General features: G+C 49.1%; 57 protein-coding genes and 2 pseudogenes (2 of these 59 cut by a window edge). 30 read left to right on the plus strand and 29 right to left on the minus strand.

What is annotated here, in order from left to right:
• Positions 1-90, plus strand: the end of a protein-coding gene (parE, locus tag FFT88_RS16800) for a DNA topoisomerase IV subunit B (protein ID WP_130218204.1). The gene continues 1,803 nt to the left of window position 1, outside the view; only the last 90 of its 1,893 coding nucleotides appear in the window; its start codon lies off the left edge, out of view; the stop codon is at positions 88-90.
• A 44-nt stretch (positions 91-134) separates the two neighbouring features.
• Here the strand turns inward: parE and FFT88_RS16805 are convergent, their stop codons facing one another.
• The 7 genes and pseudogenes from FFT88_RS16805 to FFT88_RS16835 all read right to left on the minus strand — a co-directional run bounded on the left by FFT88_RS16805 (position 135) and on the right by FFT88_RS16835 (position 6,758).
• Positions 135-1,004 (minus strand): DUF2608 domain-containing protein, encoded by an 870-nt coding sequence (locus FFT88_RS16805; RefSeq protein WP_135403939.1) that lies wholly within the window; start codon positions 1,002-1,004, stop codon positions 135-137.
• A gap of 13 nt (positions 1,005-1,017) precedes the next feature.
• Entirely contained in the window at positions 1,018-1,752 is a 735-nt protein-coding gene (locus FFT88_RS16810) for an oligogalacturonate-specific porin KdgM family protein (protein WP_130218200.1), read from the minus strand.
• Between the two features lie 93 nt (positions 1,753-1,845).
• Positions 1,846-2,970: an esterase-like activity of phytase family protein gene (locus FFT88_RS16815; protein ID WP_135403940.1), complete on the minus strand. Its 1,125-nt coding sequence runs from the start codon at positions 2,968-2,970 to the stop codon at positions 1,846-1,848.
• A 29-nt stretch (positions 2,971-2,999) separates the two neighbouring features.
• Complete coding sequence (locus FFT88_RS25935) at positions 3,000-3,914, minus strand: carbohydrate kinase family protein (RefSeq protein WP_135403941.1); 915 nt, start codon at positions 3,912-3,914, stop codon at positions 3,000-3,002.
• A gap of 4 nt (positions 3,915-3,918) precedes the next feature.
• Positions 3,919-4,916: pseudogene (locus FFT88_RS25940) on the minus strand (SIS domain-containing protein).
• Positions 4,916-5,992, minus strand: coding sequence for an ADP-ribosylglycohydrolase family protein (locus FFT88_RS16830; protein WP_135403942.1), 1,077 nt, complete (start codon positions 5,990-5,992; stop codon positions 4,916-4,918). Before FFT88_RS16830 ends, FFT88_RS25940 begins: the two are co-directional and overlap by 1 nt.
• 13 nt (positions 5,993-6,005) lie before the next feature.
• Complete coding sequence (locus tag FFT88_RS16835) at positions 6,006-6,758, minus strand: GntR family transcriptional regulator (protein ID WP_135403943.1); 753 nt, start codon at positions 6,756-6,758, stop codon at positions 6,006-6,008.
• A 286-nt stretch (positions 6,759-7,044) separates the two neighbouring features.
• On the opposite strand from FFT88_RS16835, the gene FFT88_RS16845 reads away from it, so the two are divergent.
• Entirely contained in the window at positions 7,045-8,376 is a 1,332-nt protein-coding gene (locus FFT88_RS16845; RefSeq protein ID WP_135403944.1) for an MFS transporter, read from the plus strand.
• A gap of 107 nt (positions 8,377-8,483) precedes the next feature.
• Here the strand turns inward: FFT88_RS16845 and FFT88_RS16850 are convergent, their stop codons facing one another.
• Complete coding sequence (locus FFT88_RS16850; RefSeq protein ID WP_135403945.1) at positions 8,484-10,625, minus strand: TonB-dependent siderophore receptor; 2,142 nt, start codon at positions 10,623-10,625, stop codon at positions 8,484-8,486.
• Between the two features lie 373 nt (positions 10,626-10,998).
• On the opposite strand from FFT88_RS16850, the gene FFT88_RS16855 reads away from it, so the two are divergent.
• Genes FFT88_RS16855 through FFT88_RS16875 form a run of 5 tightly spaced genes read left to right on the plus strand, consistent with a single transcriptional unit; the run spans position 10,999 to position 15,676 of the window.
• A complete protein-coding gene (locus tag FFT88_RS16855; RefSeq protein WP_000940874.1) occupies positions 10,999-11,808 on the plus strand; it encodes an ABC transporter ATP-binding protein in 810 nt (269 codons plus the stop codon).
• Positions 11,805-12,788, plus strand: coding sequence for an iron ABC transporter permease (locus FFT88_RS16860; RefSeq protein ID WP_135403946.1), 984 nt, complete (start codon positions 11,805-11,807; stop codon positions 12,786-12,788). The genes FFT88_RS16855 and FFT88_RS16860 overlap by 4 nt, the downstream gene beginning before the upstream one ends.
• Positions 12,789-12,796: 8 nt before the next feature.
• Positions 12,797-13,834 (plus strand): iron ABC transporter permease, encoded by a 1,038-nt coding sequence (locus FFT88_RS16865; protein WP_032144454.1) that lies wholly within the window; start codon positions 12,797-12,799, stop codon positions 13,832-13,834.
• A 10-nt stretch (positions 13,835-13,844) separates the two neighbouring features.
• Positions 13,845-14,792: an iron-siderophore ABC transporter substrate-binding protein gene (locus FFT88_RS16870; protein ID WP_001305988.1), complete on the plus strand. Its 948-nt coding sequence runs from the start codon at positions 13,845-13,847 to the stop codon at positions 14,790-14,792.
• Complete coding sequence (locus tag FFT88_RS16875) at positions 14,789-15,676, plus strand: MurR/RpiR family transcriptional regulator (RefSeq protein WP_000614953.1); 888 nt, start codon at positions 14,789-14,791, stop codon at positions 15,674-15,676. The genes FFT88_RS16870 and FFT88_RS16875 overlap by 4 nt, the downstream gene beginning before the upstream one ends.
• Positions 15,677-15,720: 44 nt before the next feature.
• On the opposite strand, the gene FFT88_RS16880 is transcribed toward FFT88_RS16875, so the two are convergent.
• Positions 15,721-16,035: a putative quinol monooxygenase gene (locus FFT88_RS16880; RefSeq protein ID WP_000633737.1), complete on the minus strand. Its 315-nt coding sequence runs from the start codon at positions 16,033-16,035 to the stop codon at positions 15,721-15,723.
• A gap of 30 nt (positions 16,036-16,065) precedes the next feature.
• Entirely contained in the window at positions 16,066-16,647 is a 582-nt protein-coding gene (gene mdaB / locus FFT88_RS16885) for an NADPH:quinone oxidoreductase MdaB (protein ID WP_135403947.1), read from the minus strand.
• Between the two features lie 357 nt (positions 16,648-17,004).
• Here mdaB and FFT88_RS16895 point away from each other — a divergent pair, with 357 nt between their 5' ends.
• Positions 17,005-17,337, plus strand: a complete 333-nt coding sequence (locus tag FFT88_RS16895; RefSeq protein WP_135403948.1) for a DUF2645 family protein — start codon at positions 17,005-17,007, stop codon at positions 17,335-17,337.
• A gap of 45 nt (positions 17,338-17,382) precedes the next feature.
• On the opposite strand, the gene qseC is transcribed toward FFT88_RS16895, so the two are convergent.
• Both qseC and qseB read right to left on the minus strand, forming a co-directional pair.
• Positions 17,383-18,732 carry a quorum sensing histidine kinase QseC gene (gene qseC, locus FFT88_RS16900; RefSeq protein ID WP_135403949.1) on the minus strand — a complete coding sequence of 450 codons (1,350 nt, stop codon included), beginning with the start codon at positions 18,730-18,732 and terminating at the stop codon, positions 17,383-17,385.
• Positions 18,729-19,388 (minus strand): quorum sensing response regulator transcription factor QseB, encoded by a 660-nt coding sequence (gene qseB, locus FFT88_RS16905; RefSeq protein WP_130223937.1) that lies wholly within the window; start codon positions 19,386-19,388, stop codon positions 18,729-18,731. Before qseB ends, qseC begins: the two co-directional genes overlap by 4 nt.
• Positions 19,389-19,539: 151 nt before the next feature.
• On the opposite strand from qseB, the gene ygiW reads away from it, so the two are divergent.
• The 6 genes and pseudogenes from ygiW to ftsP all read left to right on the plus strand — a co-directional run bounded on the left by ygiW (position 19,540) and on the right by ftsP (position 26,314).
• On the plus strand, positions 19,540-19,932 hold the full coding sequence (gene ygiW / locus FFT88_RS16910; RefSeq protein ID WP_096251400.1) for an OB fold stress tolerance protein YgiW: 393 nt from the start codon (positions 19,540-19,542) through the stop codon (positions 19,930-19,932).
• A 52-nt stretch (positions 19,933-19,984) separates the two neighbouring features.
• Positions 19,985-20,467 (plus strand): GyrI-like domain-containing protein, encoded by a 483-nt coding sequence (locus tag FFT88_RS16915; RefSeq protein ID WP_135403950.1) that lies wholly within the window; start codon positions 19,985-19,987, stop codon positions 20,465-20,467.
• 24 nt (positions 20,468-20,491) lie between these two features.
• Positions 20,492-21,469 (plus strand): annotated as a pseudogene (locus tag FFT88_RS16920) (ABC transporter substrate-binding protein); the annotation flags it as partial.
• Between the two features lie 137 nt (positions 21,470-21,606).
• The gene (gene parC / locus FFT88_RS16925; protein WP_135403951.1) at positions 21,607-23,856 is read left to right on the plus strand and encodes a DNA topoisomerase IV subunit A; all 2,250 of its coding nucleotides are present in this window, start codon (positions 21,607-21,609) and stop codon (positions 23,854-23,856) included.
• 234 nt (positions 23,857-24,090) lie between these two features.
• Positions 24,091-24,828, plus strand: a complete 738-nt coding sequence (gene plsC, locus FFT88_RS16930) for a 1-acylglycerol-3-phosphate O-acyltransferase (RefSeq protein WP_000965725.1) — start codon at positions 24,091-24,093, stop codon at positions 24,826-24,828.
• A gap of 73 nt (positions 24,829-24,901) precedes the next feature.
• The gene (gene ftsP / locus FFT88_RS16935; RefSeq protein WP_135403952.1) at positions 24,902-26,314 is read left to right on the plus strand and encodes a cell division protein FtsP; all 1,413 of its coding nucleotides are present in this window, start codon (positions 24,902-24,904) and stop codon (positions 26,312-26,314) included.
• Positions 26,315-26,402: 88 nt separating this feature from the next.
• Here the strand turns inward: ftsP and FFT88_RS16940 are convergent, their stop codons facing one another.
• The 7 genes from FFT88_RS16940 to FFT88_RS16970 all read right to left on the minus strand — a co-directional run bounded on the left by FFT88_RS16940 (position 26,403) and on the right by FFT88_RS16970 (position 33,878).
• Positions 26,403-27,707, minus strand: a complete 1,305-nt coding sequence (locus FFT88_RS16940; protein ID WP_135403953.1) for a TRAP transporter large permease subunit — start codon at positions 27,705-27,707, stop codon at positions 26,403-26,405.
• A gap of 10 nt (positions 27,708-27,717) precedes the next feature.
• Entirely contained in the window at positions 27,718-28,200 is a 483-nt protein-coding gene (locus FFT88_RS16945) for a TRAP transporter small permease (protein WP_130223951.1), read from the minus strand.
• Positions 28,201-28,241: 41 nt separating this feature from the next.
• A complete protein-coding gene (locus tag FFT88_RS16950) occupies positions 28,242-29,225 on the minus strand; it encodes a TRAP transporter substrate-binding protein (protein WP_135403954.1) in 984 nt (327 codons plus the stop codon).
• 72 nt (positions 29,226-29,297) lie between these two features.
• Entirely contained in the window at positions 29,298-30,308 is a 1,011-nt protein-coding gene (locus FFT88_RS16955; protein WP_135403955.1) for an Ldh family oxidoreductase, read from the minus strand.
• 10 nt (positions 30,309-30,318) lie between these two features.
• Positions 30,319-31,335: a zinc-binding alcohol dehydrogenase family protein gene (locus FFT88_RS16960; protein ID WP_135403956.1), complete on the minus strand. Its 1,017-nt coding sequence runs from the start codon at positions 31,333-31,335 to the stop codon at positions 30,319-30,321.
• Entirely contained in the window at positions 31,332-32,804 is a 1,473-nt protein-coding gene (locus FFT88_RS16965) for a mannitol dehydrogenase family protein (RefSeq protein ID WP_135403957.1), read from the minus strand. Before FFT88_RS16965 ends, FFT88_RS16960 begins: the two co-directional genes overlap by 4 nt.
• Before the next feature lie 324 nt (positions 32,805-33,128).
• Entirely contained in the window at positions 33,129-33,878 is a 750-nt protein-coding gene (locus FFT88_RS16970) for a FadR/GntR family transcriptional regulator (protein ID WP_130218160.1), read from the minus strand.
• Between the two features lie 250 nt (positions 33,879-34,128).
• Here FFT88_RS16970 and FFT88_RS16975 point away from each other — a divergent pair, with 250 nt between their 5' ends.
• Positions 34,129-36,348: a YgiQ family radical SAM protein gene (locus tag FFT88_RS16975; protein WP_000095187.1), complete on the plus strand. Its 2,220-nt coding sequence runs from the start codon at positions 34,129-34,131 to the stop codon at positions 36,346-36,348.
• 42 nt (positions 36,349-36,390) lie between these two features.
• On the opposite strand, the gene yqhH is transcribed toward FFT88_RS16975, so the two are convergent.
• The 5 genes from yqhH to yqhD all read right to left on the minus strand — a co-directional run bounded on the left by yqhH (position 36,391) and on the right by yqhD (position 40,205).
• A complete protein-coding gene (gene yqhH / locus FFT88_RS16980) occupies positions 36,391-36,648 on the minus strand; it encodes a lipoprotein YqhH (RefSeq protein ID WP_135403958.1) in 258 nt (85 codons plus the stop codon).
• Positions 36,649-36,709: 61 nt separating this feature from the next.
• Positions 36,710-36,958 carry a hypothetical protein gene (locus FFT88_RS16985; protein ID WP_130223961.1) on the minus strand — a complete coding sequence of 83 codons (249 nt, stop codon included), beginning with the start codon at positions 36,956-36,958 and terminating at the stop codon, positions 36,710-36,712.
• Positions 36,959-36,984: 26 nt separating this feature from the next.
• The gene (locus tag FFT88_RS16990; RefSeq protein WP_135403959.1) at positions 36,985-37,911 is read right to left on the minus strand and encodes a YbjP/YqhG family protein; all 927 of its coding nucleotides are present in this window, start codon (positions 37,909-37,911) and stop codon (positions 36,985-36,987) included.
• A gap of 199 nt (positions 37,912-38,110) precedes the next feature.
• Positions 38,111-38,938: a 2,5-didehydrogluconate reductase DkgA gene (gene dkgA / locus FFT88_RS17000; RefSeq protein ID WP_130218154.1), complete on the minus strand. Its 828-nt coding sequence runs from the start codon at positions 38,936-38,938 to the stop codon at positions 38,111-38,113.
• A 103-nt stretch (positions 38,939-39,041) separates the two neighbouring features.
• Positions 39,042-40,205: an alcohol dehydrogenase gene (yqhD, locus tag FFT88_RS17005; RefSeq protein WP_130218152.1), complete on the minus strand. Its 1,164-nt coding sequence runs from the start codon at positions 40,203-40,205 to the stop codon at positions 39,042-39,044.
• 193 nt (positions 40,206-40,398) lie between these two features.
• On the opposite strand from yqhD, the gene yqhC reads away from it, so the two are divergent.
• Positions 40,399-41,298 carry a DNA-binding transcriptional regulator YqhC gene (yqhC, locus tag FFT88_RS17010; RefSeq protein ID WP_138158408.1) on the plus strand — a complete coding sequence of 300 codons (900 nt, stop codon included), beginning with the start codon at positions 40,399-40,401 and terminating at the stop codon, positions 41,296-41,298.
• A 39-nt stretch (positions 41,299-41,337) separates the two neighbouring features.
• Here the strand turns inward: yqhC and yghB are convergent, their stop codons facing one another.
• On the minus strand, positions 41,338-41,997 hold the full coding sequence (yghB, locus tag FFT88_RS17015; protein ID WP_064529651.1) for a DedA family general envelope maintenance protein YghB: 660 nt from the start codon (positions 41,995-41,997) through the stop codon (positions 41,338-41,340).
• A 139-nt stretch (positions 41,998-42,136) separates the two neighbouring features.
• A complete protein-coding gene (metC, locus tag FFT88_RS17020; protein WP_135403960.1) occupies positions 42,137-43,324 on the minus strand; it encodes a cystathionine beta-lyase in 1,188 nt (395 codons plus the stop codon).
• A 251-nt stretch (positions 43,325-43,575) separates the two neighbouring features.
• On the opposite strand from metC, the gene exbB reads away from it, so the two are divergent.
• Positions 43,576-44,310, plus strand: a complete 735-nt coding sequence (gene exbB / locus FFT88_RS17025; protein WP_130208037.1) for a tol-pal system-associated acyl-CoA thioesterase — start codon at positions 43,576-43,578, stop codon at positions 44,308-44,310.
• Between the two features lie 6 nt (positions 44,311-44,316).
• A complete protein-coding gene (gene exbD / locus FFT88_RS17030; RefSeq protein WP_130208035.1) occupies positions 44,317-44,742 on the plus strand; it encodes a TonB system transport protein ExbD in 426 nt (141 codons plus the stop codon).
• A 158-nt stretch (positions 44,743-44,900) separates the two neighbouring features.
• Here the strand turns inward: exbD and yghA are convergent, their stop codons facing one another.
• Positions 44,901-45,785, minus strand: a complete 885-nt coding sequence (gene yghA, locus FFT88_RS17035) for an NADP(+)-dependent aldehyde reductase (RefSeq protein ID WP_130257991.1) — start codon at positions 45,783-45,785, stop codon at positions 44,901-44,903.
• A 190-nt stretch (positions 45,786-45,975) separates the two neighbouring features.
• On the opposite strand from yghA, the gene FFT88_RS17040 reads away from it, so the two are divergent.
• Positions 45,976-46,470 (plus strand): TIGR00645 family protein, encoded by a 495-nt coding sequence (locus tag FFT88_RS17040; protein ID WP_000439331.1) that lies wholly within the window; start codon positions 45,976-45,978, stop codon positions 46,468-46,470.
• A 39-nt stretch (positions 46,471-46,509) separates the two neighbouring features.
• On the opposite strand, the gene gpr is transcribed toward FFT88_RS17040, so the two are convergent.
• Positions 46,510-47,550, minus strand: a complete 1,041-nt coding sequence (gpr, locus tag FFT88_RS17045) for an L-glyceraldehyde 3-phosphate reductase (protein ID WP_135403961.1) — start codon at positions 47,548-47,550, stop codon at positions 46,510-46,512.
• Between the two features lie 156 nt (positions 47,551-47,706).
• Between gpr and yghX the strand changes: the two genes are divergently transcribed.
• The 10 genes from yghX to hybG all read left to right on the plus strand — a co-directional run bounded on the left by yghX (position 47,707) and on the right by hybG (position 55,734).
• Positions 47,707-48,594, plus strand: coding sequence for a YghX family hydrolase (gene yghX / locus FFT88_RS17050; protein ID WP_135403962.1), 888 nt, complete (start codon positions 47,707-47,709; stop codon positions 48,592-48,594).
• Between the two features lie 118 nt (positions 48,595-48,712).
• Positions 48,713-49,000 (plus strand): DUF2623 family protein YghW, encoded by a 288-nt coding sequence (gene yghW, locus FFT88_RS17055; RefSeq protein ID WP_001059136.1) that lies wholly within the window; start codon positions 48,713-48,715, stop codon positions 48,998-49,000.
• A gap of 188 nt (positions 49,001-49,188) precedes the next feature.
• Positions 49,189-50,307: a hydrogenase 2 small subunit gene (gene hybO / locus FFT88_RS17060; protein WP_130218140.1), complete on the plus strand. Its 1,119-nt coding sequence runs from the start codon at positions 49,189-49,191 to the stop codon at positions 50,305-50,307.
• 2 nt (positions 50,308-50,309) lie between these two features.
• The gene (gene hybA, locus FFT88_RS17065; RefSeq protein WP_001081870.1) at positions 50,310-51,296 is read left to right on the plus strand and encodes a hydrogenase 2 operon protein HybA; all 987 of its coding nucleotides are present in this window, start codon (positions 50,310-50,312) and stop codon (positions 51,294-51,296) included.
• Positions 51,286-52,464: a Ni/Fe-hydrogenase cytochrome b subunit gene (hybB, locus tag FFT88_RS17070; RefSeq protein ID WP_000017694.1), complete on the plus strand. Its 1,179-nt coding sequence runs from the start codon at positions 51,286-51,288 to the stop codon at positions 52,462-52,464. Before hybA ends, hybB begins: the two co-directional genes overlap by 11 nt.
• Positions 52,461-54,164 carry a hydrogenase 2 large subunit gene (hybC, locus tag FFT88_RS17075; RefSeq protein WP_135403963.1) on the plus strand — a complete coding sequence of 568 codons (1,704 nt, stop codon included), beginning with the start codon at positions 52,461-52,463 and terminating at the stop codon, positions 54,162-54,164. The genes hybB and hybC overlap by 4 nt, the downstream gene beginning before the upstream one ends.
• Positions 54,164-54,658, plus strand: a complete 495-nt coding sequence (locus FFT88_RS17080; protein WP_135403964.1) for a HyaD/HybD family hydrogenase maturation endopeptidase — start codon at positions 54,164-54,166, stop codon at positions 54,656-54,658. The genes hybC and FFT88_RS17080 overlap by 1 nt, the downstream gene beginning before the upstream one ends.
• Positions 54,651-55,139, plus strand: coding sequence for a hydrogenase-2 assembly chaperone (gene hybE, locus FFT88_RS17085; protein ID WP_000134014.1), 489 nt, complete (start codon positions 54,651-54,653; stop codon positions 55,137-55,139). Before FFT88_RS17080 ends, hybE begins: the two co-directional genes overlap by 8 nt.
• Positions 55,132-55,473 carry a hydrogenase maturation nickel metallochaperone HypA gene (gene hypA / locus FFT88_RS17090; protein WP_000544957.1) on the plus strand — a complete coding sequence of 114 codons (342 nt, stop codon included), beginning with the start codon at positions 55,132-55,134 and terminating at the stop codon, positions 55,471-55,473. The genes hybE and hypA overlap by 8 nt, the downstream gene beginning before the upstream one ends.
• A 12-nt stretch (positions 55,474-55,485) precedes the next feature.
• Positions 55,486-55,734 carry a hydrogenase maturation factor HybG gene (gene hybG, locus FFT88_RS17095; protein ID WP_000334896.1) on the plus strand — a complete coding sequence of 83 codons (249 nt, stop codon included), beginning with the start codon at positions 55,486-55,488 and terminating at the stop codon, positions 55,732-55,734.
• A 122-nt stretch (positions 55,735-55,856) separates the two neighbouring features.
• On the opposite strand, the gene yghU is transcribed toward hybG, so the two are convergent.
• The gene (gene yghU, locus FFT88_RS17100; protein WP_126665286.1) at positions 55,857-56,723 is read right to left on the minus strand and encodes a glutathione-dependent disulfide-bond oxidoreductase; all 867 of its coding nucleotides are present in this window, start codon (positions 56,721-56,723) and stop codon (positions 55,857-55,859) included.
• Positions 56,724-56,927: 204 nt separating this feature from the next.
• Here yghU and gss point away from each other — a divergent pair, with 204 nt between their 5' ends.
• Positions 56,928-56,999: the 5' portion of a bifunctional glutathionylspermidine amidase/synthase gene (gss, locus tag FFT88_RS17105; protein WP_135403965.1), read on the plus strand. 1,788 nt of this gene lie beyond the right edge of the window; 72 of the gene's 1,860 nt are visible here — the first part of the coding sequence; it begins with the start codon at positions 56,928-56,930; its stop codon lies beyond the right edge, outside the window.

Below are 56,999 nucleotides of genomic sequence, written 5' to 3' on the forward strand. Positions count from 1 at the left end.
ATGATGGATATGCTGTTGGCGAAGAAACGCTCGGAAGATCGCCGTAACTGGTTGCAAGAGAAAGGTGACATGGCGGAGATTGAGGTCTGATAATCTTTACCCGGCAAACAATAGTTTTGCCGGGTTGTCGCTGATTATTTTATTGGGCACAGTTTGTTACGATCTGGAAATAGTGTTGCCAGCGAACCAGCCAGAGTTTTCCAGTCTGTAGCCATTTTTTCTGCTTGCGCAGGTGTTATTACTGCACCCTGTTGTTTAATAAGATCATTCTCCACTTTGGTATAGTGAATAACGGTAAAATCCGTAGAGGACCATTTATCCGTAGAAAACATTTTCGTCATCGCATGAATGTTTGCTTTCCCGTCGTCGATAAAAACAATCGCGTCATATTTGTTCCCCATTTTGTCCAGCATATAATCGAGAATTACACCTTTATCTTGCCCGGAAGAAAAAAATACACCCTGGCTGTATAGCCATGACCGTTTGATTTTCCCTTTTTCAAATGGGGGCAAAGTATCCTCTTTCTTCCTGAGTGCAGAAGAAGAAAAATCAATGCCATTTCGCTTTAATTCCCGTAATGTCGGAAAGAGAGTATCCGGTGCACGGGATGTCAGAGCAAAGGCGGTATGCTTTTGTTGCCACTGTTTTAACAGTGTCGGTAACTGTGGCTCGGTAAGCTGCATAGGGCTAAGTTCGTAAAGCATACTGATTGTATTTTCATACAGGCAAGGAACTTTTTGCGAGTCATCCGGCTTTAAGGGCAATTTATCGGTTTGCCATTGATACCAGATATCACCGCCAATGCGTGTGCCACTCGTTAATAACGTGTTATCAATGTCAAAAACCAATAATATCTTATCGGAGGGATAGAGAGTTTCCTTTTCTGTGATAATTTTACTGACTGCACTATATTCGCCAGTAACTATATTTTTTACCTGTGCGTAAGATAAAGCAGGCAGAGCAGAGAGAATCATCCAGAAAATGGTTTTAAATTTATTATTCATTTTTTATTCCAGATTAGAAAGTATAAGTCAGACCCCAGCGCCAGCGGATTTGGCGATTACTTGATGTTTTATCCACACCTTTATAATCCGCAATACTCATATAGGGGATCCACGATCCCATTTTGTACCCTACTTTAAATGATGCGGTATAGTTTTTATGACCATCATTCCAGGTTAAATAACCATTATTGTAATAGACCAGGTTTAACTGATATTGGAAGTTGGTTTTTTGTGGTCGATAGTCGATCCACACATCGTAACGGCGGTTATTACGATCATCGTTGCCATAACCTTTGGATTTATCGGTGGCTTTATCCATGTCATAACGAAAACGACCCGAAACTTTCCACTCTTTGCTGAAATCATAACCCGCAGAAAGACCATATTCGTAAGTTGACCAATATTGCGTGGTATCAAGCCAGAACATAGGCTCTAACCAGAATTTTTTGTCATCCAGTGGCTTAAATCGGTATACAATGGATAAACCCGTTCCATTATTACCAAATTGTGAAGGATCCCATTTATCTTTGTCTCCTTCGTCAGTGTTATAACGTAATTCCCCCATCAAACCGATACCATTACTAAAAAATGTACCAAATTCGACGCGATCCGCGTGGGTGCGAGTATCATCAAGATATTCATGACGATAATCAATAAATCCATGCGGCTGCTCTGCAATGGCAAGTGTAGGTGACAGGCAGGATAACGTGGTTATTCCTGCGAGTGATAATTTAAGATAAGAACTCATAATATTCCCTTTCAGAATAAAATATATTTTGGCTGGCTGAATACACCATCTGATGATTCCAGGTATCAGAATTTTTATATTTGTATTTTAGCTTTAAATGTTAAGTTTGTTTTCCTTATCGATGAATAGATAGAATTTCGTCTGTTGATGTTGCTGGAAATTATTATCAGATACAAATATTAACGATGTATGTCCATCAATCAGAGGACCGAATGTTACCCCTTCAATACAATCCGCAGAGGAAGTGTAATCAGCAAAATCAATTAATAATTTTTTACTGACGGCTTGTAACGTAGATTTACTGGGCCAGTCTTGCAGGCTGTCAATATTCTTGATATCGCTGGCAGCAGTTAAATCGACCATATAAACTCTGACGGAGTAATCCCAGTCATTGAATCCGGCACTGACGTTTCTGCCGGAACGTTCGATGACCAACAATTGGTGATCATTCAGCGCCAGGACCTCGGATACGCCATTATCATTAATACCGAACTTACTCACTTGCGGAACAGGATCAGTAATATAGAGATATTCATGCAATTGCTTTGAAGGTCGACCGTCTGCATCTATAGAAAATTGCAGTAAGCGTGATGTGCCTGAATTTATTGGACTTGCAATAGGTCCATCCTGTTTAAGACTGCTTTCAACGGCGATAAAAAGTGATTTACCGTCTGGTGTAAGTGTCAGGCCCTCCCAGGCGTTGCCGCTGCGGATACCACTGCTGCTCTCTTTGTCAGGACTAATATTAAAGCGAGCAGGAAATAAAGACGTAAACTCCTTCTCCATTACGCCATCGAGAGTGCTCAGACGCAGTGGCGCACCTAACTCCGAACTCCAGAGTAATGATTTACCATCGTGTGTCAGGGCCAGACCTTCGGCATCCACCGTATTGGTCACGAAAGGCTGCTGCTTTGCATCAAGTAGTGGACGCTGGTTGAGAAAATTCACTTGCTCAATGCCCCTGGATGACACCTGCATTTTTAACGTATAAAGGCTGGCATCTCCCTCCTTATTATTGTTTCTGCTATCGTTAATAGCGTAGAAAATATTATTTTTTGCATCAAATGTGATGGCTGATAGCCCCGCGATTGTGACATTGTTCTGTTTTCCTCCCGTCCGGAAGCTAAACTCACCAGCATAATGAAGAAAACTGTTTGCCTGCGCTGTTGTGCATAACAGCGGTAATGCCAGAAAAATAGCGGCATACCTTATTTTCATGATATTTACCTTTGTGTATGTATTTGTTCTTAGTTGTGTTGTGAAAGAAAAAGATTAACCTCCGATGGTGTCGCCAGATGACCTCTGGCACCTAATGCGGTGATATTTATTGCTGCTGTAGCAGAAGCAAATTTTAGTGCTTCAATTAAAGTCATGTTTTTTATTAAGCTATAAACAAATGCACCATTAAAAGTATCTCCAGCGCCTGTGGTATCAATAACGGGAATTGTATAACTACCAATTTGCACTTGCTCATTGCCTTTGACTGCAATTACTCCCCGGGCATCCAGCGTTACTACGACAGCGTCAAGTTGATACTCTTCTTGTATATCATGCAGAAGCGTAAAATCTGGCTCTGTTGCATAGCCACGAATAAAACCGTCATAATTAAATATCGCAATATCAGCAAGGTGTAAAATGTTGGTAAGGTGTTCAGGTGTTGCAACGATATGAGGCTCAAGATCAACGACAACTTTTGTCGTCTGGCTACGGGCATGTTCGGCCAGCATACGAAATTTCTCAATATCGGCTGGCATCGTATAAAAAAAACGGCTTTGCGCAATTGCCTGTAGCGCTTTTTCTTTATCCCATTCATGTTCGCTGCCAGGCGAGTAAACCAACGTTTTCTCACCTGATTCGTCAATAAAAATAATCGCGGTATTGGCAATCAATTCCGGGATTACCTGAACGAAATCACAATTCACATGATGTTTTTTAAATCCATCAAGAATGACCACGGCTGAATGATCATTGCCCACACATGAAACAGATACCACATTGAGTCCCAGTTGTCCCATCGCACAGGCACTGTTGGCGACTGTGCCGCCAGCTTGTTCACCCAGACGTGTCCCGACCACTTTACCGCCACGTGTGGGGAGTGACGGGATAGATAAAAAAATATCTATATTTCCACTGCCTAAAGCGGCGACATCAAATTTCTTCATAGTCTTATTTCTCCCTATGGCTAACGCGTTGCCGCCTGCGTCGACATAATCACAACTTAAATGCCAGCACATTTCATATAACCACTGCATGACCAGAAATAAATTGCTGGACTCACTGGCGTCAGGTATAAAACTGATTAATTCTGCTGTCGCTCCCTGTTCAATAATTGCTTTTTGGGTTGCAAGGTAAAATGGGTACTCGCAGGATGTGGCTGGTAGTAAAAAATAATGCTGACCGACACCAGCCTGATGTAAGCGTAATGAATGATAAAATTCTTCCAGTGGAAGGGCTGTCGCACGAATCTGTGGGCCGCAAGAAAGTAAATTGCTCCCCGATAATGCCAGCCCCCAACTTAAGCCACTACCCAGAAACGTCATCTCTTTTTTCTGGTAAAAATGTCGCTTCTTTTGCTGCCAGTGCTGATTAATCAGTTTAAATTTCTCTTCCAGCCCCTCTTCAATATGCAGCGGTATTATGTCTGGACATAATTTTTGCGCTAAGCGCAGGAGAGCATAAAGTGTGACGCTACTACTTTGCGTTGGAATACCCTGTTTGTTTGCCCATGTGTAGAGCATATTTTTTGTTATTGCGCAAAATAGCGTTCCAGGGCAATTCGTCACACCTAGCACTTGCGCGTTTGAGCTTACTGCGTGGCGGAGAGCGTCAACGGCCAGTGATGGTCTGCCGCTCGCGCTGAGAATAATGATCAATGTTTCTTTCTGATAACGGGTTAAATCAGTCTGAAGAAAATCCCACGTTTGCAATGCGGAACAAGACAGATGTGTGTATTTCCCCAGCCAGGCGGCGGCACATAGTGCCACCGTCCAGGAGTCGCCCGATCCCACTATACAGACGCGTTCAACAGCACGTCTATCGAGCTGAATAGTAGAAAAACATTCACCCCAGATAACTGCCAAATGGCGTAACGCTGCCGCCGTTGCGTCTATTTCCTCGCGAGTTTGCGCTAATGGCATAATGGGATTACGGGCTGACATGTTCATTATTTCTCCTGTGCCTGTAATGCAAGCAACGTCAGGCCCGACGCGATCGCTTCAAGATCGAAATCTTTATTATTTACGGCGCGGAAAAAGGCATATTTATCTTCAGGGAGCGCATCAAAACCGCGCCATGCCCCTGCAATTGCGCCTGCCATCGTAGCGATGCTATCGGTGTCATTGCCAATATTGGCGCAGGCATGAATGGTTTCCCAGGGTTCTCCTTTGCAGTACAGCAACAGACCGATTGCCGCAGGAATGGATTCATGGGCGGCAACAGAGTTACCGACCAAACCTTCCATTTCTCGCAGACAAGACTCCAGATCATTGGCTCGTCTGGCGATGTCCGCTGCAAGTTGGATGCGCATGGCGATAGATGGTCCTGCTACACATCGTGCATATTGTTTGGCCAGGCGTTCGCCGTAATTCGCTCCCCAGAGTGCGGCGTCCAGTAATGATGTGAGCGAGGCTTCTGGTAACATAGCCTGCGATGTCGCCGCAGCGATGGCGCAGGCGCTGGCAATCGCAATATTGGTGTCATGCGACGGTAAACAAGTTAATAAAGCCAGGCGGCATGCTTTCTCTTTATTACCAGGCCAGATCAATCCTGCCGGGGCTACACGCATCCCGGCGCCATTCGTGGTGCCGACATTGGGAGCCTGGCGAGAAGACGTTCCAATACGCCCAATGGTATTTGTGGGTCTTCCTTCTTTTAGCGCCTTAACAATTTGTTCAGTTGTGGGGCCTTTATAATTTGCGTAGGGCTGCATATCGGCCCAACGCAGAAGACAGGCTAACCAGTCATTATTGGTGAAGTTATCAAATCCAGCCTCAATCAGCCCTTCTGAAAAAACATACATTTGGCTGGAATCGTCGGTGATAAGTCCCGCAATGCCATTTAATGAGCCAGCGAATGTATCGGCAGGAGGAGAAACAAAATCATTTAAAAAACCTCCCCATTGCGCTTTTATTTCATCAATGCTGTAGAGTTCAGTCGCTGCACCTAATGCATCACCCATACCTGCGCAGGCTAATGAACCTAATATTTTGTTATAAATTACAGTTTGTTTCATTTTATTCACAATATTCTCTCTATTACACGCTAAAACTGTCTTTTGTAATTCGTGCTTTGTAGGAGTACCGACTTGCGGGATAAACCATCTCTACATACTCCATCGGTTTGCGTTCCACGGATAATGTGACGCGAGTACAACTTAATACGACGTCATCAGCAGTCAGTTCCAGTAATTGACGTTCAAGGGGCGAGGGAAGCCGGGCAGAGATAACTTCCGTTGCTTCTAAAGGTTTAATTGCGAGTTTTTCTTCCAGTAAAATATAGAGCGAACCCGTCGCCAGCAGCTCTTCCTGAGTTATTTTTTGTCCGTCATTTAACGCAAGCCATGATGTCTGAATACCTAGAGGTGTACTTCCCATATAGCGAACGCGTTTTATACAGAATACAGTATGGACATGGATATCCAGGTCGAGATTTTTTCTGATAACATCACTGACAGGAATATAGCCTATTTCAATAATATTCTGTGCTGGAATACCACCGCGAGCTTTAATATCGTCGGTAAAGCTATGCAATAAATGATTCTCTCTACTACGAGAAGGTAATACAAATGTCCCTTGCCCGTGGACACTATGCAGGTAGCCGCGTTGTTTAAGGCTTTCTATTGCCTTTCGAATGGTTGTTCTGCTACTTAAATAATGTTCTGACAATTCTCTTTCTGTCGGTATAGCTTTGCCTTCTTTCCATTCACCGTTATCTATTTTTCTCTTTATTTCATCAAATATTTCACGATGCTTTAGCTGACCTTTACTGGCTTTATAAATTTTCATCATGACAAAGCCTCATTTCAAGTGGTTGATACCAACTCTACATTCTTTAACTTTTATTACGCATGGTGCTTGTTCACTATCTGTGACATGAAACAGAAAAAACCACATTTATTAATAAAAATCATGCAGTTAAATTAAATTGGTTTTTATGTGATACTGCTCAATATTAACTCAGTGGTTTGTTGTGGTATCTACCAATGCATTTATTCTCACTCGTAAAGTTATGTGCTGAATGAGTTCCGATACATTTGTTTTTAATATAATTTCACGTGATCAATGAGTGCTGTGTATGAAACTGACAATAAATGAAAAGATAGGTTTTGGCGCCGGTGATATGGCTATTGCGATAGTAATGATGTCTTTAGCTATGATCATCACTTATTTTTACACGGATGTATTTGGTCTGAAACCCGTCGACTTAGGTGTTCTGTTATTTTCTGTACGTATCCTTGATGCTGTGATTGATCCTGTTGTGGGAACAATGACAGACAGAACGAATACACGTTGGGGAAAATATCGGCCGTGGTTGCTTTTTATGTCAATACCGTTTGGGATAAGCATTTGGTTGATGTTCACCACACCTGATACCGATTATTCAGTTAAGCTTTTATGGGCCTGGGCTACCTATGTGTTACTTACCTTGACCTATACGTTAATCGCTATTCCTTATGTTTCATTAATCAGCGTTATCACGGATGATCCACAAGAGCGATTGAGCGCCAATGGTTATCGTTTTGTTATGACAAAAATTGCCATGTTCGCCGTAACAATTATTGTTCCTTTATCTGCAATGTATCTTGGGAAGGATAACGTACAACTGGGTTATCAAATAGCAATGGGGGCAATGGGTATTCTGGCAACGTGTTTATGCCTGTATTGTTTTTTTAGCGTGAGAGAGCGCATCTACCATCCAAAACCCAGCCTCGGTATGGCCGCGCAGTTTCGGTTACTGATCAAAAATGATCAATGGCTCATTTTGGGCGTTGTAATTGCGATCATTATGTTTGGCGGGATTATTCGTAACTCTGTAGCTGCATATTATGCAAAATATTACCTGAATGGTGGGGATGCTTTAATTTCACCGTTTTTAACTTCAGGCGTGATCGCCTCTGTTCTGGCTATGATCGCTTGCACCTGGCTTACTCGTCTCTATGACAAAATAAAAATATTTCGTTATACCCAATTACTGGCGTTCGTGGTGGGTGGTGCGATGTATTTCGTGCAACCAAATTCTATAGTGTTAGCTTTTACATTTTATATTGTGGTGACCTTCCTGACGGATATCCAGCTTCCCATTTATTGGGCATCCATTGCTGAGTCGGTGGATTACGGTGAAATGAAAACGGGGCAACGTGTTTCTGGACTGGCATTTGGCGGGATTCTCTTTTTTCAAAAGTTTGGTATGGGACTGGCGGGGGGCTTTATCGGAATCGCTTTAGCGTTTATGGACTATCAGCCTGGCGTTGAACAAACATCACAGGCGCTGTGGGGAATCTGCTTATTAATGACGATCATTCCCGCGATACTTAACCTGATTACCGGACTTATCATGCGATTTTATCTGATTAATAATGAATATTACGAACAGATTAAAGTACGTTTACAGCCTAAAAATATATGAAAATTTAATATATTGAATTTCTATGGTAGATCTGATGGGCGTAGCGCATCAGGCAATTTGGAGTTTGTCATCAGTCTCAGCCCGGTAAACATACCGGGCTTTTTTGATCAAAATTCCATTTTCACCGTGAATTGCACTTCACGCGGATCGCCAATCTGATTCCCCAGATTATTTGTGGCGATGGAAGAGGTGTAATACGTTTTATCAAACAGGTTTTTGACGTTTAATTGCAGTGTGACCGGATACTGCAATTTCATTTTGTATGCGGCGAAGGCATCGGCAACAAAATAGCCTGGCAGATAATAGTCAGCCCCATTGGTTGCCGAACGACGGCTTACGCCATGTCCGCCACCGCCAAACGTCAGTGTGTTATTGCCTGGCATGTTATGAATATCATAGGTCAGGAATAGCGAACCGGTATGACGAGGAACATTCGGCAATGGTTTTCCTGCATAATCAGGATCTTCCAGAACCTTAGCATCGGTATAGCCGTAGCTGGCAATGATATTAATGTTTTCAGTTAATGCTCCCGCAAGGTCGACTTCTACCCCTCTTGAACGAACGCGGCCTGCCGTTTTGGCGATGGTTTCATCACCAATACTTTCGGTATACAACACGTTACGTTTATGGATATCAAACAGCGCAATATCTGCGGTTATACCATCGAACAGCTCGAATTTTGCCCCGACTTCGTAAGCATTAGATGATTCCGGTGGAAGATCGCCGATGTAGCTGGCAATTGACGATTGCGGCATAAATGTTTGCGAATAATTAGCAAATAAGGATACCGATGGCGTCAGTTTGTAGACTAACCCCAGTTTGGGCGTCCATTGTTCATCGCGGCTGTCAGTATTGACATTAAAAGGACGGCCTTTACCCGCATATTGCGTGTAATACTGATAGCGGATCCCGGCGACGGCAATCCAGTTATCGGTCAGATAGAGTGCGTCCTGTGCATAAGCTGAGTAGCTCTCCTGTTTGATCGTCTGATCACTGTCCGACGCCGAGACAGTTGTGCATTTGCTGGTATTGCCGTAAACAGGGTTGTAGATATTGAAATCTTTAGCGTTTTTACAGCGAATCATATCTGTGCGCAGAAGATCATAATATTCATATGACACCCCACCCAGAATCTCATTATAGAACCCAGCAATATCAACATTCCCTTGCAGATCCGCACGAGTAGAATGCATACGCTGTGTAGATCCCTGAGTTGCATCAACACGCCGTGTCAGCGTTCCTGTCGTTGCATCATACGCGGTAACACGAGCCTGATTATCGCTGTATTTATCCTGGCTGTAGCTGTAATCAAAGCGCGCTGTCCACTGGCTATTGAGATGATATTCTGCGTTGAGTTGCGCCAGATCGGACTGACCATCTGTAATATTAAACGGTTCGTCGAAACGTATTTTTCGATCAACGTTTACGGGCTGTTTCGTCGTAAGGTCGAAAATCGTTCCACGATCGAACGGCGTTTTATAATCCCGATGTGAATAGAGCATGGTTACTGTTGCATTATCACCAAACCAGGTGAGTGATGGGGCAATAAATGTGCTGCGCTCTTTACCGAAATTCCGCCAGTAATCTTCATCCTGCACTTCCCCCGTCAGGCGGTATGCCAGCTGAGTGCCTTCAATGGGACCTGTGATATCCAGTTGCCCAGTGCCTCCGCCAAAACTGGAGGACGTGGCTGAGACAGTACCATGGAATGTTTTTTCCGGGCGCTTTGTCACGACGTTAATCAGTCCGCCAGGATCAAGAATGCCATACAGCGTGGAGGCCGGACCTTTTAGCACTTCCACACGTTCTGTTGCAGCGTTGAAGCTGCGAGGAAGTACGGTTCGCAGACCGTTGGTCATGATGGAGCCATCCCGGTTAGCACCAAACCCACGACGTACAAAGGCGTCCTGAGTTCCGCCTAATGTATTGGTCTGTACCACGTTACTGACGTTATAAAGCGCCTCATCCAGCGTCGTCGCATTCTGATTTTCCAGAACCTGATCGCTAACCGTATTGACCACCTGCGGGATATCCAGCATCGGCATATCGGTTAATGTCGCCGTGGAGGTGCTCAGAGGTTGATAACCATCGGTCGCCTCAGTTGCGGTATTTGCATCCGCTGTAACAGTGATTGTTTCGCCATCTTTGGTCGTTGCAGTGTCGGTTGCATGAATCATCGGTGCTGCAAAGAGCAGTGAAAAGAGCGCCCGACCTTTGATTCCTGAAAATGAAGGTGTGAACTTAGCCATTTAGTCTGTTATCCCAAAAACTCACGGATTGTCGTGAGTGAAAATTGTTTCTTGTTGCTCACTAAGCACTATCCGTTTGTTATTTCGCCATCGGATATGTAATTGAGAATCATTCAATCATGCGGTAATGTAGTAGTAAATGAGAAATAACAAAAAATTGCTACATGTGTTTTTATGAGAGGTTAATGCAATTCAATTGATGGTAATTTATTAATATTTAATGGTTTTATTTTTATCTTTAAAAATATTTCACCTGTTATTTACCTTGTTTTTGTATGGCTTTTAACTTCTTGACTACTACATTATGTGGCGTCAAACTCTCAAAAGAGAATGAGTTTTATTTTTGTTTGTCTTTGATTAAGTTGGCGTACACGTGGCACATAACGCAAAAGGGCAGGGGCTGATCCTCGACAATGTTTCTGCCGGGTATCACAAGAAAATCATTGTTGATGGTGTTTCTTTCTCCGTTCCCACAGAAAAAATGACCGTTCTGGTTGGGGCAAACGGCTGTGGAAAGTCGACGTTGCTCAGCACCATTGCACGTATCTTGCAACCTATGGGCGGCTCAATATTGCTGGATGGTAAAGCGATTCACGAGCAACCAACGAAAGCGTTATCCCGTAGACTTGGGATCTTGCCGCAGTCGCCATTATTGCCGGAGGGCTTAACCGTTTATGAACTGGTGTCGCGTGGGCGTTTTCCCTGGCAGAATTTCATACGTCAATGGAGCGACGCCGACGAGCAGGCGGTAGAAGAGGCCCTGAAATTAACCGGTACGCAGGAGTTTGCACATTTACCGGTTGAAAAACTCTCTGGTGGGCAGCGCCAGCGTTGCTGGATTGCGATGGTGTTGGCGCAAAAGACGCCTTATATCCTGCTGGATGAACCCACAACCTGGCTTGATTTACGTTATCAGGTTGAAATTCTTGAGTTATTACATGACTTAACGCGTCATCACGGGCGTACAGTCGTCGTGGTGTTGCATGATCTGAATTTTGCCGTCAATTATGGCGATACGTTGATATTTTTACGCCAGGGGAAAGTGGTGCGTGTGTTGAATGAGGGGGAGCATTGCACACCTGAGCTGGTAAAAGCTGTCTTTGACGTTGATGTTCACGCATCAATAAATCCTCTGACGGGAAAGCCGTTCTTCATGCCGTTTCGTGGTGTAGAAAAAGTATGATGCGCACAGGGCTGGTTACTGTAATTTTCCTCGCCTTACTGCTGGTGGGATGCGTGGTATATCCAGGGATTGGTGCCCGATTTATTGCACCACAAACGGTGTTGCAGGCATTTCTTCATTTTGATCCGCAAAACTTCGATCACAACGTAATTGTAAGACTCCGTTTGCCGCGTTTAGCGGCAGCATTGCTTACCGGTGCTTCTCTTGGTGTTGCCGGTGCTTTGTTGCAGGCTGTCATTCGTAACCCATTGGGGGAGCCACATATTTTAGGCTTAAATGCCGGAGCCGCTCTTGCTGTCGTTGCCGCCAGTGCGCTTGGACTGGCCTTTCCGGTTGGACGCCCACTGCTGGCATCTACGGGGGGCGCGTTATTGTTCCTGTTGATATTGCTGCTTTCCTCCGCAGGGCGTTCAGGGTTAACGCCAATGAAAGTTACTTTATGCGGCGTGGCGCTATCGGCGTTCGTGTCCTCAATAACGGCTGCAATCCTGATTCTTGACGAACAAACGCTGCTGGCGATGCGGACATGGCTAGCAGGTGATTTAGCAGGGCAGGATTGGGCGACGCTGGGTACGTCCGGCTGGTTTTCTCTGGGGGGATTTGTGTTAGCCCTTTACCTTGCGCCCTCTCTTAACATGTTGGCACTGGGCGATCGCATGGCGCAGGGGCTGGGCGTCTCGGTACTGCGCACGCGAACATTCACCCTGCTTGCGATCGCGTTGCTCTGTGGCGCAGCCGTATCGATTGCTGGCCCCATTGGTTTTGTCGGCCTGTTGGTACCGCAGATTGTCCGGCGTCTGGTATCAGCGGATCTGCGCGTTCTGCTCCCTCTTTCAGCCTGTGTCGGTGCCTTACTGCTATTACTGGCAGATATTATTGCCCGGACGCTTTTCACGCCCCATGAGTTAGCGACCGGTGTCATGACGGCGTTAGTTGGTGCGCCTGTTTTTGTCATTATGGCGACGAGGATGTTCAAATGAGTCGGATAATGAACGTCGGGCTACGCCCACTACGTGTTGGTAAGTTTTCGACACTGGTACGCCCTAAAAATCTGGTGTTGCTTGGTGGGCTGTTTCTGTTTGCGGTTGGAATACTGATATTCGGTCTGATGCATGGCTCTTTCTCCGTCCCGGCATCGGAAGTAGGACGAGCATTGTTCTCTCCAGAAAACGTAAGCACAGACGCACGTTACATTGTGCAGGATATTCGCTTGCCGAGAGTCATCATGGCATTGCTATGCGGAGCTATGTTAGGTATGGCGGGGGCCGCGATGCAATCCATTGCGCGTAACGGCCTTGCCGATCCCGGTTTAATCGGCGTCAAAGAAGGATGTAGCGTGGCGGTGCTGTGGCTGATTTTCCAGTTTCCAATGCTGGGAATGTTCTGGCGTCCAGTGGCTGGTCTTGCTGGTGGCTTGTTGGTGGCTTTAATCGTGATTTTTTGCGCGCGCGATATTTCCCGTCCGCGATTTGTTCTGATTGGCATTGGTGTTTCCTGGTTTTTCGCCGCCGGTATCGGTGTATTTATGACCACTGCAGATGTTCGAGATGTACAAACTGCATTGATGTGGCTATCGGGAAGCCTGCATGCAGCTAACTGGATGTTAGTCGGTATTTCAGCCTGTTGGATGTTGCCAGCCGCTCTTTTATTGCTGTTCACCGCCCGGACGGCGGATATCGCTCTGCTTGGTCATCAGGTTGCAACCGGGTTAGGGGTGAATAGTTCTCGTCTGGCGTTGTTACGTGTCGCCGCACCAATAATCCTGACAGCCGTCTGCGTTTCGTGTGTTGGTAACATCGGTTTTGTCGGATTGATAGCACCCCATATATCACGTTTTATTCTACGTGGCGGGCAGACGACATTACTGCTGGGGAGCGCCGTATCGGGGGCGTTGTTAGTTATCCTGGCGGATAGCATTGGTCGTTTGGCTTTTTTGCCTTTGCAACTGCCTGCCGGAATCATTATTTCATTGATTGGTGGACCATTCTTTTTGTTACTGCTCTGGCAGCGCAGGAACAGTTTTTAACGGGAGTTATATGCGTTTATTTTTTTCTCTGCTGATACTGTTGTCATTCTTTGCCCGCGCGACAGAACCTGTTCAGGTCTTTACTGATGATTTAGGGCGCAAAGTCACTGTTCCTGCTCATCCAAAGAGAATTGTCTCTTTACACGATCTTGATATCACTATTCCTCTGATTGAGCTCGGTGTACCACCTGTCGCCAGCCACGGGCGAACCCGGCCTGACGGTAGCCATTTCATTCGATCTGGCGCGTTATTGACAGGTGTCGACTTTGATAATTCATCGATCGCTTTTATTGGCACCGCTGATATTGATATTGAAGCGATTGTGGCGGCAAAGCCTGACCTGATCATCACAGAACCGACCCGTAATACGCCCATTGAACAACTGGAAAAAATTGCGCCCACGGTGAGCATTGATCATCTCAAAGGGGGCGCGCCAGAAATCTACCGCAAGCTGGCAGAACTTACAGGAACGCAGTCGCAGCTGGCGATACTTGAACGCCGCTATCAGGCACAAATCAATGCGCTGAAGGCGACGCTGGACAGCCAAAAAATAACGGTATCGGTGATTCAGGCAAATCAGGGAAAAATTAATGTGATGCATAGCTATCATTCGCTGGGGCGGGTATTACGCGATGCTGGTTTTCGCTTTCCGCCGCTGATTGAGAGCATTCCTGAAGGTGGACGAATGGATGTGAGCGCGGAGCGTTTACCTGAACTGGATGCCGATTTTGTTTTTGCAACCTGGCGCGGTGACACCGGTGGTAAACCTCAGGATGAGCTGGCAGCAATGGAAAAAGTCATGCCGGGATGGTGTCAGTTTCTGACGGCCTGTCGTTCCGGGCGCTATGTGCTGATTTCTCGTGAAGAGGCGATTTCTAACTCCTTTGCATCTCTGGGGCTAATGGCTGCGCAGATACAATCACAAATTGCGGGACGACCTCTACCGGAGGCTAAATGATCCAGAAAGACAAAACGCGGGTTGATATTTATGGTGAGCGTTTTCGCACTCGTGCGAGTCAGTTAACGCCTGGGTTAAGAGCTGTCGCCAGCTACATTAATGAGCATCGTGAAGTGGTACTCGAGCAAACGGCGATGGAAATTGCGGCCACGTTGAACACTTCCGATGCCACAGTTATCAGGGCTATACAGGCCCTGGGGTTTGCCGGGCTGCGAGATCTGAAACGCACTCTGGAACAGTGGCTTGGTCCAGCCCTTAGTTCCAGCGAAAAGATGTCTACGACGGTGAGTAACTTGACGAGCGATGTTAACACCGCAATCGACTTTGTTCTTGAAGGGCATTTGTATACCTGTAATGTCCTGTCAGAGCCTGAAAACCGCCACGCGCTTGCGCAAGCGGTAGCGTTGTTGGTGCAGGCACGGCAAGTCGCAATTTTTGGCATTGGCGCTTCGGGTATTCTGGCGGACTATACCGCACGACTATTCAACCGCATAGGCTTGCCAGCCACGGCGCTAAACCGTACGGGTATTGGCCTTGCCGAGCAACTGATCGCGCTTCAACGTGGCGATGTTCTGATCATGATGGCGCAAAAATCTGCGCACCGGGAAGGACTGACAACGCTGCGTGAAGCGAGACGGCTGGGGATCCCTGTTATTTTGCTGACAAACGCGCTGGATTCACGTTTTAGCAAAGACGCCAGTATCGTGATTCATGTTCCGCGCGGGGATGAAAAGGGGAAAACGCCGCTACATGGTACGGTATTGTTGTGCCTGGAAATGATTGTCTGGTCGGTGGCTTCCGCGATGCCGCAGCGTGCGGTTAAAACCATTAAGCGAATTAACGATTTCCATCGGGGGTTGAAAACGGGAAGAAAGAATGGCTAATCTGACCTGAGGCCGGTAGCAAAACCGGCCTCTTTTCAGGAATGTTAAATCCCCGGTTGCAGGATGCGGATATTCATCTCCAGCACGTCGCCTTTTACGGCTTCGCTGTACGCTTTCATGTGCGGGGTCTGCAAGTGCGCTTCAAGATGCGCGATGCTTTCCCACTGCTCAATCATCACGATAGAGTCCGGCGCCATAGACTGGAAACTCACGCCAGCAGCGCAATCCACCATCGGCGCATAGCCGTGGCAACCTTCTTCCTTCAGTACGGTTGGAACGATTTTAGCAAACTGATCCAATACCGCCTGACGGTGATGTTGACCAGGACGAGTACGGATTTCTGCGATTACTGTAATCATGGTTAACTCCTTCTAAAGCCAGAGCCCTAGTTAACCAAAAATCTCTACAAGATGCTTGCGATATTCTTCAGTATAGCGGGGAACATCAGGCATTTTTATCACATCATTAGCGATAAATGTCGGCAGCGGTTCCATACCCAGGAATTGGTTTGCTTTATGGAACGGCAGATACACGCCGTCAACGCCAACGCCGTGGAAGAATTGGTCTTTTTCGGTGAAGGCTTCCATTGGTGCGTTCCAGGTCAGGGAAAGCATATATTTTTTGCCCTGTACCAGGCCGCCAGAACCGTATTTTTTTGACGGATCTTTGCGGGTACGACCATCGCTGGCATACAGCGTGCCGTGACCTTCGGTGAACACATCATCGATATATTTCTTCACCGTCCACGGTGCGCCCATCCACCAACCTGGCATCTGCCAGATCACCACATTAGCCCAGAGAAAGTTTTGTACTTCGGCTTTGACATCGTAGTCGCTCTCGGCGCGAACGATGCGGACATCATGCCCGAGGTCGCGCAGCGTGCCATCCGCGACTTCGGTCAGGGTGTCGTTCAGTTGACCATTGGAGTGGGCGAATTTTTTCGCGCCGTTGATAATCAGGATGTTGCTCATTTTTTATCCTCAAGGTGAGACGTTTGCCGACTATAGTACGTCACAGAGCGGTATGGTGAAATTAGCAAAATGTGCAAAGTCTTTTGCGAATTTAGCAAAAATCTGTTCTTGCTCTGACTCACCGATGCAGGATAAATATTTTCTGAAAATGACAATACTGATAGCAATTTCTCATAATTCCCACTAGCACAGGATTAATTTACAACGTTGGTTCGGATTTTCTGCGAGTTGATAATTATGGTATTGGATAAGTAAAAATGAAAATATCAGCGTGTGGCGTAGATAATTCTAAATAGATTTACGGGAGGGCATCGGAAATCAGAGCGCAGACTGGACTTTTTTAGAGAGTACTAACTTATGTTAAAACAGAAAATTAAAACAATATTTGAAGCTCTGTTATATATAATGCTTGTTTATTGGTTAGCAGATACATTTTTTGCATTCAATAAATATGACTGGATGCTTGAATCGGGAGACAATATTTGCAATATACCTTCCGTATCAGGCGAAGAACGTATATTACAAGCAGTGATAGCCGCGTTTTTTCTTCTGACGCCATTTATTATTATCATCTTAAGAAAACTCTTTGTGCGGGAAATGTTCGAGTTTTGGTTATATGTAATCTCTCTCGTTATTTGTCTGGTTTGTGGTTGGTGGCTTTTTTGGGGACGACTTATATTTTGCTATTAATAAAATCTATGAGAGTCGTTTTAACGGCTCTCATAGACATAGGCGTTACCAGCTCACCTTCGCCTCAAATCCACCTTGTTCCGCATTCCCAAACACAACATTCATGCCATGCAATTTGGCGATTCGCTGGACAATCGATAGCCCAAGCCCGCTGCCGGTAGCGGTTTGTCCGGGTGGGCGGTAGAAACGTTCACCAATTCGCGCCAGTGCCTCTGGTGTCACACCGGGGCCGTTGTCTCTTACGGTGAAATTATCTGCATTTAGAGTGACGTCCACCACGCTGCCCTGTGGACTGTAACGTACTGCGTTATCCAGCAGATTTCGTACCAGTAGACTTAGTAATAGCGGTTGTCCGGTGCGTTTGATGCCGTGGGCATTGAGCGTCAGCCGCACGTCAATTTTCGCCTGCTGCGCTGTATGGTAAATATCCATCACCGACGATTGCAGGAGGTCTTCAAGCGGGATCTCCGCGACGTCCTGAAGGTTATCCAGTGAGTCGAGCCGCGACAGGGTGAGCAACTGATCAACCAGGCGGGTAGCGCGATCGATCCCCGAATGTAATTGCATTAGTGCTTTTTTCCGTGCCTGTGGATCATCATCGGAAAGCTGTGCGACTTCGGTTTGTACTTTCAGTGCTGTTAACGGGCTACGCAGTTCGTGAGCTGCATCAGAGGTAAAGCGGCGCTCACGGACCATCATCGCATGTGTGCGGGCGAACAGTTGATTCAACGACTCGACCAGTGGACTTACTTCGCTGGGTACGCCAGTAGTATTGAGTGGTTTTTCCGAGTCAGGGTCACGCATACGTAGCGCCAGCGCCAGTTTGTTCAGCGGTGCGAGTTCACGCCCCAGTAGTACCATCATGATGATTAACATAATGGGCAGGGCGATAAGCCACGGGATCAGTTGTCCGATGACAATCGCCAGCGCCATGTCTTCACGGTATTCCCATTCCTGACCTACAACGATGCGGTATTTACCATCAGACGACGTCATCCAGACAAAACGCCAGGGATCATCTTCATCTACCAGTTGACCGTTAGTAAATCCTTCACGTTGATAGCTGTAGGGAATGTCTTTTCCGTTATCGCCATCATTGAGCACCATTTTGCCGTCGTGGGTAAAGATGGCAAAGGTCAACGCATCGTCATCCACATGACCATGTTTTAATTTATTTGGTGTCCGTGCCATGCGATCCGCAGCGTTAATCTCGTTGAGATCGAGCGTACTTAACCGTTTGGCAAACAGCATCAGTTGGGTGTCGAACAGTTCATCGACGTTATCCGTTGTTTGCTTCCAGGCGACAAAGCTGGAAAGCAGCCAGGTCACCGAGGCCAGAATTAAAAAGATTAGCGTCAGCCTGACTCGCAGACTAAGACGTTGGGTAAATTTCATTTCTCACCTAATGTGTAGCCTATACCGTGAACGGTACGAATAAAGTCACTGCCAAGTTTGCGCCGCAGATGATGCACATGCACTTCAACGGCATTGCTGGTGACCTCTTCGTCCCAGGTATACAGTTTTTCTTCAATCAGTTTGCGTGGCAGTACCCGACCAGCGTTACGCATCAGTAATTCCAACAGGGCAAATTCTTTTGGTTTCAGCGTTAAGGGTTCGCCAGCCAGCGTGGCGATACGTTTGCCGGGGTCGAGCATGACGTTACCGTGGCGCAGCTCGTTGCTGGCCTGGCCGTTGGTTCGGCGCATCAGAGCTTCCAGCCTGGCAGCGACTTCTATCAACGCAAAAGGTTTGCATAGATAATCGTCGGCTCCCAGGCGCAAACCTTCCACGCGTTCGGCCAGAGCGTCGCGAGCGGTGAGAATCAGTACCGGTTCACGCTGACCTTTACTCCGCCACTCGCGTAAAATATCGCGGCCATCCATTCCCGGTAAGGTTAAATCCAGAATTACCGCGTCGTAAGGTGCGCTATAGAGCGCCTCTTTTCCCTGACGACCTTCCGTAAACCAGTCGACGCTAAAACCCATCTTACTCAGACCTGTTTTGATGCCATCGCCAATCAGCATGTCATCTTCTATCAGTAAAATTCGCATCTTTTCATCCCTGCGATAACTGTATTTGTTGCAAGTAAACCGTGTTGTAACGTGCTCTGTACAGCCCTAAATTTTCTTTTTTTTCCTTAAGAAGTTGTTAAGGACTATCTTGTTTAATGCTCGGAAACAGACATTAAAGGGAGTAACAAACATGAAAAAATTCGCAGCAGCAATTGCAGTAATGGCCCTGTGCAGCGCACCGGTAATGGCAGCAGAGCAGGGTGGTTTTTCTGGCCCATCGGCAACACAAAGTCAGACCGGAGGATTCCAGGGGCCGAACGGCAGCGTAACTAACGTAGAAAACGCGAAATCTCTGCGTGACGACACCTGGGTAACTCTGCGTGGCAATATCGTTGAGCGCATCTCTGACGATCTGTATCTGTTCAAAGATGCCAGCGGCACCATCAATGTAGATATCGACCACAAACGCTGGAACGGTGTAACGGTAACGCCGAAAGATACGGTTGAGATTCAGGGCGAAGTGGATAAAGACTGGAACTCTGTTGAAATTGACGTTAAACAGATTCGTAAAGTGAATCCGTAATTGTTACCGCTCCCGGGACGCGTTCCCGGGAATAATTTCGCAGGGAGGCAAAATGACAAACCTGACACTGGATGTAAACATTATCGATTTCCCATCAATCCCTGTGGCGATGTTGCCACATCGCTGTAGCCCTGAGTTGCTTAACTACAGCGTGGCAAAATTTATCATGTGGCGCAAAGAGACGGGGCTTTCTCCTGTTAACCAAAGCCAGACATTTGGTGTTGCCTGGGACGACCCTGCAAGCACCGCGCCGGAAGCGTTTCGCTTTGATATCTGCGGCAGCGTTAGCGAAGCGATTCCGGAGAATCGTTATGGCGTGAGTAATAGTGAGCTTGATGGAGGACGTTATGCCGTGGCTCGTCACGTTGGCGAACTGGACGATATTTCGCGCACGGTATGGGGCATCATTCGTCAGTGGCTGCCTGAAAGCGGCGAGAAAATGCGTAAAGCACCAATTCTGTTTCATTACACCAACCTGGGCGAAGGAATGGTAGAGCAGCAATTGAAAACGGATGTTTATGTGCCGTTGGTGTGATGGGGAATCTTGTGAGCCAAATGTGCCTTTGTGCTTGATAAATGGGTGGTTAACGAAAAGATTACTGCTCGCAAAAATTCTAAGTACCGCGATGCAGAGCATACCGTTTTGCAGCAGGTCGAGTATCTGGCGCTGGATAATTCGGTCACTGGCTATAACCGCTATCGCGCGGGAGAGGTCGATCTGACCTGGGTTCCGGCGCAGCAAATTCCTGCTATCGAAAAATCGTTGCCAGGCGAGTTGCAGATTATCCCGCGTCTGAACAGCGAATATTACAACTTCAATATGCAGAAAACGCCGTTTGACGACGTGCGTGTACGGCGGGCGTTATATTTGACGGTCGACAGACAGTTAATCGCGCAAAAGGTACTTGGGCTGCGAACCCCTGCAACGACGTTGACGCCGCCAGAAGTTGAAGGCTTTAACGCGCCGACGTTCGATGAACTGCAACAGCCAATGAGTGAGCGCGTGGCGACGGCAAAAGCATTGCTGAAACAGGCGGGATACGACGCCTCTCACCCGCTACGCTTTGAACTGTTCTACAACAAATACGATCTGCATGAGAAAACGGCGATAGCCTTGTCTTCCGAATGGAAAAAATGGCTTGGCGCACAGGTGACGCTGCGCACGATGGAGTGGAAAACGTATCTTGATGCCCGGCGTAGCGGTGATTTCATGTTGTCGCGGCAGTCGTGGGATGCGACGTATAATGATGCTTCCACCTTCCTGAACACGCTTAAAAGCGATAGTGAAGAGAACGTCGGTCACTGGAAAAACACGCAGTATGACGCGTTATTGAATCAGGCGGCGCAAACCACCGATGCGGGGAAACGTAATGCGCTGTATCAACAGGCTGAGGCCATTATCAACCAGCAGGCTCCGCTCATTCCCATCTACTATCAACCGCTGATCAAACTGCTTAAACCCTACGTTGGCGGTTTCCCGCTGCATAATCCTCAGGATTATGTCTACAGCAAAGAGTTGTATATCAAGGCACATTGATGCCTTTATCGCCGCCGGAGCACGTCCGGCGGCGCTAATGACGCTGATCTCCTGTGACTCGACGCGGCAGATAATGTAGTATCTCCAGCAATATTGCCCCTTTGAAGGCTGGCGAATAAGTTGAGGAATCAGAATTAATGAGCGATATGGCAGAGCGCCTTGCGCTGCATGAGTTTACGGAGAACGCCTACTTAAACTACTCCATGTACGTGATCATGGACCGTGCGTTGCCGTTTATTGGTGATGGTCTGAAACCCGTTCAACGCCGCATTGTGTATGCGATGTCAGAACTGGGCCTGAATGCGACCGCCAAATTTAAAAAGTCGGCTCGTACTGTCGGTGACGTACTGGGTAAATACCATCCGCATGGCGACAGCGCCTGCTATGAAGCGATGGTGCTGATGGCGCAGCCATTCTCTTACCGTTATCCGCTGGTGGACGGGCAGGGGAACTGGGGGGCGCCGGACGATCCGAAATCGTTCGCAGCAATGCGTTACACCGAATCCCGCCTGTCGAAATATTCCGAGCTTTTATTAAGTGAACTGGGGCAAGGAACGGCGGATTGGGTGCCAAACTTCGATGGCACGTTGCAAGAGCCGAAAATGCTCCCCGCCCGCTTGCCGAATATTTTACTTAACGGCACCACCGGCATTGCCGTCGGCATGGCGACGGATATTCCGCCGCACAACCTGCGTGAAGTCGCGCAGGCGGCAATCGCCTTAATTGAGCAGCCCAATACCACGCTCGACCAGTTACTGGATATCGTGCAGGGGCCGGACTACCCGACCGAAGCGGAAATCATTACCTCGCGTGCCGAGATCCGCAAAATCTACGAGAACGGTCGCGGTTCTGTGCGTATGCGCGCGGTGTGGAAGAAAGAAGATGGCGCGGTGGTTATCAGCGCACTACCGCATCAGGTTTCTGGCGCGCGCGTGCTGGAGCAGATTGCTGCGCAAATGCGCAACAAGAAGCTGCCGATGGTTGACGATCTGCGCGATGAATCTGACCACGAGAACCCGACCCGTCTGGTGATCGTGCCGCGTTCCAACCGCGTGGATATGGAGCAGGTGATGAATCACCTCTTCGCCACCACCGATCTGGAAAAGAGCTATCGTATTAACCTTAATATGATCGGTCTGGATGGGCGTCCGGCGGTGAAAAACCTGCGGGAAATCCTCTGTGAATGGCTGGTGTTTCGTCGTGATACCGTACGCCGCCGTCTGAACTATCGTCTGGAGAAAGTCCTCAAGCGCCTGCATATCCTCGAAGGTTTGCTGGTGGCGTTTCTCAACATCGACGAAGTGATTGAGATCATTCGTAATGAAGATGAACCGAAACCGGCGCTGATGTCGCGCTTCGGCATTACGGAAACTCAGGCGGAAGCGATTCTCGAACTGAAACTGCGTCACCTCGCCAAACTGGAAGAGATGAAGATTCGCGGTGAGCAGAACGAGCTGGAAAAAGAGCGCGATCAGTTGCAGGGCATTCTGGCTTCCGAGCGCAAAATGAATAACCTGCTGAAGAAAGAGCTACAGGCCGACGCACAAGCGTATGGCGACGATCGCCGTTCGCCGCTGCAGGAACGCGAAGAAGCGAAAGCGATGAGCGAGCACGACATGCTGCCGTCTGAGCCGGTTACCATTGTGTTGTCGCAGATGGGCTGGGTGCGTAGTGCCAAAGGTCATGATATCGACGCCCCAGGTCTGAACTACAAAGCAGGTGATAGTTTCAAAGCTGCGGTGAAAGGCAAGAGTAACCAGCCTGTGGTGTTTGTAGACTCTACCGGACGCAGCTACGCCATCGACCCCATTACGCTGCCTTCAGCGCGTGGTCAGGGCGAACCGCTCACCGGTAAACTGACGTTGCCGCCAGGTGCTACCGTTGATCACATGCTAATGGAAAGCGACGATCAGAAACTGTTGATGGCTTCCGATGCAGGTTACGGATTCGTCTGTACCTTTAACGATCTGGTGGCGCGTAACCGTGCAGGTAAAGCACTGATTACTCTGCCAGAAAACGCGCATGTTATGCCGCCAGTGGTGATTCAGGATCCTTCCGATATGTTGCTGGCGATTACTCTGGCTGGACGTATGCTGATGTTCCCGGTCAGTGAACTCCCACAACTGTCGAAGGGTAAAGGCAACAAGATCATTAACATCCCGTCGGCAGAAGCCGCTCGTGGCGAGGATGGTCTTGCACATCTATATGTCCTGCCCCCACAAAGTACGCTGACGATTCATGTCGGGAAACGCAAAATTAAACTGCGCCCGGAAGAGTTGCTGAAAGTGGCCGGTGAGCGTGGCCGTCGCGGCACCTTGATGCGTGGTTTACAGCGTATCGACCGCGTCGAGATTGACGCTCCGCGACGCGCTGACAGCGAAGAGTAAAATGCAGGAGAGGGCCGTACCTTCTCCTGTCAAAAAGGTGAACCGGATGAAACGTTGAAGTCGTCATCCGGTGCCGCATTTAGTCTGTATAAACAATAAAAATTCCCTTGAAACCGTTGTTTATTCATGCGTTGCGATTAACAATACGTTTTTCCAGAGAGCGGCTTTTAACAATGCCCTAACCTGATTTCAGGTGACGTACAATGCCAGTCTCTCAGATCTTCAGAGGGTGTTATGCTATATATCTTTCGTCTTATTATTACCGTTATTTACAGCATCTTAGTCTGTGTATTCGGCTCCATTTACTGCCTTTTCAGCCCGCGTAATCCGAAGCATGTGGCTACCTTCGGGCATATGTTTGGTCGTCTTGCGCCGCTGTATGGCCTGAAGGTCGAATGTCGCAAACCTGCTGATGCCGAAAGCTACGGTAATGCTATCTATATTGCTAACCATCAGAACAACTATGACATGGTGACGGCATCAAATATCGTGCAGCCGCCGACAGTCACTGTAGGTAAAAAGAGTTTGCTGTGGATCCCCTTCTTTGGGCAGTTGTACTGGTTAACCGGTAACTTATTGATCGACAGAAACAACCGTACTAAGGCACACGGCACTATCGCGGAAGTGGTGAATCACTTCAAAAAACGCCGTATTTCCATCTGGATGTTCCCGGAAGGTACCCGCAGTCGTGGTCGCGGCCTGCTACCGTTCAAGACCGGAGCATTTCACGCGGCAATTGCAGCAGGTGTGCCGATTATTCCCGTGTGTGTTTCCACGACTTCGAATAAGATTAATCTTAACCGACTGAATAATGGTTTAGTGATCGTAGAAATGCTGCCGCCAATTGATGTCAGTCAATATGGTAAAGATCAGGTTCGCGAGCTGGCGGCCCATTGTCGTTCGATAATGGAACAAAAAATCGCCGAGCTCGATAAAGAAGTCGCAGAACGCGAAGCCGCCGGAAAAGTTTAAGTCGGCAATCTGTATTTTTGCGGGAACACTTTCCTGCACGGTATTACTTTAGCCAGTTTTACATGGAGCAAATATGTCACTCAGTCGGCGTCAGTTCATTCAGGCATCGGGGATTGCACTTTGTGCAGGCGCTGTTCCCCTGAAGGCCAGCGCAGCCGGGCAACAGCAACCGCTACCCGTTCCGCCGCTGCTTGAATCTCGCCGTGGGCAACCGCTGTTTATGACTGTACAACGTGCGCACTGGTCATTTACGCCAGGAACGCGCGCGTCGGTCTGGGGAATCAATGGCCGTTACCTGGGGCCGACTATCCGCGTCTGGAAGGGCGACGATGTTAAGCTTATTTACAGCAACCGCCTGACAGAAAATGTCTCAATGACGGTGGCCGGGCTACAGGTACCTGGCCCGCTGATGGGCGGTCCGGCACGGATGATGTCGCCTAATGCTGACTGGGCGCCCGTACTGCCTATTCGCCAGAACGCCGCGACCTTGTGGTATCACGCCAATACCCCCAACCGCACGGCTCAGCAGGTCTATAACGGCCTTGCCGGGATGTGGCTGGTGGAAGATGAAGTCAGCAAGTCGCTGCCTATTCCCAACCATTATGGTGTGGATGATTTTCCGGTCATTATCCAGGATAAACGGCTGGATAACTTTGGTACGCCAGAATACAACGAACCGGGAAGCGGCGGCTTTGTTGGTGATACGCTGCTGGTTAACGGTGTACAAAGCCCGTACGTTGAAGTCTCGCGTGGTTGGGTGCGCTTGCGACTGCTGAACGCGTCGAACTCTCGTCGCTATCAACTACAGATGAGTGACGGACGTCCATTGCATGTAATTTCAGGCGATCAGGGATTCCTGCCAGCTCCTGTATCGGTGAAGCAACTTTCGCTGGCACCGGGCGAGCGTCGTGAGATTCTGGTGGATATGAGCAACGGTGATGAAGTGTCGATCACCTGTGGCGAAGCGGCGAGTATTGTTGATCGTATTCGTGGCTTCTTTGAGCCATCCAGCATTCTGGTTTCTACGCTGGTGCTAACGCTGCGCCCAACTGGGCTACTGCCGCTGGTCACTGACAGCCTGCCGATGCGCCTGTTGCCGACTGAAATTATGTCCGGTTCACCGATTCGTAGTCGTGATATTAGCCTGGGTGACGATCCTGGTATCAATGGGAAGTTGTGGGACGTCAACCGTATTGATGTCACCGCGCAGCAAGGAACGTGGGAGCGCTGGACCGTACGAGCAGATGAACCGCAAGCGTTCCATATTGAAGGCGTGATGTTCCAGATCCGCAACGTTAACGGCGCAATGCCGTTCCCGGAAGACAGAGGCTGGAAAGATACCGTTTGGGTCGACGGACAAGTGGAGCTGCTTGTCTATTTCGGTCAGCCTTCCTGGGCGCACTTCCCGTTCTACTTTAATAGCCAGACGCTGGAAATGGCCGATCGCGGCTCGATAGGGCAGCTGTTGGTCAATCCGATACCGTAATGGACCAATTAAATCTCCTGGCGATATGCAGTCACGGTGAGGAAAGACGTAAACAGACGGGTCTGAATCATTCAGGCCCGTCTGTTTGTCAGGTTGAAAATAATCCTGGCAGCATCAGACTAAGCTGCGGGAAATAACAAATCATTGCCATTACTACAAACAATGCCAGAAACATCGGCAGTAATGGTTTTATTGCCCTGTCGATACTGACCTTACCAATGCTGCACCCCACAAACAGAATGGTGCCGACAGGTGGTGTGCAAAGGCCAATGGTTAAGTTGAAAACCATAATTATGCCGAAGTGAATGGGATCAATCCCCAGATGTTGGGCGATCGGCAGGAAAATAGGTGTAAATATCAGGATCGCCGGCGTGATATCCATAAAGGTACCGACGATCAACAGAATAATATTAATAATAAATAGAATGACCCATTTGTTATCCGAAACACTGGTAATCAGTTCGTTGATCAACTCAGGAACATCAGCATTCGTCATGGCCCATGACATCCCCATAGAGCAGCCTACCAGCAACAGAACAATTGAACTGGTTACTACGGAGTCTAACAGGATATCATTGAGTTTCTTGATGGTGATTTCCCGGTAAATCATTGCCAGGGCTAAACTATAAATTACCGCTATTGCCGACGCTTCTGTGGGCGTGAATACCCCTGCGATAATACCGCCAATAATGATAAAAATAAGCATCAGGCTGGGAATTGATTCGCGGAATACCTGCAAAAACTGACGAAAATTGATGCGTTCGGCCACCGGATAATGGTTACGTCGCGCATAAAGTGCCGCCACAAACATTAAAGCAACAGCGGTGAGAATGCCTGGCAAGTATCCGGCTAAGAACAACGCAGCAACAGAAGTCCCTCCGCTGGCGAGTGAATAGACAATCAACACATTGCTCGGTGGGATCATCAGGCCAATAGGTGCAGAGGCAATATTAACCGCCGCAGAGAACGCCGGATCATAGCCCTCTTTTTCCTGCAGTGGTGACATAATGCCACCTACCGCGGCGGCTGACGCAACGGCTGAACCTGAAATCGCACCAAACAGTGTATTCGCGAGGATATTACAATGAGCCAGTGAGCCGGGAAGACGCCCAACTAATGCTTGCGCCAGGTTAACCAATCGTCGGGCGATGCCACCGGTATTCATAATGTTTCCGGCTAATACGAAGAAGGGAATGGCTAATAGCGTAAAGCCATCCAGGCCTACAGTCATCTTTTGCGAAATAACCGAAATGGCGGCATCTGGAGGTAAGGCAGTAATAATAGATAACAGTGAAGAAAGGCCAATGGCAAAAGTAATTGGCACACCTATTGCCAGCATGACGGCAAAACTACCAAATAAAATTAAGATGGGGTAGATATATTCAAAGTCCATACATCCCTCGTTAATGAGAATTCCATTTTCTATAGTTATCGATAATATTCATCACTGAATACCAGACTAGAATAAAACCACTGACAGGCATAACCCAATAGACTTTATCCATCGGCCATTTTAATACAGGGGAAATTTGTCCAACATGTTGGGCCTTTTCAACAACAATATTTCCGCCATAGATCATGAAAATAACTGCAAAGACGGTAATGATAATTTGGATAAAACTGTCAAGTGTCAGAACAGATGCCGTAGGAAGTTTCTGCGCCAATAAGTCAATAGCCAGATGTTTTTTTAAACCGGCTGTATATACACCGCCTAATAAAATCATCCACATAAATAAAATTTGGGTAAATTCATCAAGCACGGTGCTGGGAGCATTAAAAATAAAACGAGCAATAACTTGCCAGGTTACGCAGAACACCATAATGGCAAGAATGATGCTGCAACATCCGGAAAGGATCTTGTTAAGAATATGAGTGAGTGTTCGCATAAGTCTTCCATGAAAGGGCAGGAATTACCTGCCCATTAAGGTTACATACTTTCTACTTGCTCAAGGTTTTTAGCCGATTGTGCATCTTTCGCCTTGAATTCATCGTATAGCGGTTTTACGCGTTCTTTGAAAGCGGATTTATCAACATCAACCACTGTTGCGTTCATCTCTTTCATTTTGTCGTAGGCTTCTTTTTCAGCCGCAGGCCAGATGACATCTTTCATTTGCATCGTGGACTCATCGGCTGCCTTTAATAATGCCGTACGCTCTTTGTCGCCAAGTTTATTCAACACATTGGTGCTGATAATTAACACATCAGGCACCATGGTGTGTTCATCACGTGAATAGACTTTTGCTACCTCGGCGTGACGCATATCGGCATAGACAACGGTATTGTTTTCCCCGCCATCAACCACGCCTTGCTGAAGGGCGGTATAGAGTTCACCCTGGGCCATAGGTGTGGCGACACCGCCAAGTGCTTTCATCATTGCAATGGCGCTGGGGCTTTGCTGAACCCTGATTTTCATTCCTGCTAAATCTTCAGGCTTAGTAATTGGTTTATTGGCGTAAAAACTTCTCGCTCCGCCGTCATAATATGTGATACCGACGAAGCCTTTGCTTTCTGATGATTTGAGTATTTTTTTACCTAAATCACTTTGCAGAACGCGATAATAATGATCACGGTCACGGAATAAGAAAGGCAGGCTGAAAAGACTGTAATCCGGGGCGAAAGATTCCAGTGACGCAGCATTCACTTTCACCATCTGCAATGCGCCAGAGTTCATTAGTTCCAGTGATTCGCGCTCGTTACCCAATGTCGCATTTGGGTAAATACGAATAACTAGTTCACCATTAGAATATTCTTTGGTTTTATCAGCTAAATAGCTTAATGCTTTATGGACAGCATGGCTTTTATCCTGATTATGACTGAGTTTTAATGTTGTTTTTGCCAGTGTGGTATTGGAAATTAATAAACAACTGGTCAACAGCATAAGCGATGCCGTCAGAGGACGAAGTGCTTTCATATCCTGCTCCTGGTTAATATAACAGAAACGATAAATACAACGCTTTTCTATCGTTAGAATAAAAAGAGATTATTAATTCTCTGTCAGATAATGGAAAATCCCTGCCGGAACGGGAATACCTTCCTGCTGACATTTTTCTTTATAGTGCATTTGTGGATCGTTCGGTGCTAATACTTTTTCAACGCCGGGAACCGGTTTAACGGCATGAAGTTCCGTGACCATTTGCGCCATAGTTTCAGCAAAAACAGGATTGCCGAGCTTTTTCGGATCGATGGCAATAACCAAACTTGCCAGCTTACGCATCTTGTCATAATCGCCATACATGCGAACAATATGGTTACCAAAATTCGCATTCATCAGCACGCCAGTCAGTGCATCTATAGCCAGCGCAATGCCTGAACCTTTGTGCTGACCGAAAGGTAACAGGTTTTCAATTTTATGCGGATCAGTGGTGCCATTACCGTCTTTATCTATCGCCAGTCCTTCACCAATATGTTTTCCGGTTTCCTTTGCATGAAGTATTTTGCCGAAAGCCGTGGCACTGGTCGCCATATCAACAATCATCGGATGGCTGTTTTCCACCGGAAAGCCAAAGGCGATGGGGTTCGTTCCCAAAAAGCGTCCGGCACCGCCATGAGGCGCTACGCAGGTATCGGTTTGCGTCATTACGATAGCAATCAATTCTTGGTTGGTGACCATCTCTGCAAAATAAGATAACGCGCCACAGTGAGAGGCGTTTTTAACGCTAACAAACCCAAGACCTTCTTCCTGGGCCAGTTTGATGGCGTGCTCTGTGGCACTAATTAATGCTGAATGCCCCATCCCGTCATCAGAGTCGAGAATGGCCACTGACGGTGATATTTGCTCAATACTAAATTGCGCGGTTTTATTTAACCCTCCGGCAGCAAGGCGAGTGCAATAATGTTCGACACGCATAACACCGTGAGAATGCACACCGGTAATATCGGCATGTACTAAAACATCCGTAACTTGTTGTGCGGTGTTAGTATCCAGCCCGGCAGTATATAATTTGTGGTGTACCAGTGATTTTAAATTTGCTTCACCGACATAAACAGTTGTCATCTTTGTTCCCTTAAAAAGTGATCACACCCTTGACCATATTTTTATTTTCTACAACGTTACGCTGGTAATCTTCGCCAACACTAAAGAAATCAAACTCCTGATTTTTCATTAAGTTTTCGTGAATTTTATTGCTGCGCATCAGTTCAATTACCAATGCGAAATCTTCCCGTGTGGCATTACGACTGCTGAGTAACGTTGTCTCTTTTTTGTGGAAGGTTGGATCGTCAATAACGAGCTCACCGATATACAAACCGATGAAAACAATTTTGCCGCCATGACGAATAAGATTTACATCCTGACTCATCGAGGCTTTATTTCCCGTAGCATCCAGTACTACGCAAGCCAGTTCGCCGCCAAAAGCCTCACGAAGCGCGGTAATAAAATCTTCCTGTGTGGGATCGAAGGCATTAATAGCAAGATTATCCACAACGTGCTGGCGACGTTGACTATCAATATCAGCAACAACAACCTGTGCCCCTTTAGCCCGAGCGATGGATGCGGTAGCCAGACCGATTGGCCCGGCGCCAATCACCAGTACGTTTTGTGCAGCCTTGATCTCAGCCCGACGAACGGCATGTGCTCCAATGGCGAAGCATTCAACCAATGCGCCGGCGCTGTCGCTGACCTCGTCAGGGAGCGGCACAAGATTGTCTTCACGTACCGCAAGATACTCACTAAAACCCCCATCCTGATGCACGCCATATAGCGAAACACGTTCACAGCAGTTTGTTTTTTCTTCCCGACAGGCGGCGCACTCACCACATGGAATGCATGGGATAACGGAATAGCGCTGGCCTGATTGTGCAATCTGGCACTGACTGCCTGGCGAAACCGCTTCGGCGCATATTTCATGACCTAATACACGTGGGTAGCTAAAAAAAGGCTGTCTCCCGGCAAATGCGTGAATATCAGTACCACAAATACCCACAGCTTTGATTTTTAATAGCACTTCATTATCTGCTGGTGTGGGAATATCCTTTTCCACATATTCCATAACGCCAGGCTGCTGACAAATTAATGTTTTCATTTTTGCTTATCCGATAATAACTGGCTGATGGTGGCCTTGATGCCTTTGTTTTTTATATTCGCAAAAGCGATTTTTATTTCATTTATAAATGGTTGATGATTGCTTAATTCACCAAATATGGCGCTAAGGTGCAGTAATGCGAGCGCCTGTTGCCATGCGTCTTGTTGTTCCTTTATTAGCGCCTGAAATTGTTCACTCATTGGATCAGCGATAGACTGGCTTTTCTCAACAGCTTCAATGACATAATGCAACCAACCAGCAACGAGCAGTGACAGAACAGCATTGTTTTGCTTTTGCTGATGCAATTTCAGCCAGGGAGTCAGCGCACGCTGGGGAAGCTTTTGCGAACCGTCCATAGCGATTTGCCCGGTACGGTGTGCAACATTACGGTTGCTAAAGCGTTCAATTAACAGGTCGGCGTATTCCTGGACGTCGATATTTAAATCAGGATTAAGTGTTCGGGCTTGTTCATTGATCATCAGATGGCGGGTAATGGAACGAAAATTAGCGTCTTCCATGCATTGCCAGATAAATTCATAGCCTGCCAGTGAGCCGTTATAAGCCAGAAATGAATGGCTACCGTTTAACATGCGTAACTTCATCTCTTCATAAGGCTGAACATTGCTGACAAACATCGCGCCTGCTTTATCCCATTGTGGTCGCCCGTGAACAAAATTATCTTCGATCACCCACTGACGAAATGATTCGCAGACAATCCCGCAGGGATCGGCATAACCGGTTTTAGTTTCCAGTAAGGCGAATTGCGATTCGGTCATTGCCGGAACAATGCGATCTACCATCGTGCCTGGAAATGAGACATTTTCTTCGATCCACTGAGCCAGGGGCTGATCCAGTTGTCGGGCAAAACCGAGAACGGCATTTCGCGTCAGATGCCCATTGTCTGGCAAGTTGTCGCAGGAGAGCACGCTAAAAGCGGCGAGTCCTGCCGCTTTACGTTGTTGCAAAGCACAGACGATCAAGCCAATAGCCGACTGAGGCGCATCCGGGTTTTGTAGATCGTGTTTGATTAATCCATTGGTGAGATCAAGTGATCGCGTTTGCGAATCGAGGCAATAGCCTTTCTCGGTGATGGTTAATGAAACGATTTTTACCTGAGGTTCAGTCAATTTCTGGATTGCTGCGGTAATGCCATCCACGGGGGTATGAATACCGCCAGTCACCGAACGCACAAGGCGTGAGGTAGATTGCGATGCAGACGTTTCCACCACCGAAAACAGCCCATTTTGCGCATTTAAGTTTTCAATCAGTTGAGCATCACCAAACAGGTTGATCTCAAAGATCCCCCAGCGGGTGTCCGAGAGCTGATTAGTGAGATCCGTGTAGACAGCCTGGTGTCCGCGATGAAACGCGCCAAAACCAATATGGACAATATCTGCCTGTAACCTGTCCCGAGGCCAGATGGTTACCTGATCATAGTTGGCGACAGCGATGCTTTCGTTCCCTGACATTATGCTCTTACTCCTGGTAGCTGGTGTGTGTAGACCAATTTACATAATTCACTAGACCAAAAACAGAGAGATGCATCACGCTTGCAGAGAAAGGTAAAAGTACGGAACAGAACAACGAGGTGTTATTTATGTCTATATCAATGCGTTATAAGAATAAATTGAAAGGAAAGTTTTTTAGGTGTCAGTTTTTGGGATAATTGCCGCTAATCTAAGATATCTGATGATAATCGATTTATTAGACCAATTAAAAAGAGAGCGTGTACCAGTGGAGGGCGGAACGCAGAGCCAGCGTCATTTTTTACGTCAGCTCTGGACTAATGAAGGTTAACGAGCGAAGAAAAAGTCATCAAAGTCGCTGATGGAAGCGTCTTGTTTGAAGATTTTGATCAGTTCATTTTTGCTGTTTTCCAGATGGTTCCAGGATGCTTCCCTGGCAAGCTCTGAATCTTTCTGTTGCAGCGCAAGGAAAATAGCCTGGTGATCTTCCAGCCATTGCAGACGCAAATGCTTTTCGTGAAGGTATTTGTAGTTCAGCTTCTTCCAGCGGGGATTTTCTGTGCGCACTGCCCGCCATAATTCAGCGGCTTGTTTGATGAGTACCCGATTTTGCGTCGCTTCGGCAATAAGGCTATGAAAACGGTGATCCAACTCTTCAAATTTATCACTTTCCGCTGCGATAGCCTTTTCCTGCAAGCTAATGATTTTCTTTAATTCTTGTAATTCGTTAAAGCTGATCTGGCTGGCTGCAAAACCAGTAATATTGCTCTCGATCACCTGACGCGCCTGCAACAGTTCAAACGGGCCAATTTCTGAATAAGGCATTAATGATTTCTGATTGAGCTTATCGGTGGAATCGACAAAGAAGATCCCTGACCCTTGCTTCACATTCAGCACGCCTTTGAGTTCCAGCATAATGATAGCTTCACGAATGGTAGTCCGGCTGGTATTAAACCGCTCGCTCAGTTCACGTTCTGAAGGTAAGCGCTCTCCGGCTTTAAATACGCCTGAATACAGCAGCTCTTCAATCTGTAGACCAATATCGTAATAGCGGCGCTTTGTAATAACCTGTTCCATACCTTGCCTTACTGTGGGTGTCCTCGGTTAGCTGATCGTCGTGCAACATGACCTGAACGTTGCTGATCGGCATAAATAGTAGCGGCAGTTGCCACGCTACCGCTAGCCTTAAATGTGTTTGCCTCGATCGGCAGTGAAAAACTTCACCAGGGTATTTCGTAACCTTTCATCAACACCACTTCATTTCCGCGCGCGATACAGCGTATAATCCCCGGCCTTTGATTATTTTTTTACCATTTCTGGAAGCAAAATGAGCTCTATCTCCCTGATCCAACCGGATCGCGACCTGTTCTCCTGGCCGCAGTACTGGGCCGCCTGTTTTGGACCGGCACCGTTTTTGCCGATGTCTCGTGAAGAGATGGATCAACTTGGCTGGGATAGCTGCGACATCATTTTGGTTACTGGCGACGCGTATGTCGATCACCCAAGCTTCGGAATGGCGATTTGCGGTCGTATGCTGGAAGCGCAGGGCTTTCGCGTCGGGATCATCGCCCAGCCGGACTGGAGCAGCAAAGACGATTTTATGCGTCTGGGTAAACCGAATCTGTTTTTCGGCGTTACAGCTGGCAATATGGACTCGATGATCAACCGCTATACCGCCGATCGCCGTTTACGTCATGACGATGCCTACACACCGGATAACGTCGCGGGTAAGCGCCCGGATCGCGCCACACTGGTTTATACCCAGCGTTGTAAAGAGGCGTGGAAAGATGTGCCGGTGATCCTCGGCGGTATTGAGGCTAGTCTGCGCCGTACCGCGCATTATGATTACTGGTCCGATACCGTGCGCCGTTCGGTGCTGGTGGATTCGAAAGCCGACATGCTGATGTTCGGTAACGGTGAACGTCCGCTGGTTGAAGTGGCGCATCGTCTGGCGATGGGCGAGCCGATTAGTGAAATCCGCGATGTGCGTAATACCGCGATAATCGTGAAAGAGGCGCTGCCAGGCTGGAGCGGCGTGGATTCCACCCGTCTCGATACCCCGGGGAAAATCGACCCAATTCCGCATCCGTATGGTGAAGACCTGCCATGCGCTGATAACAAACCGGTGGCGCCGAAAAAACAAGAAGCCAAAGCCGTTACCGTGCAGCCGCCGCGCCCGAAACCGTGGGAAAAAACCTACGTGTTGTTGCCTTCATTCGAGAAAGTGAAGGGCGACAAAGTGCTGTACGCTCATGCTTCGCGTATTCTGCACCACGAAACCAACCCAGGCTGCGCCCGCGCGTTGATGCAAAAACATGGCGACCGCTATGTGTGGATCAACCCGCCTGCTATTCCGCTTTCTACCGAAGAGATGGACAGCGTCTTTGCGCTGCCGTATAAGCGCGTGCCGCATCCGGCTTACGGTAATGCCAGGATTCCGGCTTACGAAATGATTCGTTTCTCGGTCAATATTATGCGCGGCTGCTTTGGTGGCTGCTCTTTCTGCTCTATTACCGAGCATGAAGGGCGCATTATTCAGAGCCGTTCGGAAGATTCGATCATCAATGAGATTGAAGCGATCCGCGACACCGTTCCTGGCTTTACTGGCGTGATTTCCGATCTCGGCGGGCCAACTGCCAACATGTATATGTTGCGCTGCAAATCGCCGCGCGCCGAGCAGACCTGCCGTCGTTTGTCGTGCGTTTACCCGGATATTTGTCCGCATATGGACACTAACCACGAACCGACCATCAATCTCTATCGCCGTGCTCGCGATCTCAAAGGTATCAAGAAGATCCTGATCGCTTCCGGCGTGCGTTACGACATTGCCGTGGAAGACCCGCGCTATATCAAAGAGCTGGCGACCCATCACGTCGGCGGTTATCTGAAGATTGCCCCAGAACATACCGAAGAAGGGCCGTTGTCGAAGATGATGAAGCCGGGCATGGGCAGTTATGACCGCTTTAAAGAGCTGTTCGACACCTATTCCAAACAGGCAGGTAAAGAGCAGTATCTGATCCCATATTTCATCTCTGCACACCCCGGTACGCGTGATGAAGATATGGTGAACCTGGCGCTGTGGCTGAAAAAGCATCGCTTCCGCCTCGACCAGGTACAGAACTTCTACCCGTCGCCGCTGGCTAACTCGACCACCATGTATTACACCGGCAAAAACCCGCTGGCGAAGATTGGTTATAAGAGTGAAGACGTCTTCGTACCGAAGGGCGACAAACAGCGTCGTTTGCATAAAGCGTTGTTGCGTTACCACGATCCGGCAAACTGGCCGTTAATCCGTCAGGCGCTGGAAGCAATGGGTAAAAAGCATCTGATTGGCAGCCGTCGCGATTGCTTAGTGCCTGCGCCAACCATTGAAGAGATGCGTGAAGCTCGTCGCCAGAACCGCAATACCCGTCCGGCGTTGACCAAACATACGCCGATGGCGACCCAGCGTCAGACGCCTGCTACGGCAAAAAAAGCGTCGTCTACGCAATCTCGTCCGGTGAATGCTGGCGCGAAGAAACGCCCTAAAGCAGCAGTCGGACGTTAAAAAAAATCCCCGGTAACAGAATTGCTGCCGGGGATTTTTTTATCATTCTGCGTACATACGCAAGCAGCGCAGGCAATCAAAATAGTCTTGTGCATCAAGACGCGTATTAGCTCTGTTAGCTTCAGATTTTGCCGCATAGATTTGTGGGCGTAATGCTTTCATATCCTGCTCAAGTCGGGTGATTTTGGCATTTAATGTTTGAACATTGCTCGCCAGTTGATTGACATTTTGCTCATTGACGCACCCGCTTAATAATCCGGTTATCAGAATTAGTATTCCCACGCTGAAAGTCTTTTTCATTATTTATTTCTCCCTGTCTTTTATTGTTATGGTTAATAGTTGATTGACGTTTAGTGGAGTATTACCACCGTGGCGGGTGCGCCCAAATTCCGTCAGGCCATCTCCCTTCATCATCCAGCCGTGTGTTAACTTTTTCTGCCGCTTCTTTCGCTATCTGAATTTCCTGACGTAAAGCGTCGATATCCTGTTGGAGTTGATCGATTTTTATATTTATCAGATGAATATCATTTTCTACATGACTGATTTTTTCATTACTGACGCAGCCTGTGAGTATGAACATTAGAAAAAAGAGTAACAGTTGATTATTCATTTCCAGTTTCCTTTATCTGGTGTTAATTATTCAGCTAATCTGGCGGCAGTCTTCGCTTCAATCTGTTTAAGTAAGCTTCCGCCGCTTGGGCGGATAAAATCGGCAATTTCCCACTTACCCTCACGCCGCTGTAAAACAAATTCTTGCTCTTCGCTGTTGCCATTGGTCAATGCAAAACGAACAGAAATACGAGCGGAGTCGGCAGTTTTCTCCAGCACACGAATTTCATCAACGCGTGAAAATAACGACTCTTCGCCAAAACAGATTGGGTTGTCGTAGATAAATTGCCGCTCTAATTGCATATTTTCATCGGAGTTACTGTCAGTCTTGAAGGTGGTTTTATAGAAGGCATTAACAGCCTGGCGATAGGTGTTGGAAACAACCCACGTCCAGGGCCAGCTATAATGAGTGATATGGTCAAACAACTCGGCGACAAAGGCTTCAGGCTGCTCTTTTTGCAGTGATGCCAGTACCGCCAATATTTTTTCATTCTCACCATTAACCGACTGCCAGACGCTGCCATGATTGCTGACAATATCATCAATCACCCAACGACCATTTTCTGCCACCATCTTCAGTGTTTGCGTGGTCTTTTCTTTATCGTCTTTATAGGGACGAAAGCGCACAAGGGCATCCACGTGATCGGCATCCGTTTGAGTAACCGCGACACTTTCTAACACCAGATCGCCGTAATCCTGACAATCGCAAACCGGATCGTAATCCAGCCAGCCAATATTACCCGGCAGCGTGAGATTGTCATTCAAGGTTAGCGCCTTTTGCATTCGCGTTGATGTTATTGCTTGCTCACTGTTATCAGCGAAATAAGGAACGCTAGCCCCACCGGTATAGTATTGATAAATCTGCCTGACTGTTTGTTCAGCGGTTAGCGAGGGGGATTGCGCCTGGAGGGTAAAACTTAAAAAGGCTGCCAAAAACAGAATCATTATTTTCATCTGTTTTTCACCTCTCCGTCGCGTTTATCCCTGGTGTAGATGAGTTGTTCCTTTAAGAGCTTCCAGCTCCGCATGATGATGTCCTTATATTTGGTGTTCCTGAACAGGGGAGAGTAACAATGGGCGGGAGGCGAGGGGAATAAATGATTTCTGAAAAGTCCGGTAGCGGAACATTACCGCTACCGGGAGAATTTGTGCGTTAGCCGCTGAACTGGTCGGGATCAGGGCCGAGGCGTTTACCCTGGTCGAGTTTTGCAATGTCACCAAGTTCGTCTTTGTCGAGACGGAAATCCCAGACATCGAAGTTTTCGGCAATTCGTGAAGGGGTGACCGATTTCGGGATTACGACCAGACCGTTATCCAGATGCCAGCGGATAACAATCTGCGCCGGGGTTTTGCCATACTTATCTGCCAGATCGCGAATGATTTTCTGATCGAATACGCCTTTCCCGCCCTGGGCTAATGGGCTCCAGGATTCGGTCTGGATTTTGTGTGTGGCGTTCCAGGCATGCAACTGACGTTGCTGCATCAGCGGGTGAAGTTCTATCTGGTTAATGACAGGCGCCACGCCAGTTTCATCAATCAGACGCTGAAGATGGTGGATCTGGAAATTGCAGACGCCGATACTTTTGATTAATCCCTCTTTTTGCAGCTCAATCATTCCTTTCCATGCTTCGACATAATGGTCGATTGCGGGAACGGGCCAGTGCATTAAGTAGAGGTCGATATAATCAAGCTGGAGTTTTTTCAGACTGTCGAGTAGGGCTTCGCGGGGGCGCTTGTGGTTGTCGTTCCACAGTTTCGTGGTGATGAACAGATCTTCTCTGTTAAGTGCGGAATTTTTCAGGGCTTTGCCGACACCTTCTTCGTTCTTGTAGGCTGCGGCGGTATCAATTGAACGATAACCCACTTCTAACGCTTTTTGGATAGCGGTGATAACTTCCTCATTACTTGCTTGCCAGACGCCCAGTCCCAGCTGGGGCATGACATTGCCGTCCTGTAGCTTAATAACGGTTGGATTAGCCATACGTTCCTCCTTATATGAACTCACCGGAGCAGGCTCCGGTGAGATGTTGTGAACTTAAGTCTGGACGAAATGCCCGAAAACGAAAGTTTGAGGCGTAAAAAGCTTAACGGGCGGCTTCGTAGATGCGGCGGCTGACTTCCAGTGTAATGTCATGATTTTCGCCCAGTTGGGTCATGCCGTGTTCTTCCAGTTTTTTCAGCAATGCCGGGATAGAGCTGCCGTCCAGACCGTAGTCGGAAAGATGTGTCGGCACGCCTAATTGCTCGAAGAAGTTACGGGTAGCGGCAATCGCGGCGTCAATGCGCTCGTCGTCGGAACCTTCGGTGATGTTCCAGACGCGTTCAGCGTATTGCAGCAGTTTCGCGCGCTTGGTGTCGCGTTTTTCATTCCACAGTGCAGGCAGGACGATAGCCAGAGTTTGTGCGTGATCCAGACCGTGCATAGCGGTTAGTTCGTGGCCCAGCATATGCGTTGCCCAGTCCTGCGGTACGCCAGCGCCAATTAAACCGTTCAGCGCTTGGGTCGCCGCCCACATGACGTTGGCGCGCACATCGTAGTTTTCTGGTTCTTTCAGGGCCTTCGGACCATCTTCGATCAGCGTCAGCAAAATACCTTCTGCGAAGCGATCCTGAATTTTGGCATCAACCGGTTTGGTCACATACTGTTCTACGGTGTGCACAAAGGCGTCCACTACGCCGTTAGCCACCTGGCGCGGCGGCAGGGTATAGGTATAAACCGGATCGAGTACGGCAAATACCGGCTGAACATGGGCAGAATGGAACGCCTGCTTGTCGCCAGTGGTTTTACGGGAGATAACCGCGCCTGCGTTGGATTCTGAACCAGTTGCAGGCAGCGTCAGCACACAGCCCATCGGGATAGCGCTTTTAATCTCTTTGCCGCCAGTTTGCAGGATATGCCACGGATCGACGTTTTCAGGATAATTTGCCGCTGCGGCGATAAATTTGGTGCCATCCAGCACGGACCCGCCGCCAACCGCCAGCAGGAAAGTCACTTTCTGTTCGCGAACCAGTTTTACGGCGTTCATCAGCGTTTCATAAGCCGGGTTTGGCTCGATACCGCCAAACTCCAGCACGTCCATACCTTTCAGTGCATCCAGAACTTGATCGAGGACGCCGGTTTTTTTCACACTACCACCGCCGTAGGTAATCAATACGCGGGCGCCATGAGGAATTTGCTCGCGTAAACCAGCGATAGCGCCTTTACCAAACAGAATGCGGGTTGGGGTGTGCAGATTAAAGTTGTTCATTACTTGCTCCCTTTGCTGGGTCAATATGAGGGCAGAGATCGGTCTGCCTGATGTTTTTCATTGTGGTCGCCAGCGCCGTGGCTCTCAATGCTCATTTCTGCCAATGTCTTGCCTATTTCTCCAGAGTACTGGAGAAATGGTACAAAATTGCGCACAATCAAATTGCCGCATTATTCCTAAGAAATTACGCGATATGAAACGTGAAGAGATATGCCGCCTACTGACGGATAAAATTAATAGACTGAAAGATAAAGAAAATAGTTTGTCAGATATGTTGCCTGATGTGCGCTTATTGTATGGCGAGAACCCCGGTGCGCGTACGCCAGTGATGTATGAACCTGGCATCATAATTCTCTTTTCTGGGCATAAAATCGGTTATATCAATGAACGCGTGTTTCGCTATGACGCCAATGAATACCTGCTGCTGACGGTGCCGTTGCCGTTTGAGTGCGAAACCTATGCCACGCCAGAGGTGCCACTGGCGGGGGTGCGTCTCAATGTTGATATTTTACAGTTACAAGAGCTGTTGATGGACATTGGCGAAGATGAACATTTCCAGCCGTCGATGGCTGCCAGCGGTATTAATTCCGCTACATTGTCCGAAGAGATTTTATGCGCGGCGGAGCGGTTACTGGATGTGATGGAACGACCGCTGGATGCGCGCATTCTCGGTAAACAGATTATCCGCGAAATTCTTTACTATGTGCTGACGGGGCCTTGCGGCGGCGCGTTACTGGCACTGGTCAGTCGCCAGACGCATTTCAGCCTGATTAGCCGCGTGCTGAAACGAATTGAGAATAAATACACCGAAAACCTGAGCGTTGAGCAACTGGCAGCAGAAGCCAATATGAGCGTTTCAGCGTTCCACCATAATTTTAAGTCTGTCACCAGTACCTCGCCGTTGCAGTATCTGAAGAATTACCGTCTGCATAAGGCGCGAATGATGATAATCCACGACGGCATGAAGGCCAGCGCGGCGGCGATGCGCGTCGGCTATGAAAGCGCGTCGCAATTTAGCCGTGAGTTTAAACGTTATTTCGGTGTGACGCCGGGAGAAGATGCAGCCAGAATGCGGGCGATGCAGGGGAGTTAAATGCGTTCCCGGCATGGCCACCGGGAACGGAGGAAATCGTCAGGCACTAGAGTACTTTTTTTTAATCACCACGAACAGCGTGCCTAACAAGCCAGCGGTTAGCAAGGCAATCGGCAGGATCATCAGGAACGTCATCACCTGATCTTCATGGCGTTTTACAAATGGGATCATGCTTAAGGCATAGCCAAAACTGGTTACCACGCTGACCCATAGCAACCCGCTTAACCAGTTGAAAAACTGGAAGCGGCGGTTTGGTAGACCGGAAATCCCCGCCATGGTTGGCAGCAGCGTGCGGACAAAGGCGAGAAAACGTCCAGCAAGCAGCGCCAGCAGACCGTGGCGGTCAAACATACAGGTGGCGCGCTGGTGATATTTGGCCGGAAGCTGTGCCAGCCAACCTTTCACCGTTTTGGTATTACCCAGCCAGCGCCCCTGAATATAACTCAACCAACAACCCAGGCTGGCTGCGGCAGTCAGAATCGTGATTGTTGGCAGAAAATCCATAACCCCCTGGGCAATCAATGCGCCAGCCAGAATCAACAAGCTGTCGCCAGGCAAAAATGAGGCGGGCAGCAGGCCGTTTTCTAAAAACAGCGTGGCAAACATGACAAAGTAAACAACGCTAACAATGTGAGGGTCCGCCAGCGCGGCAAAGTCATGTTGCCAGAGCGCAGCGATAATATCTTGAATAACAGCCATGGACTTTCCTGTGGAACAGCGTTTAAGCCTTAATTTGACTATTGTACTCCTGAATCGTCCGGGACGCCTTGATCCCGGACGCAACAATTTAAGACTATTCACAATTAAATGTCTGCAAAATTGTCCAAATTTGGCAATGTTACACAATTCGCGCGAAGCCGGCGTCCAGATCGGCAATCAGATCGTCGACGTTTTCCAGACCAATATGCAGGCGAATCAAGGTGCCGCTAAAATCGATCTTACCTTGCGGGCGGATGGCGGCGAGATGTTCTGGCTGGTTCGCGAGGATCAAGGATTCATACCCGCCCCATGAGAAGGCCATGCTGAATAAACTGAAGTTATCCAGATAGTTCGCCAGTTCTTCGTCATTAAGTTTTTTCTTCAGGACAAAGGAAAATAGTCCGCTGCTACCTGTAAAGTCTCGTTTCCAGAATTCATGGCCTTTACTGCCTGGCAGAGCAGGGTGGTTAACTCGCTCAACCTGCGGATGTGCGGCCAGCCATTCAGCCACTTTCAGGCTGCTTTCATGATGTTGACGCAGACGCACGCCCAGTGTACGCAGGCCACGACTGGTCATATAGGCGGTATCGGCGTCGACCATCTGCCCCATCAGATAGGCATTTTCCCGCAGTTGCTCCCAGCAACGGGCATTGCACACAGCAGTACCAATCATCGCATCCGAATGCCCTACCAGATATTTGGTGGCGGCCTGAATAGAAACATCAATACCAAAATCAAGAGCTTTGAACAGTACTCCGGCAGCCCAGGTGTTATCGATCATAATGATGGCGTCCGGCACCACACTGCGTACGGCGGCAACAATTGCTGGAACATCATGCACTTCCATAGTGATGGAGCCTGGCGATTCCAGAAACACGATTTTAGTGTTTGGCTGCAAATGTTTAACGATATCGGCACCAATCAGCGGATCAAACCATGATGTCGTTACGCCCAACTTGCTGAGGATTTTGCTACAGAAATCCTGACTCGGCTCGTAGGCGGTATTGGTCATCAACACATGATCGCCCTGTTCAACAAAAGCAAGAATGGAATTTGCAACCGCAGCCGCCCCGCAAGGAAACAGCGCGCAACCTGCGCCACCTTCCAGTTCGCACATCGCTTCTTGTAAGGAGAAATGGGTTAACGTTCCGCGCCGTCCATAGAACAACTCGCCATTGGCGCGATTGCGCGTCGCATGTTTTTTGGCTTCCACACTGTCAAAGACCAGCGAAGAGGCGCGCTGAATCACGCTATTTACCGCGCCGAGAGTGTATTTTTTGCGGCGTCCTGCATTGACCAGTTGAGTATCAAGTTGTTTGTCTGCCATGTTGGGATTCCTGTTTTTATACGTCTGGATGTCTAAACTAGCACGAATGAGGTCATGCGCATCCTGAAGAATTGGCATAAAGCAGAAAAATTTCGCAAAAGGTGTACTGGTGACTTTTTTACTGCGTAAACGCAAAGAAAAGAAAGCAAAGGTACGGCAGTATGCAAATAGTAATGAGAACGACTATCAATTCGACGTCGTTTTGATATTATTGTGCGCAGATTTTGTGACTTGCGTCCTGGAGATACACAGTGGGTAATAATTTAATGCAGACGGACCTTTCCGTCTGGGGTATGTATCAGCACGCCGATATTGTCGTTAAGTGCGTGATGATTGGGCTTATTTTGGCCTCCGTAGTCACCTGGGCAATCTTTTTCAGTAAGAGCGTAGAGTTCTTCAACCAGAAGCGTCGCCTGAAGCGCGAGCAGCAACTGCTGGCTGAAGCACGCTCTTTAAACCAGGCCAGCGATATCGCCGCTGATTTTGGTAGCAAAAGCTTAAGCCTGCATTTGCTCAATGAAGCGCAAAATGAGCTGGAACTGTCGGAAGGCAGCGACGATAACGAAGGTATTAAAGAGCGTACCAGTTTCCGCCTTGAGCGTCGGGTCGCCGCAGTAGGTCGTCAAATGGGCCGCGGCAACGGTTATCTTGCTACCATCGGTGCAATTTCGCCGTTCGTTGGTCTGTTTGGTACGGTCTGGGGCATCATGAACAGCTTTATTGGTATCGCGCAAACGCAAACTACCAACCTGGCAGTGGTTGCACCGGGTATTGCAGAAGCGTTGCTGGCAACGGCAATCGGTCTGGTGGCAGCGATTCCGGCGGTCGTTATCTATAACGTATTTGCACGCCAGATTGGCGGCTTTAAAGCGATGCTTGGCGATGTCGCAGCGCAGGTATTGTTGCTGCAAAGCCGTGACCTGGATCTGGAAGCCAGCGCCGCTGCGCATCCGGTTCGTGTTGCACAAAAATTACGCGCAGGATAATGTCCGATGGCAATGCATCTTAACGAAAACCTCGACGATAACGGCGAAATGCATGATATCAACGTGACGCCGTTTATCGACGTGATGTTGGTTCTGCTGATTATCTTTATGGTGGCGGCACCGTTAGCGACGGTAGATGTGAAGGTGAACTTGCCTGCTTCTACCAGCACGCCGCAGCCGCGCCCGGAAAAACCGGTTTATCTGTCGGTGAAGGCGGACAACTCAATGTTTATCGGTAACGATCCGGTCACCGATGAAACGATGGTTACGGCGCTGAATGCGTTAACCGAAGGTAAGAAAGACACCACCATCTTCTTCCGTGCAGATAAGACCGTCGACTACGAGATGTTGATGAAGGTAATGGATAAGCTGCATCAGGCAGGTTACCTGAAGATTGGTCTGGTCGGCGAAGAAACAGCCAAAGCGAAGTAAAGAGAATTGCCTGATGCGCTACGCTTATCAGGCCTACAAAATCTATCGCAACATGTTGAGTTTTCATAAGTTTGTAGGCCAGATAAGGCGTTTACGCCGCATCCGGCAAGGTTAGAAGCACAATGATGCCCGGTTGCTATCACACAACCGGGTATTTTTTAGCCTAAATGTTCGCCGCCACACACGCCGTGCACTTCTGCGGTGACATAGCTCGACTCCTGACTTGCCAGATAAACATATACAGGGGCCAGCTCCGCCGGTTGCCCCGCACGTTTCATCGGTGTTTGCTGACCAAACTGCGGGATCTTATCCTGCGTCTGTCCGCCGGAAATTTGCAGTGCTGTCCAGATAGGGCCTGGCGCGACAATATTCACCCGAATACCTTTCTCCGCGACTTGTTTTGCCAGGCCACGGCTGTAGTTCAGAATCGCCGCCTTCGTAGCCGCATAGTCCAGCAAATGCGGGCTTGGCTGGTAGGCCTGGATTGACGAAGTGGTGATGATACTGGCGCCTTTCGGTAGCAGGGGAATTGCTTCCTGGGTTAGCCAGAACAGCGCGAAAACGTTAATGGTAAAGGTCTTTTGAAACTGTTCGCTGGTGAGGTCTGCAATATCAGGAATGGCAACCTGTTTCCCGGCGACCAGCGCCATAATATCCAGCCCGCCTAATGCCTTATGCGCGTCGTGAACCAGCGAACGGGCAAATTTCTCATCGCTTAAATCGCCCGGCAGCAGAATGGCTTTGCGTCCGCATTCTTCAATGATCTTTTTCACATCCTGAGCATCTTCTTCTTCCACGGGAAGATAACTGATCGCCACGTCAGCGCCTTCACGCGCGTAAGCGATGGCGGCAGCGCGGCCGATTCCGGAATCGCCCCCTGTCACCAGTGCTTTACGATCTTTCAGGCGACCGCTACCAACATAGGTTTTCTCGCCGCAATCTGGCACGGGCGTCATCTTCGCCTGAATGCCGGGCGCTGGTTGTTTCTGTTTGGGATATTCACCAGTGTAATACTGTGTGGTCGGGTCTTTTAAATGAGACATCGCTTTTCTCCCTTCAGGTTCAACGTCCTTTAAGGGTAGACGCACGCGCCACGGTAATCGGGGAACCAGGAAGATCCCTAAACCTCAGAATTATGCGACAACGGTTTAATGTATATGTTGATTTGCTGTTGCGCGCTGTTTACTCAATTGCGATATACTGTTGCCCGTTTTAACTACACGACAGGAATGTATGGAACGTTTTCTTGAAAATGCAATGTATGCTTCTCGCTGGCTGCTTGCCCCCGTGTACTTTGGCCTTTCGCTGGCGCTGGTTGCCCTGGCGCTGAAGTTCTTTCAGGAGATTATTCACGTACTGCCGAATATCTTCTCAATGGCAGAATCAGATTTGATCCTCGTGTTGCTGTCGCTGGTGGATATGACGCTGGTTGGCGGTTTGCTGGTGATGGTGATGTTTTCCGGTTATGAGAATTTCGTCTCGCAGCTGGATATCTCCGAGAACAAAGAGAAACTGAACTGGCTGGGGAAAATGGACGCAACGTCGCTAAAAAACAAAGTGGCAGCGTCGATTGTGGCAATCTCTTCCATTCACTTACTGCGCGTCTTTATGGATGCGAAAAATGTCCCGGATAACAAACTGATGTGGTACGTCATTATCCATCTGACGTTTGTGCTTTCTGCATTTGTGATGGGCTATCTTGACCGACTGACTCGTCATAATCACTGATCTGATTCGGGCGCGGTTCTCGCGCCCGGTATTAACTTGTTATTTATCGGAAGATGCTTGCCACAGGTTTAGCTCGCCATCGGCGATATGCTGGTCAATCTGCGCCAGTTCTTCGGCACTAAACGCCAGATTATTCAATGCCTGCACGTTCTCCTCCAGTTGCTCTGGACGACTGGCACCAATCAATACCGACGTCACTCGCTCATCTTTCAGCAACCAGCTTAACGCCATTTGCGCCATCGACTGACCGCGCTGCTGTGCCATTTCATTCAATAACCGCAGGCTGTTGAGGTTAGCTTCGGTGAGCATTTTCGGTGTCAGGCCGCGCACTTTATGACCTTCGCGATGCATCCGTGAATCTTCAGGAATGCCGTTGAGATATTTTCCGGTCAGCAATCCCTGGGCCAGTGGGGTGAAGGCAATGCAGCCCACGCCGTTATTTTGCAGGGTATCCAGCAGGCCGCTTTTATCCACCCAGCGGTTCAGTAAATTGTATGAAGGCTGATGAATTAACAGCGGAATTTTCCACTCGCGCAGCAACGCGACCATTTTTTGCGTCCGCTCTGGCGAGTATGAAGAGATCCCAACATACAGCGCCTTACCACTTTGCACCGCATGGGCAAGCGCAGAGGCGGTTTCCTCCATTGGCGTATTTTCATCGACACGGTGCGAGTAAAAGATATCGACATACTCAAGCCCCATACGCTTCAGGCTTTGGTCGAGACTGGCGAGCAGGTATTTACGCGACCCGCCAGAGCCATACGGGCCAGGCCACATATCATAGCCAGCTTTGGTAGAGATAATCAGTTCATCGCGATAAGCGGCAAAATCCTCGCGCAGCAGGCGACCAAAGTTCTCTTCTGCGCTTCCTGGAGGCGGCCCGTAATTGTTGGCTAAATCAAAGTGCGTAATGCCTAAATCAAACGCTTTACGCAGGATCGCACGCTGTGATTCCAGCGCGTTAACGTGACCGAAATTGTGCCATAAACCGAGCGATAACGCGGGTAGGCGTAAACCACTTTTTCCGCAATAGCGGTACTGCATCTGCCCGTAACGTTCGGGATTCGCTAACCAGACCATGACCTCTCCTTTCCACCGTTCAATTTCGAAACAATGTTTCTAGTTTAGCGATTCGCCTGCGCGTATCCCGTAGTCTGGCTCACAGAGTGACGAAAAACTGGGCAAAAACACACGCTTATGCTTTGCTTAAAAAAACAACAGCAGAGGAGTAAAACGATGCCGCGTTTGACCGCCAAAGATTTTCCGCAAGAGTTGCTGGATTACTACGACTATTACGCTCATGGGAAAATATCAAAACGTGAGTTTCTCAACCTGGCAGCGAAGTACGCGGTGGGCGGGATGACGGCGTTAGCGTTGTTTGATTTGCTTAAGCCAAATTACGCGTGGGCGACCCAGGTGGAGTTTACTGACCCGGAGATTGTCGCTGAGTACATCACGTATCCTTCGCCAAATGGTCACGGCGAGGTACGTGGTTATCTGGTGAAGCCTGCGAAGATGAGCGACAAAACACCCGCTGTGGTGGTCGTGCATGAAAATCGTGGGCTGAATCCGTATATCGAAGATGTAGCACGGCGGGTGGCTAAAGCGGGATACATTGCTCTGGCACCCGACGGTTTAAGTTCCGTTGGTGGTTACCCGGGAAATGATGATAAAGGCCGCGAACTGCAACAGCAGATTGATCCAACCAAACTGATGAATGATTTCTTTGCCGCAATTGAGTTTATGCAACGCTATCCCCAAGCCTCGGGCAAAGTTGGCATAACCGGATTTTGCTATGGCGGTGGTGTCTCGAACGCGGCTGCCGTGGCGTATCCGGAACTGGCCTGCGCGGTGCCGTTTTATGGTCGTCAGGCACCCACTGCCGATGTGGCGAAGATTGACGCGCCTTTATTGCTCCACTACGCGGAACTGGATACCCGAATCAACGAGGGCTGGCCCGCTTACGAGGCGGCGTTGAAGGCCAATAACAAAGTCTATGAAGCGTATATTTATCCGGGGGTTAACCATGGATTCCATAATGATTCCACGCCACGTTATGACAAATCAGCCGCCGATCTTGCCTGGCAAAGGACGCTGACATGGTTCGATAAATATCTTTCCTGATGTGTTTATCCCTTAAAGGATAACGTCCTACATGTGCAGGAAAAAATAGCGTGCGTAAAAGTCGGAGTTTGCCTAAAATATCGCTATATATACTGATATATAGCGTTTGAGGTAAACGATGAATAACCATTTCGGTAAAGGCTTAATGGCGGGATTAAAAGCAACGCATGCCGACAGTGCAGTTAATGTGACTAAATTTTGCGCCGATTATAAACGTGGTTTTGTATTAGGCTACTCGCACCGGATGTATGAAAAGACCGGCGATCGCCAGCTCAGCGCCTGGGAAGCGGGTATTCTGACGCGCCGTTATGGGCTGGATAAAGAGATGGTAATGGATTTCTTTCGTGAGAATAATTCCTGTTCTACGTTGCGCTTTTTTATGGCGGGTTATCGCCTCGAAAATTGATCAAACATACGTATTATCTTGCTTTAATTAATTACACTAATGCTTATTCCCTTCGTTTTAGCGCCCCGCCGCAGTATCATTGTAATGATAACCATAATAAATGTGTGGTAAATGGCGCATCGATCGCATTATTGATTTTGCGGTTGAGGCAAAATATATGCCAGGTCTTCGCAACGGAATAACAATAAATGACTGGAGATAACACCCTCATCCATTCTCACGGCATTAATCGTCGTGATTTCATGAAGCTTTGTGCAGCATTAGCCGCCACCATGGGGTTAAGTAGCAAAGCCGCCGCAGAGATGGCCGAATCGGTCACTAACCCGCAGCGCCCGCCGGTTATCTGGATTGGCGCGCAGGAATGCACCGGTTGTACGGAATCTCTGCTTCGTGCGACGCATCCAACGGTAGAAAACCTCGTGCTGGAGACTATCTCTCTGGAGTATCACGAAGTGCTTTCTGCCGCCTTCGGCCATCAGGTTGAAGAGAACAAACACAACGCACTTGAGAAGTACAAAGGGCAGTATGTGTTGGTTGTGGATGGTTCCATCCCATTAAAAGATAACGGTATTTATTGCATGGTTGCCGGTGAGCCGATTGTGGATCACATCCGCAAAGCGGCAGAAGGCGCAGCAGCAATTATCGCTATCGGTTCCTGCTCCGCGTGGGGCGGTGTTGCCGCGGCTGGGGTTAACCCAACCGGCGCAGTCAGCCTGCAAGAAGTTCTGCCAGGCAAAACTGTAATCAACATTCCTGGCTGCCCGCCAAACCCGCACAACTTCCTCGCGACCGTTGCGCACCTCATCACTTACGGCAAACCGCCGAAGCTGGATGATAAAAACCGTCCGACCTTCGCCTATGGTCGTCTGATTCACGAACACTGCGAACGCCGCCCGCACTTCGATGCTGGTCGTTTTGCCAAAGAGTTCGGTGATGAAGGCCACCGTGAAGGCTGGTGCCTGTACCATCTCGGCTGTAAAGGGCCAGAAACTTACGGCAACTGCTCAACGCTGCAATTCTGCGACGTGGGCGGCGTGTGGCCGGTGGCAATTGGTCACCCATGCTATGGCTGTAACGAAGAAGGTATCGGCTTCCATAAAGGCATCCATCAGCTTGCCAACGTCGAAAACCAGACGCCGCGTTCACAAAAACCGGACGTCAACGCTAAAGAAGGCGGCAACGTCTCTGCGGGCGCTATCGGTTTGCTCGGCGGTGTGGTTGGGCTGGTTGCCGGTGTCAGCGTGATGGCGGTGCGTGAACTGGGTCGTCAGCAAAAGAAAGATAACGCTGACTCACGGGGAGAATAACCGTGAACAGACGTAATTTTATTAAAGCAGCCTCCTGCGGGGCATTGCTGACGGGCGCGCTGCCGTCTGTCAGCCATGCGGCTGCTGAAAACCGCCCGCCAATTCCGGGATCGCTGGGTATGTTGTACGACTCGACCTTGTGCGTAGGCTGTCAGGCTTGCGTCACCAAGTGTCAGGATATCAACTTCCCTGAACGTAACCCGCAAGGGGAACAGACCTGGTCGAACAACGACAAACTGTCGCCGTATACCAATAACATCATTCAGGTGTGGACCAGCGGCACTGGCGTCAACAAAGACCAGGAGGAGAACGGCTACGCGTACATTAAGAAACAGTGTATGCACTGCGTCGATCCGAACTGTGTCTCCGTGTGTCCGGTTTCTGCACTGAAAAAAGATCCGAAAACCGGCATTGTCCATTACGACAAAGACGTGTGCACCGGCTGCCGTTACTGCATGGTTGCCTGTCCGTACAACGTGCCGAAGTACGACTACAACAACCCGTTTGGTGCGCTGCATAAGTGCGAGCTGTGCAACCAGAAAGGTGTGGAACGTCTCGATAAAGGCGGTCTGCCTGGCTGCGTAGAAGTATGCCCGGCGGGGGCGGTGATTTTTGGTACGCGTGAAGAGCTGATGGCGGAGGCGAAAAAACGTCTGGCGTTAAAGCCTGGCAGCGAATACCACTATCCGCGTCAGACGCTGAAATCTGGCGACACTTACCTGCATACGGTGCCGAAATATTATCCGCATCTGTACGGCGAGAAAGAGGGCGGCGGTACTCAGGTTCTGGTACTGACGGGTGTGCCTTATGAAAATCTCGACCTGCCGAAACTGGACGATCTTTCTACCGGTGCGCGTTCCGAAAATATTCAACACACCCTGTATAAAGGCATGATGCTACCACTGGCTGTGCTGGCGGGCTTAACCGTGCTGGTTCGTCGCAACACCAAAAACGACCATCACGACGGAGGAGACGATCATGAGTCATGATCCACAACCGCTGGGCGGCAAAATCATCAGTAAACCGGTCATGATTTTTGGACCGTTAATCGTCATCTGTATGCTCCTGATTGTGAAGCGTCTGGTGTTCGGTCTGGGCTCTGTCTCTGACCTGAACGGCGGCTTCCCGTGGGGTGTGTGGATCGCGTTTGACCTGCTGATCGGCACCGGCTTCGCCTGTGGCGGCTGGGCGCTGGCGTGGGCGGTATACGTCTTTAACCGTGGGCAATACCATCCGCTGGTGCGTCCGGCGCTGTTGGCGAGTCTGTTCGGTTACTCACTGGGTGGCTTGTCGATCACCATCGACGTTGGTCGCTACTGGAACCTGCCGTACTTCTACATTCCGGGTCACTTCAACGTGAACTCGGTACTGTTCGAGACGGCGGTCTGTATGACCATCTATATCGGCGTGATGGCACTGGAGTTTGCTCCGGCATTGTTTGAACGTCTGGGCTGGAAAGTGTCGCTCAAGCGTCTGAACAAGGTGATGTTCTTCATCATCGCGCTCGGTGCGCTGCTGCCAACTATGCACCAGTCTTCAATGGGGTCGCTGATGATCTCGGCGGGCTACAAGGTGCATCCGCTGTGGCAGAGCTATGAAATGTTGCCGCTGTTCTCGCTGCTGACGGCGTTCATCATGGGCTTCTCGATTGTCATCTTTGAAGGTTCGCTGGTGCAGGCGGGTCTGCGTGGCAACGGTCCGGATGAAAAGAGTCTGTTCGTCAAGCTGACCAACACCATCAGTGTGTTGCTGGCGATTTTCATCGTGCTGCGCTTTGGCGAGCTTATCTATCGCGACAAGCTGTCGTTAGCGTTTGCCGGTGACTTCTACTCCGTGATGTTCTGGATTGAAGTCCTGCTGATGCTCTTCCCGCTGGTGGTTCTGCGTGTGGCGAAGCTGCGTAATGATTCCCGCATGCTGTTCCTGTCGGCACTGAGCGCGCTGTTAGGTTGTGCAACCTGGCGTCTGACCTATTCGCTGGTGGCATTCAACCCGGGCGGCGGTTACGCCTACTTCCCGACCTGGGAAGAACTGTTGATTTCTATTGGTTTTGTGGCTATTGAGATTTGCGCTTACATCGTACTCATTCGTCTACTGCCGATACTTCCTCCTTTAAAACAAAACGATCATAATCGTCATGAGGCGAGCAAAGCATGAGCCAGAGAATTACTATTGATCCGGTAACCCGAATTGAAGGGCATTTACGCATCGATTGCGAAATCGAAAATGGCGTCGTTTCGAAAGCATGGGCTTCCGGTACCATGTGGCGCGGCATGGAAGAGATCGTGAAAAACCGCGATCCGCGCGATGCATGGATGATTGTGCAACGTATCTGTGGCGTATGTACTACTACTCACGCGCTGTCTTCCGTCCGTGCGGCAGAAAGTGCGCTGAATATCGACGTTCCGGTTAACGCGCAATACATCCGTAACATCATTCTGGCTGCGCACACCACGCATGACCATATCGTTCATTTCTATCAGCTTTCGGCGCTGGACTGGGTGGACATCACTTCTGCACTGCAAGCTGATCCAACCAAAGCCTCCGAAATGCTGAAAGGCGTTTCGACCTGGCATCTGAACAGCCCGGAAGAGTTCACCAAAGTTCAGAACAAGATCAAAGATCTGGTTGCCAGCGGTCAGTTGGGTATTTTCGCCAATGGCTACTGGGGTCACCCGGCGATGAAACTGCCGCCGGAAGTGAACCTGATTGCGGTAGCGCACTACCTGCAAGCGCTGGAGTGCCAGCGTGACGCTAACCGCGTCGTGGCGCTGCTGGGCGGTAAAACGCCGCACATTCAGAACCTGGCGGTAGGTGGGGTCGCGAACCCGATCAACCTCGACGGTCTGGGCGTGCTGAACCTTGAGCGCCTGATGTACATCAAGTCTTTCATCGACAAGCTGAGCGTCTTTGTTGAGCAGGTTTACAAGGTTGATACCGCAGTTATCGCCGCGTTCTACCCGGAATGGCTGACGCGCGGTAAAGGTGCGGTGAACTACCTGAGCGTGCCGGAATTCCCGACCGACAGTAAAAACGGCAGCTTCCTGTTCCCGGGCGGCTACATTGAGAATGCGGATCTGTCCTCGTATCGTCCGATCACTTCTCATTCCGATGAATACCTGATCAAAGGAATTCAGGAAAGCGCGAAGCACTCCTGGTATAAGGACGAAGCGCCGCAGGCACCGTGGGAAGGTACCACTATTCCGGCTTATGATGGTTGGTCTGACGACGGTAAATATTCCTGGGTGAAATCACCGACTTTCTACGGCAAAACGGTAGAAGTGGGTCCGCTGGCTAACATGCTGGTAAAACTGGCGGCAGGTCGCGAGTCTACCCAGAACAAACTGAATGAAATCGTTGCGATTTATCAGAAACTGACTGGCAACACGCTGGAAGTGGCACAGCTGCACTCTACGCTGGGCCGTATTATTGGTCGTACCGTTCACTGCTGTGAATTGCAGGATATCCTGCAAAACCAATACAGTGCACTGATCACCAATATCGGCAAAGGCGATCACACCACCTTTGTGAAGCCGAACATTCCGGCAACGGGCGAGTTCAAAGGCGTTGGCTTCCTCGAAGCGCCGCGCGGTATGCTCTCTCACTGGATGGTTATTAAAGACGGTATCATCAGCAACTACCAGGCGGTTGTTCCATCAACCTGGAACTCTGGTCCGCGTAACTTCAATGATGACGTCGGTCCTTACGAGCAGTCGCTGGTGGGCACGCCGGTTGCCGATCCGAATAAACCGCTGGAAGTGGTACGTACCATTCACTCCTTCGACCCGTGCATGGCCTGTGCGGTACACGTAGTGGATGCCGACGGCAATGAAGTGGTTTCAGTGAAGGTTCTGTAATGCGTATTTTAGTCTTAGGGGTCGGCAATATTTTGCTGACCGATGAAGCCATCGGTGTGCGGATTGTTGAAGCGTTAGAGCAACGATACATTCTGCCGGAGTATGTTGAGATCCTCGATGGCGGCACGGCGGGAATGGAGCTGCTTGGCGACATGGCAAATCGCGATCATCTGATTATTGCGGATGCCATTGTCTCGAAAAAGAACGCGCCGGGAACGATGATGATCCTGCGGGATGAAGAAGTTCCGGCGTTGTTTACCAACAAAATCTCTCCGCATCAGCTTGGCCTGGCCGACGTCTTGTCGGCCCTGCGCTTCACCGGTGAGTTTCCGAAAAAGCTGACGCTGGTCGGCGTGATCCCGGAATCGCTGGAGCCGCACATCGGCTTAACGCCGACGGTTGAAGCAATGATTGAACCTGCGCTTGAGCAGGTTCTGGCTGCGCTGCGCGAATCAGGCGTGGAAGCCATCCCACGGGAGGCGACTCATGACTGAAGAGATAGCAGGTTTCCAGACCTCCCCGAAGGCGCAAGTACAGGCAGCATTTGAAGAAATTGCCCGGCGTTCGATGCACGATCTCTCTTTTCTGCATCCTTCAATGCCGGTGTATGTTTCCGACTTTACGCTGTTCGAAGGTCAGTGGACGGGGTGTGTGATCACCCCGTGGATGCTGAGTGCAGTTATCTTCCCCGGCCCGGATCAACTCTGGCCGCTGCGCAAAGTGAGTGAAAAAATCGGTCTGCAACTGCCGTATGGCACTATGACCTTTACCGTTGGCGAACTGGACGGTGTGTCGCAATACCTCTCCTGTTCGCTGATGTCGCCGCTTTCGCACAGCATGTCGATTGAAGAGGGCCAACGCCTGACGGATGACTGCGCACGAATGATCCTTTCGCTGCCAGTTACTAATCCGGATGTACCACATGCAGGGCGTCGCGCCCTGCTGTTTGGTCGCAGGAGTGGCGAAAATGCATGAGTTGTCGCTTTGCCAGAGTGCCGTTGAAATTATCCAACGGCAGGCGGAGCAGCACGATGTTAAGCGCGTCACCGCCGTGTGGCTGGAAATTGGCGCGCTCTCCTGCGTTGAGGAGAGCGCCGTCCGTTTTAGTTTTGAAATTGTCTGCCAGGGAACGGTGGCGCAAGGGTGCGATTTACATATCGTCTATAAACCCGCCCAGGCCTGGTGCTGGGATTGCAGCCAGGTGGTGGAGATTCATCAGCACGATGCGCAGTGTCCGCTCTGTCACGGCGAGCGGTTGCGTGTCGATACCGGCGATTCGCTGATCGTCAAAAGTATTGAAGTTGAATAACCGGAGTTAACAATGTGTATTGGCGTTCCAGGCCAGGTGCTGGCTGTCGGTGAAGATATTCACCAGCTTGCGCAGGTTGAAGTATGTGGTATCAAGCGCGACGTGAATATCGCGCTGATTTGCGAAGGTAACCCTGCCGATCTGCTGGGCCAGTGGGTACTGGTACACGTCGGATTTGCCATGAGCATCATCGACGAAGACGAAGCCAAAGCCACATTAGACGCACTGCGCCAAATGGATTACGACATTACCAGCGCGTGATGATTAGCTTTCGTAGGCCTGATAAGACGCGGCAGCGTCGCATCAGGCATTGTGCTCGATTGCCGGATGCGGCGTGAACGTCTTATACGGCCTGGATGGCTTGCTGCGACGAACGCTAACCCTTACCCCTGACGCTTATCTTCCGTATTTGTCTCGAAATCACTGGCGTCATGGCGCTCATGCAACTGCTCGTTCAGCGGCCCGTTGGTGCGGTTAACAATACGCCCACGTTTCACTGCCGGACGTTCGCCCACTTCTTTTGCCCAGCGTTGCACGTGCTTATAACTGCCCGCATCAAGAAACTCTGCGGCATCATACACGCCGCCTAACACCACGTTGCCAAACCACGGCCAGATCGCCATATCCGCAATGGTGTACTCATCGCCCGCAACAAACTTGTGCTGCGCCAGTTGCTTATCCAGCACGTCGAGAAGACGCTTGGCTTCCATGGTAAAGCGGTTAATGGCGTACTCAATTTTCACTGGCGCGTAATGATAAAAGTGACCAAAACCACCGCCGAGGAACGGTGCGGCGCCCTGTAACCAGAACAGCCAGTTCATCGTTTCAGTTCGCTTCGCCAGATCCTGCGGCAGGAAGTAGCCAAATTTCTCGGCCAGATAAAGCAGAATCGATCCTGACTCAAACACGCGGATCGGCGGGTTATGCGTATGATCGCGCAGAGCGGGAATTTTCGAGTTCGGGTTCACTTCGACAAAACCGCTGGAGAATTGATCGCCATCGCCAATGCGAATCAGCCACGCGTCGTACTCTGCGCCGGTGACGCCCAGCGCCAGCAGCTCCTCAAGCATAATCGTTACTTTCTGACCGTTCGGCGTTCCCAGCGAATAGAGTTGCAATGGGTGTTTGCCAACGGGCAGCGTTTTTTCATGTGTCGGACCAGAAACCGGGCGATTGATATTGGCGAACGCGCCGCCAGCGGATTTATCCCACGTCCAGACTTTCGCGGGCTGATAAGTATTGTCTGCCATAGTGAGTTGCCTTCTGAGTGGTAGTGTTGAAGCAGTGTAGCAGGTCACTTGCTGTACAGAATGTGAATTTTTTAACCCTTTGCGCCAGCCGCTGCGTTGAGGTGTATGATAAGTCTAACCTCTGTCCGGTTAATGTCGCTGAGCAGGTAATCAGAGCACAACAATTACGCCAACTGCTTAGGTTGTATTGTTAAAGGTAAAGTGATGAGCAAAGGAACGACCAGCCAGGATGCCCCGTTCGGGACGTTATTGGGCTACGCCCCCGGTGGTGTAGCA

The sequence above is a fragment of the Escherichia sp. E4930 genome, assembly GCF_005845405.1.
Classification (GTDB): Bacteria; Pseudomonadota; Gammaproteobacteria; order Enterobacterales; family Enterobacteriaceae; genus Escherichia.

Excerpts from the sequence above, each read along its gene's own strand:
- FFT88_RS16805 (WP_135403939.1), bottom strand. The coding sequence starts at position 1,004 with ATGAATAATAAATTTAAAACCATTTTCTGGATGATTCTCTCTGCTCTG.
- FFT88_RS16810 (WP_130218200.1), bottom strand. The coding sequence starts at position 1,752 with ATGAGTTCTTATCTTAAATTATCACTCGCAGGAATAACCACGTTATCC.
- FFT88_RS16815 (WP_135403940.1), bottom strand. The coding sequence starts at position 2,970 with ATGAAAATAAGGTATGCCGCTATTTTTCTGGCATTACCGCTGTTATGC.
- FFT88_RS25935 (WP_135403941.1), bottom strand. The coding sequence starts at position 3,914 with ATGAAGAAATTTGATGTCGCCGCTTTAGGCAGTGGAAATATAGATATT.
- FFT88_RS16835 (WP_135403943.1), bottom strand. The coding sequence starts at position 6,758 with ATGATGAAAATTTATAAAGCCAGTAAAGGTCAGCTAAAGCATCGTGAA.
- FFT88_RS16845 (WP_135403944.1), top strand. The coding sequence starts at position 7,045 with ATGAAACTGACAATAAATGAAAAGATAGGTTTTGGCGCCGGTGATATG.
- FFT88_RS16850 (WP_135403945.1), bottom strand. The coding sequence starts at position 10,625 with ATGGCTAAGTTCACACCTTCATTTTCAGGAATCAAAGGTCGGGCGCTC.
- FFT88_RS16860 (WP_135403946.1), top strand. The coding sequence starts at position 11,805 with ATGATGCGCACAGGGCTGGTTACTGTAATTTTCCTCGCCTTACTGCTG.
- FFT88_RS16865 (WP_032144454.1), top strand. The coding sequence starts at position 12,797 with ATGAACGTCGGGCTACGCCCACTACGTGTTGGTAAGTTTTCGACACTG.
- FFT88_RS16870 (WP_001305988.1), top strand. The coding sequence starts at position 13,845 with ATGCGTTTATTTTTTTCTCTGCTGATACTGTTGTCATTCTTTGCCCGC.
- FFT88_RS16875 (WP_000614953.1), top strand. The coding sequence starts at position 14,789 with ATGATCCAGAAAGACAAAACGCGGGTTGATATTTATGGTGAGCGTTTT.
- FFT88_RS16880 (WP_000633737.1), bottom strand. The coding sequence starts at position 16,035 with ATGATTACAGTAATCGCAGAAATCCGTACTCGTCCTGGTCAACATCAC.
- mdaB (WP_135403947.1), bottom strand. The coding sequence starts at position 16,647 with ATGAGCAACATCCTGATTATCAACGGCGCGAAAAAATTCGCCCACTCC.
- FFT88_RS16895 (WP_135403948.1), top strand. The coding sequence starts at position 17,005 with ATGTTAAAACAGAAAATTAAAACAATATTTGAAGCTCTGTTATATATA.
- qseC (WP_135403949.1), bottom strand. The coding sequence starts at position 18,732 with ATGAAATTTACCCAACGTCTTAGTCTGCGAGTCAGGCTGACGCTAATC.
- qseB (WP_130223937.1), bottom strand. The coding sequence starts at position 19,388 with ATGCGAATTTTACTGATAGAAGATGACATGCTGATTGGCGATGGCATC.
- ygiW (WP_096251400.1), top strand. The coding sequence starts at position 19,540 with ATGAAAAAATTCGCAGCAGCAATTGCAGTAATGGCCCTGTGCAGCGCA.
- FFT88_RS16915 (WP_135403950.1), top strand. The coding sequence starts at position 19,985 with ATGACAAACCTGACACTGGATGTAAACATTATCGATTTCCCATCAATC.
- parC (WP_135403951.1), top strand. The coding sequence starts at position 21,607 with ATGAGCGATATGGCAGAGCGCCTTGCGCTGCATGAGTTTACGGAGAAC.
- plsC (WP_000965725.1), top strand. The coding sequence starts at position 24,091 with ATGCTATATATCTTTCGTCTTATTATTACCGTTATTTACAGCATCTTA.
- ftsP (WP_135403952.1), top strand. The coding sequence starts at position 24,902 with ATGTCACTCAGTCGGCGTCAGTTCATTCAGGCATCGGGGATTGCACTT.
- FFT88_RS16940 (WP_135403953.1), bottom strand. The coding sequence starts at position 27,707 with ATGGACTTTGAATATATCTACCCCATCTTAATTTTATTTGGTAGTTTT.
- FFT88_RS16945 (WP_130223951.1), bottom strand. The coding sequence starts at position 28,200 with ATGCGAACACTCACTCATATTCTTAACAAGATCCTTTCCGGATGTTGC.
- FFT88_RS16950 (WP_135403954.1), bottom strand. The coding sequence starts at position 29,225 with ATGAAAGCACTTCGTCCTCTGACGGCATCGCTTATGCTGTTGACCAGT.
- FFT88_RS16955 (WP_135403955.1), bottom strand. The coding sequence starts at position 30,308 with ATGACAACTGTTTATGTCGGTGAAGCAAATTTAAAATCACTGGTACAC.
- FFT88_RS16960 (WP_135403956.1), bottom strand. The coding sequence starts at position 31,335 with ATGAAAACATTAATTTGTCAGCAGCCTGGCGTTATGGAATATGTGGAA.
- FFT88_RS16965 (WP_135403957.1), bottom strand. The coding sequence starts at position 32,804 with ATGTCAGGGAACGAAAGCATCGCTGTCGCCAACTATGATCAGGTAACC.
- FFT88_RS16970 (WP_130218160.1), bottom strand. The coding sequence starts at position 33,878 with ATGGAACAGGTTATTACAAAGCGCCGCTATTACGATATTGGTCTACAG.
- FFT88_RS16975 (WP_000095187.1), top strand. The coding sequence starts at position 34,129 with ATGAGCTCTATCTCCCTGATCCAACCGGATCGCGACCTGTTCTCCTGG.
- yqhH (WP_135403958.1), bottom strand. The coding sequence starts at position 36,648 with ATGAAAAAGACTTTCAGCGTGGGAATACTAATTCTGATAACCGGATTA.
- FFT88_RS16985 (WP_130223961.1), bottom strand. The coding sequence starts at position 36,958 with ATGAATAATCAACTGTTACTCTTTTTTCTAATGTTCATACTCACAGGC.
- FFT88_RS16990 (WP_135403959.1), bottom strand. The coding sequence starts at position 37,911 with ATGAAAATAATGATTCTGTTTTTGGCAGCCTTTTTAAGTTTTACCCTC.
- dkgA (WP_130218154.1), bottom strand. The coding sequence starts at position 38,938 with ATGGCTAATCCAACCGTTATTAAGCTACAGGACGGCAATGTCATGCCC.
- yqhD (WP_130218152.1), bottom strand. The coding sequence starts at position 40,205 with ATGAACAACTTTAATCTGCACACCCCAACCCGCATTCTGTTTGGTAAA.
- yqhC (WP_138158408.1), top strand. The coding sequence starts at position 40,399 with ATGAAACGTGAAGAGATATGCCGCCTACTGACGGATAAAATTAATAGA.
- yghB (WP_064529651.1), bottom strand. The coding sequence starts at position 41,997 with ATGGCTGTTATTCAAGATATTATCGCTGCGCTCTGGCAACATGACTTT.
- metC (WP_135403960.1), bottom strand. The coding sequence starts at position 43,324 with ATGGCAGACAAACAACTTGATACTCAACTGGTCAATGCAGGACGCCGC.
- exbD (WP_130208035.1), top strand. The coding sequence starts at position 44,317 with ATGGCAATGCATCTTAACGAAAACCTCGACGATAACGGCGAAATGCAT.
- yghA (WP_130257991.1), bottom strand. The coding sequence starts at position 45,785 with ATGTCTCATTTAAAAGACCCGACCACACAGTATTACACTGGTGAATAT.
- FFT88_RS17040 (WP_000439331.1), top strand. The coding sequence starts at position 45,976 with ATGGAACGTTTTCTTGAAAATGCAATGTATGCTTCTCGCTGGCTGCTT.
- gpr (WP_135403961.1), bottom strand. The coding sequence starts at position 47,550 with ATGGTCTGGTTAGCGAATCCCGAACGTTACGGGCAGATGCAGTACCGC.
- yghX (WP_135403962.1), top strand. The coding sequence starts at position 47,707 with ATGCCGCGTTTGACCGCCAAAGATTTTCCGCAAGAGTTGCTGGATTAC.
- yghW (WP_001059136.1), top strand. The coding sequence starts at position 48,713 with ATGAATAACCATTTCGGTAAAGGCTTAATGGCGGGATTAAAAGCAACG.
- hybO (WP_130218140.1), top strand. The coding sequence starts at position 49,189 with ATGACTGGAGATAACACCCTCATCCATTCTCACGGCATTAATCGTCGT.
- hybB (WP_000017694.1), top strand. The coding sequence starts at position 51,286 with ATGAGTCATGATCCACAACCGCTGGGCGGCAAAATCATCAGTAAACCG.
- hybC (WP_135403963.1), top strand. The coding sequence starts at position 52,461 with ATGAGCCAGAGAATTACTATTGATCCGGTAACCCGAATTGAAGGGCAT.
- FFT88_RS17080 (WP_135403964.1), top strand. The coding sequence starts at position 54,164 with ATGCGTATTTTAGTCTTAGGGGTCGGCAATATTTTGCTGACCGATGAA.
- hybE (WP_000134014.1), top strand. The coding sequence starts at position 54,651 with ATGACTGAAGAGATAGCAGGTTTCCAGACCTCCCCGAAGGCGCAAGTA.
- hypA (WP_000544957.1), top strand. The coding sequence starts at position 55,132 with ATGCATGAGTTGTCGCTTTGCCAGAGTGCCGTTGAAATTATCCAACGG.
- hybG (WP_000334896.1), top strand. The coding sequence starts at position 55,486 with ATGTGTATTGGCGTTCCAGGCCAGGTGCTGGCTGTCGGTGAAGATATT.
- yghU (WP_126665286.1), bottom strand. The coding sequence starts at position 56,723 with ATGGCAGACAATACTTATCAGCCCGCGAAAGTCTGGACGTGGGATAAA.